Genomic DNA, 57671 nt, shown 5'->3' on the forward strand with positions numbered 1-57671 from the left:
TTGCATAATAGATGATTGCACTCAAGCGTCAAGCCCACTACGCTTGACCCTTTCGCTTCATCATCTATGAGCGGTTTAAGTGAAGAAGGAGCACCTTTGCGATGCTATAAGCTAATCGCCATTTCTTCTGTATTTCCTAGCTCTTTATATAAATCATGAAACTCAAGAGGGGCCCTGTAATTCAAACTCCCATGAAATCTTCGCAAATTGTAAAACTCCATAAATTCATCTATCCGAAAATAGGCCTCCTCAAAGCACTCAAAAGTATACCTACGGTAACACTCCCGTTCAATCACACTGTGAAATGATTCAATGAATGCATTTAAGTTAGGAGATTTAGGTGGGATTCTTTCATGGTATATCTTGTTTTCCGCACAAAACTCCCCGAAGTGATAACTGACAAATTGAGGGCCATTATCGGTTCTTATAATGATACTATATTCATCTTTTTCGTTAGATTTATAAACCTGCCGAGTCTTTAATGCCTCTTTAAGCATGTTTGTAATATCTTTTGCTTGGCACTTTGAACCTCGATAATATCCAACGATACTCCGGTCAAATACATCAATGGCACTAGCCAGAAAAAAGAACCTTCCACTCTTCTCAATGGATCCGTACTTAATGTCTAGCTGCCATAGTTGATTAGGCTGCGTGATCATATGCTGTTTAGCCATTCTTCTGGGGAATTTTGATTGAGCAATTCGTTTCGGTAATAGAATATCTAACTTCGCACATAACCGGTAAACCTTCTTTTTATCAATCACAAGGTTATGTTGTTTTTGAAGGTAATGAGTCAGCTTCTTATACCCGTAAATTCCTTCTTCTCCTTCGATGGCTTCCATCAAAAATTCTTCTATCTGCTCGTCTGGAATTTTTTCTCCTGTGTTTGTCAAAGAATACCCCGGAAAAGGTCTTCCTCTTTTGACATCTGTAGATGTCTTTTCCTTATTCTGCTCGTAATAGTACATGGATCGAGAAACCTCCAATGCTTTCATCGCCCTATTAATAGGGAAGCCTTCAGATACCCAAAGCTCAACCTCTGCCAAACGCTCCTGTACGGTCACTCTCTTTTTTTTAATAAATTCTTTAACATAGCTACTTCAAGTTCTTTTTCTCCAAGAAGCTTCATGGCTTGTTCGTATTTTTCCATTAACTCATCCTTAGAAGGATCTTCAGAAAGCCTCACTGTACCTTCATTATCCATCAAGTCCTGAACTTCATCTTCATAGGTTCTCATCCAGGCTCTTAAAGTTTCTCTTGAAATACCTGCTTTACGGGCAATGGAAGAAATGTTCCCTGTCTCTATAGCCATCCGAACATATTTCTTCTTAACATCTTCAATAATATCAATTCTTTGTTTGGGCATTTGGACACTCCTTTCCTCATAGAATCCTTACCTCTAGTTTACTTTTTCCAGTAGGTTCGTGTCCAAATGATTAAGGGGTCCTAAAAGGGACGGCCCCCAAACGGGGTTCGGATACAAAATAAACCGCTCTGGACGCAGATCCATGAGCGGTTTTTTTAGTCTTACAATGCATCTTTGATTACTTTTTTTGAATAAAGCACGGACAAAATACCGAAAATCGAGTAAAGGACGGTGTAGAGCACCATCACTACAATCATCGGAGTCCAAAGTTCACTTCCAAACATGAACCAGCCAGATTTAACTGCAAAAAAGCTGTGCATCAGTCCAATTACAAGAGGAATTCCGAAGTTAAAGGCTTGTTTGGCCTGAATGCCGCGCAGCAAATCGCCCTGCGTAAAACCAAGCTTGCGTAAAATGGTGTAGTTTGGCTTTTCATCTTCACTTTGGTCCATTTGTTTAAAGTAAAGAATACAGCCTGAAGTAACCAGGAAGGTCAATCCAAGGAATCCGACGATGAACATCACTAATCCCATATTCATTTTTTGCCGGTTGCTCATTTCAAGCTGGGAATCGGCTCTTCCGATGAATTCTGTATTCTGGAAAAGCTCATTGGCTTTTTCGATCTTATCATTATCTATAAGATCGATACCGATATAAAGCGAGTTTTCCAGCTGAATTTCTGGATTAAGGTCCTTTTTTAATTGCGAATATACCTCTTCATCCACGATCGCAACTGGCATACCGCCAGCTGTAAAATAATATGGAAGCACAAATTCATCATTTAATCCCAAATAGTTTTGCTCAATCGAAACTGTTTTCCCTTTTAATTCAATGGCTCCTGTATCCTTAAATGTCATAAATCTTCCAAGGATATCATTCGTTCCCGTCAGCATCGCTTCTTCAGGATTCAGGTCAATGCCGGGGATAGATTGTTCACTTACAATTGGAAGATACATAGTGCTTGCCTTCATATTCATTTCTTCAATATTTACATCCAGTACATTCGCCATGTTTGCTTCTATCTGGAAAGTCTCTATTCGTTGTTCTTTATAATCCAAGCCTTCGTTTTTAAGGATCTTCTTAAACTTAGCTGCATCTTCATCATCTGTCATCGTGAAGTGGGCAGGCAGGCCTTCCTCAGCCGATTTTTCCGCCGAATAATAGGATATATAAGTTAGTGACAATAATCCGATTGCCAAAGCAGATACAGTCGTAATAATGGTTAATAACAGTGAGTTTGATTTCATACGGAACATGATTGATGACAAAGAAAGTACATTATTCACATTTAAGTAGCCGTCTTTCTTTTTGCGGACCATGTTTGCAATAAAGCTGACAGAACCTTTATAGAAAAGATATGTTCCGATAATGACCGTAGCCAGTATAAAAACCATTGCCATGAATAGTTCATTCACGCTTGAAAGATCTCCGCCGAAGAGGAGGGTAGAGACGTAATAGCCGGCAAGGATCAATACAATGCCTAGTACACCCATCAGCATTTCCCAGAACGATATCTTTTTAGCTTTTCCTTCTGCAACTGAAACCACCCTGAAAAGGGAGAGGATGGTCTGCCTTTTTATAAACGCAAAGTTTATCAGCATTATAAACAAATAAATCACTGAAAAAACAACAATTGTCTGTAAAAGTGCCTCTTCTGAAAAGTGCAATTCAGCGACACCTTCCACTCCCGTCATTTTAAAAAGAATCATAAGAATCAATTTTGAAAAAGAAAATCCAATAAAGATTCCAAAAACAAGAGAGCCAAAGTATAGCAGCAGGTTTTCAAGGCTCAGAAGCTTAAATATTTCGTTCTTTGTCATTCCGATCAATTGAAAAAGTCCAATTTCCTTGCTGCGCCTTTTTATAAAAATATTGTTGGCATACAGAAGAAAGATCGAAACAATCACGACAAGCAGAATGGAGGCAGTCCTTAACGCGGCTGCGCCCTTAATAGATCCCTTTGTTTCCGTCATTGCCGGATCGTACTGCAGTGTCACAAAAGCGAAATAGAGAGCAACACTAAAAATGAGTGCAAACACATAGAGATAATAATTCTTAAGATTCTTTTTCAGATTTCGGAGAATGAGAGTATTAATACTCATGCTGAACACCGCCCAATACGCCTTGCGTTTTCATAATATCTTTGAAGAAGGACTGTCTGGATTGATCGCCCTTGTTCAGCTGTGTATAAATCTGGCCATCTTTAATAAAAACCACGCGGCTGCAATAACTGGCTGCAACTGGATCATGCGTCACCATGATGATGGTTGCGTTACGGATCTGATTCAAATCGCTTAGTTTATTCAATAAATCGGAAGCTGATTTCGAATCAAGTGCCCCGGTTGGTTCATCTGCAAAAATGATGCTTGGTTCATGAATAAACGCACGTGCCGCTGAAGTCCGCTGCTTTTGTCCGCCCGAGATTTCATTCGGGTATTTGTCTTTAAGGTCGAATATGCCCAGCTCATTTGCAACGGCTGCAAACTTTTCATCCGCTTCCCTTTTGGGCGTTTTGCTGATAGACAGGGGGAGGAGGATATTCTCCTTCACAGTCAGTGTGTCCAGCAGATTATATTCCTGGAAAATGAACCCCAAATGCTGCTTGCGGAATTGGGCGAGCTGCTTATCCTTTAAACCAGTCATTTCTTTTCCTTCAATATTTATTTCACCGGTGCTCACCCGGTCTATTGAGGAAAGAACATTAAGCAGAGTAGTTTTGCCGGATCCTGAAGCACCCATGATGCTGACAAATTCGCCTGCTTCAATCTGCAAATCGATGCCTTTCAAGACTTCCTGTTTATTAAATTTATTGCCGTAGCTTTTATGAATTTTATTGGCTTCAAGAACTATCATGTGTAACCATCCTTTTTTGAAATTTTTATAATATGCTTGTTAAAATTGCCCCGTTGATTTCTTTCAGTCACTCAGCGGACTGCATGCGTTTCGGAAACCTAACGGCGTCTCCCTTTGACATGCTTCTTCCGCATGACATTGGATTAGCTTCCTTGAATATAAACCGTACGATAGAAATGGAATGCATCTTCGGTGATTTTGTGATTTCCGCTCCAATCAACAGGGTGCCAAATCAAAAGTGAGCATTAACATAGCTTTATTATAAAAGTCTCTAATATCCATTTCCTTCGAATGAGCGAACAAATAAGAAGAGCATGTGACATTTTTGTCACATGCCTGTTATGCTGACAAATTCGTTTCGCTTCGGGAAGATCAGTATAAATGTCGAACCCTTTCCTGGCTGAGACTCCGCCAGTAGATTGATCTTCAAAGATTCTGCTGCTTTTTTTGCCAAATATAAGCCCATTCCAGAAGCAGTTTTGTCCTGATGGTTTACTGTTGAAGTAAAGCCTTTTTCAAATATACGCGGCAAATCCTTTGGATCTATGCCCCGGCCAAAATCCTGGACCTGGAGAACCGTTTGCCCGTTACGTTTAAAACTCGAAATCGTGATCTCTGAATTTTCACTGTATTTAACAGCGTTGGTCAAAATCTGCCGAATGACAAAACTGATCCATTTTGAGTCGCTAAGAACTTCGGTTTCTTCTAATTCAACCTCGAATCCAATACCTTTTTGCCTACACCAGGATTGCAGAGATTTGATCTCGCTGAAAATGATTTCTTCTAAATTTGTTTTTTCGATGTATAAATCATTCTCCATATAAGGAATGCGTTTTCGATGAAGCTGCTGATCAAGAAGGAGGTGGATGCGGAGCCATTCATAGGTTAATGCAGACTTTAGCGTATGGTCCTCCATCCGGTCAATCATCAGGTGCATGGCTGTCATCGGCGTTTTGACCTCATGGATCCAGGACAGCAATTCATCTTTTTCCTGTTCAAGCAGCGTGCGGTTTTGAGTAAGTTCCTGCTTAAACCGTTCAGTTTGACTTAGTAAGCTGCTTTCAACAATCTCTTCAAAAGGGCTTCCAGCTTCAGGGATGCTCGTTACATCCAAATTATCTTCCCGATCCTCAAACTCTTTATAAAATTTCGTTTCTTTTTGAAACCGCAGAAGGAAGAAGATAATAAAGATCAGGAGCGATAAAAAGCTGTAATAAAGAAAGGGGCGCAATGAAAGGGCAGAGTCAATATACACGATAAAAGCTCCAAGAACCTGCAAAAACAAAAAAAGAAGAATCCAGCTCAGCCGTTCTCTGATATATCTGCTAAACATGTGATGTATCCTCTTCGGTCGCCATATAGCCCTGTCCGACCTTCGTTTCAATCCTGCTGCCGAGCCAAATTTGATCAAGCTTTTTCCGCAGGCGGTTCACATTTACCGTTAGTGTATTATCACTGATAAAACGCTTGTCATCCCAGAGGCTATTGATGATTTCGTCCCGGGTGACAATCTGGTTTTTTCGCTCAATCAGCAATTTCAATATGTAAATTTCATTTTTAGTCAATTCAATGCTGCCGGCTGCGTTTGTAACTGTGTTTTGTTCATAATCAACAGTCGCACCGCACCATGTCTTTAGCTTCACCTGAATTGCACTGTAATTATAAACGCGGCGAAGGATAGCTTGGATTTTTGCAATTAAAACATCAAAGTGAAAAGGCTTTTGTACAAAATCGTCAGCACCAAGCTGCATAGACATAACCTGATCTGTCGGGTGATCACGTGATGACAGGAAGATGATCGGGACATTTGAATGAGATCGAATCATCCGGCACCAATGGAAACCATCAAACTTCGGCAGCTGAATATCAATGATGACTAAATCAGGGTTTTTGTCCGCAAACTCCTGCATAACCTTGCTGAAGTCCTCGATTCCATAAACATCGTAAGACCATTGCGATAGCCGTTCTTTAATCTCGTTAAAAAGGGAGGAATCATCCTCAATTAAAAGCAGTTTAAACAAAAAACTCACCACACTTTTGTTTGTTTCTAGGAATATTGTAAAGGAAAAGTTTGTTAATCGCTATAGTAGTGAGTACTTCACTCCAAAATAATACTTAAAGAGAAAATATTCTCTAGTATATAATTACAGATATAATCATAGACAAATGGGAAATACCTAGAACCACCATATCTTTATTAAAAAAGGTATGTTAGTTCTGGGTATTTTTTCGTTCCAGGGGAGTTACTATTTTGGAAGAAAAGAATGTTTTTATAATAAGCTTGAGAAATTTATCCATTGCCACGTTAATCGGAGAAGGAGAATTTGACCACATATCCAGTATTAATGTATTGAAAGTGCCAATTGGAAAAAAAAGTCATTATATTTAGCGGTATCATTAAAGATAGCAATATTAAACCCTATATAAATATTGACTTTAAAAAAGGGCAATTCAATATTCACTTGCACGAAATACTAGATAGCTTGTATTCTCAGTGGTATTCGGTCAAAAGAAAGTCTTTAGTTTGGTACTAGATCCGAATTTACTTACTCATTCAAAAGATGGAGTAAAGTGGATGGGGAAATTTATGCTGAAGTGGATGGTTATTTTTTAATATTAGTAAGTTATCATTTAGTTAAAAACGATCTAGAAGTAAGTAGAGGTGTGCAGAATGAAAATTTTGTTGGGTTTAGTGGGATTAATCTTAATTTTTGCTGTTGTTTCTACGTTGCTGCTGACTGGCAGATCAGACGAGAACTACGGTAGTTCGACTAGGAGAAATACAGCAAATTTAACTTTAATATATGTGGTGATTATATTCATTGCTCTCACTTCACTTGGAATCTATATTTGGCGGGCTTAATAAAAAGACTTGGCCAGAGTGAAAGGGAGATGATGAGAAGTGACATGGGCTGTTTTAATTCCAATAATACTCGTTAGTTTAGTAAAGATTGTTGTAACCTGTCTGCCAACGGGTACTGTCAATTGGTTACTCAGGAAATTTGAAACGCATTCCAAGCTCAATGAGGAAAATGTTACGGTTACCTTTGGAGATAAGAAACTGGAAGGCGAGGAAAAAATAATGCTTATAAATCATTTTAACGATGGAATATTTATCAAGAAGCATTATATCCATCCTGGAAACGAGCAAAGCTACTTACACCCTGTGAACAGTGGAATTCCAATTGTAATTGACTATAAGAGGGGACGCCTGGATGTCATGTTATTCATCTACGCATACAATGACCGCATTGATGTGGTCAAACAGTACAAGAAAAAAGTCATTGCGTATAGTCTAATGTCGGAAAAACTCCAAAACAGTTTCCTGGCAGTACAAGCGAGTTAATGTCATAGAAAAAATAGAAAAAGACAGTCTTTGAAAGGCTGTCTTTTTCTGATGCAAAAAATTTAATTCTGAGAAGCAGCAAGGGCATCGGCAAATCGTTTGATTCCTTCATGAATGTTTTCTTCTTTTTCCCTGGCATATGTAAAACGGACAAATCCTTTCTCAGTTCCCATTGTGGTGCCAGGAACGTAGATGACTCCTCTCTTAATCGATTCTTCGAGCAATTGAATTTCATTGTAATCCTTCTTGATTCTGCACCATAGATGTATGCCGCCTTGAGGCACGTTATATTCAACTTGATCATGAAGAAAGGTCTGCAGACTTGTATCAATCTGCTTGCTACGACGATCTAATTGCTTAACTAAATGTTGAATATGTGATTCAAATTCTCTGGATTCAATAAAATCATTGGCAATCCATTGAGAATAGCTTCCATGTCCAAAATCGACCTGCTGCTTTGCATCTGACAATCTTTCAATGACAGATATCGGCCCGATAATCCAGCCTATTCTTAGGCCTGAAGCAACGATTTTTGTCAGAGAGCTTATATATAAAACATTTCCATTTTGATCAAGGGATTTAAGGGTCTTCATTCTTTCACCTGCAAAAGAGGTTAAGCTATATGGATCATCCTCCACAATTGGAATGCCATATTCAGAAGATAGTTCCAGGACTTTTCTTCGCTGGTTTTCAGGTAATAATGTACCCGTTGGATTCTGGAATATGGGATTTAAAAAGATCATTTTAATTTGGTGTTTTTTATATAATGCAGTGATATCGTTCGGATCGATCCCATCCTTACCTGTTTTTAAGTAATAGGTTTTGATTCCGGCAGATTTAAAGATGGGGAGGCTGTAATGATAGGATGGATCCTCAATCGCTACAGCATCACCCGGTTTTAGGAGACATTGAACCACAAGATGCAAGGCTTGCTGTGCCCCTGAGGTAATCAAGATAGATGAAGAGTCAGCCTCAATGTCTCGAAATCTTTTTACATGGGCAGCAAGAGTTTCTCTAAGAATTTCATTTCCTTGGGGATGGTCATACCCCAAAGGGCCAATAAAGGTTCTGCTGGATGTTATTTCTCTTAGGGAAGATAAGGGAAAAAGATCTTGAGACAGTTCCCCACTGGCTAAATTAATCAGCTTTGTCTCAGTTAGTTCTCTATGGATTCTTTGTGTAACAGGCAGATTAGGCAAAAAGGAGCCCGCTTCAATATATCTGTTCCAACTTGGGATCCGTCTCTTTGCCAATCCCCAAATATCCTTGCTGATCGTTGTACCGCTTCCACGATTTCGTTCAATGATCCCATTGGACTCCAGTTCATCATATGCCGCAACAACCGTGCTTCTATTGATGTCAAACTGTTTTGCCAATCCTCTTTCAGAAGGAAGCGGCTTGTCCGGTGGAAAAGTGCCATCTGCAATCCCATTTTCAATATACAAGGCAAGCTGCTTATAAAGTGGTGTTTTCGACTTTCTGTCAGGTATCCAGTGCATTTGAAACAATCCTTTTCATAAAATAATGGCCTTTTTCGTTATTATATCACCCTTTCTTTCAATAATGGGTTGAAGGGAGTTGCAGACTAGGTATTATTGAAAAAAAGACTGCGAGCTATTTAAACTCTGCAGTCTTTTAAATATTGAATGATTCTTATTCGAGATTGGCATGCTTTCCATACATCTTAGTTGTATCCAACCCTTTTTTCTCCATGAATCTTAAGATAATCGCATCATAAAAAAGGAGGAGGGTTTGCTCAAATAGTGAGCCCATAGGCTGTATTGTTTTATAATCGCCTTCCGATTGATCTTTAGGGGATCCAGGCAATTTAACTTTAATATCGGCTAATTGTCCAATCGTGGACTCAGGAAAAATTGTTACAGCTGCGATTGTTCCTCCGATATTTCTTGCTTTTTTCACCATGGAAATTAAGCTTTTCGTTTCACCTGAACCTGATCCGATAATTAATATGTCATCTTCCTCAAAGTTAGGTGTTACGGTTTCTCCTATTACATAGGCATCGATTCCCATATGCATCATTCGCATAGCAAATGATTTAGCCATAAATCCAGACCTGCCTGCGCCAGCAACAAAAACTTTCTTAGCTTCAAGAATTCCATTTACCAATTTTTCTGCTTCATCATCTGAAATGAAGTCAGCTGTCCGATTTAACTCTTTTACGATCTCAGCTAAATACTTTTTCGTATTCATTAAAGAAATTACCCTTGCTTAATCATTTCTTGCATTGCGGCTACAGCGGCTTTTTTATCTGCTTGTCCAGTAATGCCTCCGCCCACAATGACAAGATCTGGCTGAACTTTCACCACTTCTGGCAATGTTTCTAATTTAATTCCTCCAGCAATGGCAGTTTTTGCATTTTTTACAACACTTTTAATGGTTTTCAGATCTTCAAAAGAATTTTGTCCCACCGCTTGAAGGTCGTAGCCAGTGTGTACACAAATATAGTCTACACCCATCTCATCGACTTCTTTCGCACGTTCAGCAAGGTCTTTAACTGCAATCATATCAACAAGAATTTTTTTGCCTTGTTTTTTCGCTTCTTCCACAGCACCTTTGATAGACATGTCTTCTGCTGATCCAAGAATGGTAATGATATCAGCACCTGCCTCAGCGGCTTTCATTACTTCATAGCCAGCAGCATCCATGATTTTAAGGTCTGCCAAAACTTTTAGGTTAGGGAAAGCTTCTTTTACTGCTTTCACAGCATGAAGACCTTCATTAATGACTACTGGAGTACCGATTTCGACTACATCGATATGCTCCTCAACTTCCTTTACAAGCTCAATGGCTTCTGGAATATTTACTAAATCTAAAGCTAATTGTAATTCCATCTATATTCACTCCTGTTAATTTTTTTTTGTATTCAGCAGTTTAAAACCTAATACGGCTAGATTTTTTATCCTAATTGGGTATTACTAGTATTACAGCTTGAATCAGGTGTTTGCTGCTGAACAATTGCTAGTATATTACGTATGACATTATATTAAAAGTACGCACTTTTATTTTACATAGTGACTAAAAGTATACTATTGGTTATAATTAGGTCTGGAGGTGGTTTCAATATGTCACGAATGCAGGATAAAGTATTTAACTGTGAAAAAGAATTAACCCTTTCGGTTATCGGCGGTAAATGGAAAATGCTGATATTATGGCATTTAGGCAAAGAAGGAACAAAACGATTTGGTGAATTAAAAGCTCTAATGCCCGGGATTACGCAAAGGATGCTTGTTAACCAATTAAGAGAATTAGAAGAAGATTTAATTGTTAAACGAGAAGTCTATCCAGTCGTTCCTCCGAAAGTGGAATATTCTCTGACTGAACAAGGAAGAACTTTGATGCCTATCCTGGATGCTATGTATAAATGGGGTAAGGATTATATGGAGACGGTCGTGGAAAGTTCTCCTGCAACGAATGAATCAATTAAATAATAAATAAATGAAAAGACTTATATGGATCTGTTAAGCCAGGGTAAATACTTCTCCCTGGCTTTTTTGTATTAATAGAGGAAGGTATCATACTTATTACTTAGTATACTTTTTATCACTATATATTTTTTAGGGCACTAATTAAATAAAAAGTGCGTACTTTCAATAGATGTTTGTAGGTTATATACTAGCTTCTGTTGCTGTAAATGAAGGGTGAAGGGTTTGTCAGGTTTACAGGCCAAGCATCATAAGGTTTGCATAAAATGTTTGTCATTTTCTTCTAATTATGATGTATGTCATAAATAAATATTGACTTACTAAACTGTAAATATTAATATTACAGTATGCTCGGTACCAATAAAGCTAACAAGGTATAAAGTATTTGGTCATTGTTAAATTAATTTCAAACCTCAACTGTAATATTTTGGTTACATTATTACAATATATAAGCAGCATGAAAATAATTGAAGGAGTGAAAAATATGGTAAATTTATATTTAACATCAAGCTGCGGTTCCTGCCGAAAAGCAAGGGCCTGGCTGGAAGAACATCAAATTGATTATATTGAAAGAAACATTCTAACGGACCCGCTTACAGTGGATGAGATTAAATCGATCTTACGTCTTACGGAAAATGGCACAGAGGAGATCATATCAACTAAGTCTAAAGCTTTTCAGGAGCTGAACGTAAATATTGACTCCATGCCGCTCAAGGAATTGTATAAATTAATAATGGAAAACCCGCAAATGCTGCGCAGGCCAATTATCCAGGACGAAAAGAGATTACAGGTTGGCTTTAACGAGGAAGAAATCCGAAGTTTCCTTCCACGTAAATTTCGTACCTTTTCATTTAATGAATTACAAAAATTGGCCAATTAAGAGATCCAGATAGCTTCAGGTTCGATTTCTTGACAAGAAAATCTGTAACATCTAGTATTACATTACGTACTTAAAGTTAGGATTAGTTGTCATCAGCTATCAACTCTAGGAGGCAGGCCATGAATAGCGACTTTACTCTTGCCATTCACAGTTTAACTTATCTTGCGCTGCAGCCGGATCGCATGTCTACAAGCGATGCTATATCAGGAAGTGCAGGTGTCCATGCAGTCCGAATTCGTAAGGTCCTGAGTTTGTTAAAAAAACATGGATTTATTAATTCAAAAGAAGGCCTGGGCGGCGGATTTATATTTGCCAGGGATTTAAGTGAGGTGAATCTCTGGGATATCTATATGATAACCTCTGAAGGCGCACTTCAGCCTAAATGTCCTGAATCAAATGAACAGTGTGTTGTTGGCGCGAATATGCAAAGGGTATTATTTAACATTTTTATAGGTGCCGAAGAACATCTTGGGGAATATTTAAAGAAGTATACCCTTAAGGATGTAGTTGAGCTTATATACGAAGAAAAATGAAGGAAGGCCTGGCTTTCCGTTTAGCTAAAATGTAATAAATTTTATTACAGTTTCAAACTGTCGTGTGATGAACGTTATTCTACTAATAAGAAGGTGAAAACGATGATGTCCAAAGATAATTCTATCTTAAAAACAGGTGATTGGATTAAAGGGAAATCACCGGATGGGGAGTTAATAATCGGTTACATTGAGAGAATTGATATTCTGGAAGAAACCGTAAAGACAAAAGTCATTAGCAGTGATAATAAAACAATCGAAGGAAAAATAATTCCCATATTGAGCAAACAGGTCAAAAAAATGCCTGTTTCAAAAGTGGCAAACAAGGAACAAGTTCATTTTCTAATTGACTTGGCGCTTGCAACAGGGGATGAAGAGTGGTTCTTTGAGCTAACTTTCAAACTAAACAAGATGAGGGAGCTAGTAAATGCAGCAAAATAATAGCAGGGGGAATAAAAAATGAAAATGCTAGTAACAGGAGCAACAGGAAAATTAGGAACAAAAGTAGTGGAGACTTTATTAAAAACTGTCCCAGCAAACCAATTGTCGGTCAGTGTACGCAACCCGGAAAAAGCAGAAGGATTACGAGCTCGTGGAGTGGAAGTCCGCCAAGGTGATTTTGACCGTCCAGAGACACTGGATCATGCTTTTTCAGGCATCGATCGATTATTAATTATTTCTGCAGACGGGGACAATGAAACAAGGATTCGCCAGCATACAAATGCGGTAGCGGCAGCTGAACGTGCTGGCGTTAAATTTATTGCTTATACCAGCATTGCCAACGCAAGAGAAAGCAAAAACTTCCTTGCTCCAACTCATAAGGCAACAGAAGAAGCCATCTTAAAGACAGGCATTCCATACTCCTTCTTACGAAACAATTGGTACTTGGAGAATGAAATTCCGAGCATTCAAGGTGTACTAGCGGGAGCTCCATGGGTAACTTCTGCTCAAACTGGCAAAGTAGGCTGGGCACTTCAGCAAGATTATGCAGAAGCTGCAGCAGCGGTATTATCAGGCAGCGGACACGAAAATTCTGTTTACGAGCTTTCTGGCAAACTATTGACACAAGAAGAATTAGCATCTGCACTGGGTGCTGTGTTGGGGAAAGGAGTACCTGTTAAGCATGTTGATGATGCAGCTTATGCCGAGATGATGAAGGGTGCAGGAGTACCGGATTTCCTTATTCCAATGCTTGTTGACATACAAAAAGACATTCGGGAAGGCACCCTGGAAATTGAAAGCAATGATTTCGCAAAGCTTCTTGGTCGTCCAGCAGCATCCATTCAAGAAGGGTTAATTCAAATTGTTAATAGCATCTCATCAAAATAATGCTTGAAACCATTAAAACCGACCTTTTCAATTTAGAAAGGTTGGTTTTAATTTTAAGAAAAATTGAGATCTGGTTAGGAAAACTAAGTGCTTTTGGGCCTGTTTACCGGGCAGCTGTAATTTGCTAAAATAAATCAGCGTTTTTTCAGGATGTTCACATACATACTATTAATGTTTACCGGAATTTATCTGCTTGCTGAAAGTTTATAATATAGGAGGACATAAAATGGAAGCGAAAATGCAAGCTTATTTTAACGACCTGCATTCCGAGGATAAAAATGCCCAATATGAAGCGTTCAATCAAATTATGAACACTGCTAAGGAAAAAGTGAACTGGGCGTATGAGGTTTGGGATGGCTTAAAGGATGACCTTACCCATAAAGACAATCACTGTCGTGCAAGAGCCGGGCAATTTCTCAGCTATTTGGCGATCAGTGATCCGGAGAAAAGAATGTTAAAGGATTTCCCTGCTGTCTGGGAAGTGACAAAAGATAAGAAATTTGTCACTGCTAGACACACGCTTCAGGCCATTTGGAGAATAGCCCTTGCTGGACCGGAACAAAAAGAGATGGTTTTACAGCACATCTCGGACCGCTTTAAAAAAGGCGCAGATGAAAAAAATTGCACCTTGATCCGCTTTGACATGATTCAAGGGCTGCGGAACTTGTATGATGAAACGAAGGAAGAAGACGTAAGGCAGCTAGCACTCGATTTAATTGAAAAGGAAGAGGACCCGAAATATAAAAAGAAATATGGCGGTGTTTGGAAAAACGCGTAAACAAATCTGCCCTTACAACGCATAAAGGACCGTGCACCCACACCCGGTCCTTTCAAAAGCAAACCTATCATCCTGCAGCTGAAGCATCGAATCTTACTTTCCCCGCACTTTCTTTTTTCCCATGAAGTCCATAATAAAGTCCTGCCGTGAGTAAAATGAAGACGGCCATCATGCTATAAAGCGTGCTGTATCCCGTAACGGGGATGATAAATCCAAGCAAATAAGGGCCAAAACCCAATCCGGCATCAAGAAAAATAAAGAAGGTCGAAGTGGCTAATCCCATTCGATGCGGAGGTGTCAGTTTAACCGCAACCGCCTGTGTGCAGGATTGCATATTCCCGAAGCCAAGTCCGATTAACGCACCTGCCAAAAGCAGGGTGAAGCTGCTGTTGGCAGTACTTAACACGAACATGCCGGCAGCAAACATAACGAAAGCAGGGTACATGACATAATTGGCACCTTTAACATCCATCAAGCGTCCGGTAAATGGACGGGAAATTAAAACTGCTGAAGAGTATACGAGAAAGAAGAAGCTTGCAGCGCTGACTAAATCAACTTCAATCGCGTAAAAGTTGATAAAGGAAAGGACACCGGAATAGCCAAAAGCAATTGCCAAGGTTATAAATGCGATCGGTACTGCCTTTGGTTCAATAAAGTTAGAAATTTTGAATGATTGTCCCTCTGATGGTGGATTTGATGAAGCTTCAATGGGCGGTACGTATAAAAAGAAGGCGGTTATTAATGCAAAAACGCCCAATGCCAGACAAAAAAGAAAGATCGTTTGAAACGTTACTTGCTGCATCATAAATAATCCAATGAATGGCCCCACAGCAGTTGCCAGTGTGGCACTCATGCTGTAGTAGCCAATTCCTTCTCCTTTACGCATTCCCGGAATGATTTGCGCAACGATGGTTCCGGTTGCCGTACTTGCCATTCCAAGTGCGATGCCGTGAATGAAACGGTTGATCAATAGAAAAGTAATGCCGATATTTACGAAATACAAAAGGGTGGTCAATGTAAAAAAGATAAGTCCTATAAATAACGTTTTTTTGCGGCCAATTTTATCAATGGCACGGCCAATATATAGTCTGCCGATCAGTGTCCCAATGATAAAAATACCGGTTACAAGACCGGCCTGGCTTGTCGAGGCGCCGTAATGATTGACTGCGAAAACGGCAATCGTCACCATCAATAAATAGAAAATTAATGTCAAGAAAAAATTAACCGATGAAACAATAATAAAGTCTTTTGTCCACAGTTTAGGTCTAAGATGATCCATTTTTTACTCTCCCTGCTTCATTAAATTTTTCCGGACTTCACTCATGAGGCTAATACCCTCTAGCTGTTCCTCCTCAGAAATGCCATTTAAAATTTCCTGTTCAAATTCATCAATCGTTACACGAACTTCCATGTAGATTTTTTTCCCGATCTCGGTAAGCTGCATTCTTTTTTCTCGTTTGTCCTTTGTTGGAACAGCTTCCAGATAGCCCATTTCTTCTAATTTATTAATGGTTCTTGTTACAGTTGGTTTTTCTACTCCCAGATAGTTAGATAGCTCCACAAGTGTTGAAGAGCCTTCATTGAACAAGTAATACAGGATGGACCATTGCGCCCTGAATAAATTGTGCTTGCTTAACTCCACATTCAGCCTATTTTCAAAAGGGCGGTACATTAAAACCAGCTGGTGGAAGAATTTTTGAAAAGTCTTAATCTGAGAAACCTCCTGAAAGTAGTTACCCTGAGTAATAGTTACTTAGAGTAACTAAAATAATAATAATCATTATACAGCGGCAGATAGGGAAATGTAAATAGGCTGGAAAGCAAAAAAAGCCTAATCCCAGGCTAGGCTGCCAGGGATTAAGCTCCGCTTTTCATGTGCTGTGCGGTATGAGTTTTTGCTTTTTTTAAATAATGATGCAGCATTATGCTGATCAGGGAACCCGAGAAGCAGGAGAGAGCAGAAAGGAAAAAGGCGTGTGAATAGGAGCTTGTTAAATTTAGAATATATCCAATGATGATCGGCCCAACTAACTGTCCGATACCAAAGAAAAGGGTTAAAAATCCGATGGCACTGGATACTTGTGTTTGACTGACAAACTCTGATGTACTTGCCAGAATAATAGCAGGTGTTCCCCATAATGTAATACTGTAAAGAATCGCAAGTGCGATCAAACCGCTGCTGTTCGCGGAAAAACTAAAACCCAGCAGGAAAATCATTTGCATAAAGAAGACAAGTGATAATGATGTCAGCCGTCCGAGGCGGTCTGAAATCGATCCCCACAGAAAACCGCTGATAATACTGATAAAACCGGCAATCGCAAAAATTCTTCCTGCTATGAGACTGCTGAGGCCGAAATCAATCAGAAAGTCTACAAGGAATGTGGTGAACATAATATAGCTGAATCCCCAGAGGAAATAACAAATGCCGATTGTCCATACCAGTGGATTTTTGTAAACGGAGTGTAAGCTGCCGGTATTTAATTTGGAGGAAGAGTTATTATTAAAGCTTTCATTTAAACTTCCAACAGGCAAAACACCTGCGTCGCTTGGGTGGCTTTTTAGAAAGAAAATATTCAAAATAGATATGAACAGCACCAGAGTGGCCAGTAGCACCCAGCTGATTCTCCAGCCAGAACCAATACTCGAAGTGACGATAATCGGAACAGCTACCCCCGAGAAAACAATTCCCAAACCATTGCCGGCATTTAGAATGCCTAAAGCCATACCTCTTTTCCGCGGAGAAAACCAAGAAGACACAACTCCCATCGAGGCAACATTTGCCCCTCCTGATCCAATTCCAATAAAGAAGCTTGATAGATAAGCTGAAATAAACCCTGTACTTAAAGAGGTTGCAATCATAGCTAGGAAAATAATCCATAAAAACACGATAATCACTTTTTTTGCTGAAAACTTATTCACAAAATAGCCTGCAAAAAAAGCACATAAAACATAGCCCAGGAAAATGGAAGAGGTTACCCATCCAGTCTCAATATAGTTCAGGTTTAAGCCCGCTTTCATAAATGGAAGAATGGCACCATATGAAAAACGGCCTAACCCAAGGCATGCCAGCCCTGTCAAAACGGATAGTAAAAGTATTAGCCAGCCCCTATGTATCGTTTTTGTATTCACATTTTTCTCCTTTAAAGTGTTGATGGAATTAGATTAATTGTAACATATTTACAAAATAATGAAACAATTATGAATTTTAATCCATACTCCAGTCCGCCTAAAATAATTTTATAGTTTTTTATGACAATGTGTCACAATCCATTGACTGATGACACATCGTCATATAAAATTTCAAGTAAAGGTATGACACAGTGTCATAACGAGGTGAAGGCTTTGAAACAGACAAAAATACAATCGCTGGTTTTGAAATTGCAGAAGCAGGGAGTAAATGCATCCCTTTGCAAAAGGCCATCCATTTCCAAGCGTACTAAAAATACGGCTAACATATAAAGGAGCCATTATGGTTACAAAAACAACTGATCGTTACAACACAATGAAGGAACTAAGGACTGATTTAGTGCGATTCATGATGTCCTACAAATTTGCACTTGAGGAAATCAATACGAAAATAAATATTTTAAAAGAGGAATTTCAATATGTGCACGACTATAACCCGATTGAACATGTCAAATCCCGTGTGAAATCTCCAGAAAGCTTATTAAACAAGCTGCATAGAAAAGACTTGGAGATTTCCATTGATTCCATCCAGCAAAATATCAGGGATATTGCAGGAGTACGCATCACATGTTCTTTTGTTTCCGATATTTACGAAATCAAAAATATGCTTGAAAGCCAAAAAGATATAACAGTACTGGAATGCAAGGATTATATTCAGCAGCCAAAGCCTAATGGGTATCAAAGCCTGCACCTGATTGTCCAAATTCCGATTTTTATGTCAGACAGAGAAGAGCTTGTTCCTGTCGAAATCCAGATTCGCACAATCGCCATGGATTTCTGGGCCAGCCTGGAGCACAAGATTTACTATAAGTACAATATGGACATCCCGCAAAGAATAGTGAATGAACTGAAAGAGGCTGCCGATACTGCCGCACGGCTTGATCGGAAAATGGAAACAATCCATCAAGAAATGATACAGCTGAAGGAGCTCGCAAGGGAAGAAGAGTCCGATTTACGGTCTCCCATCCAGAATGAGACCTTGCAGCTGATACTAAAAAATAAATTTAACCAAACATAAAGGAGAGCCGTTTCATGCAAATATGGACTGACATGCCAAACTTTGTAAAAAGAGAGCTTGAACAGTTGGAAGAAAAAGTTTTGCCGTTTACAAAAAAAGCTGCCAGATATATTTTTTGGTCTATGCCGTTAATCATACTGTCTCTAATCAATTTAATGACATTATTTTTTGCCATGCCGGATCAGGAAACCTCGCCGCTGGCCATCCTTATGTATGCCATTATGGGAGCGCTAGGATTCGCGCTTTCTAAAGAGGGAAAGCATCAGCAGCAGGAAATCCATAGAATAAGTACAGCGTATGTAAAGGAACGGATCAAAAAAAGCCAGTGGGCTTCTGATCATCTTAAATCGAGGTACCAGGTACTCATCAATGAACAGCCTCGCAAAGCGATCCCATATTTTATCCAGTTCTTAAAAGAGGAAAAAAGAGGTTAGCCGTAAGGAGGCAGAATACATGCCCAAGATTACTTTTTTTAACTTGCCTGATGATAAGCGGGAAACATTAATAAGTGCAGCCAAAAAGGAATTTGCCCGGGTGCCGCTTTATCAGGCTTCGATATCCAATATAATAAAAGATGCAAAAATTCCGCGCGGCAGTTTTTACCAATACTTCGATGACAAAGAAGATGCCTTTTTCTTCTTATTAAATAACCATGTTTCTGGATACAAAAGCCATTTTGTAAACACGCTTAAAAAGAATAACGGCGATATTTTCGAGGCGATGATCGAATTTTACCAAAGCATCATATCGGAAGAAAAAGAGAATCTGCAGTTTTTACGAAATTTGTTTCTTAATATGACGCACCGTATTGAAAATGCTTTTGCCAGAAGCTTTGGCGAAACCGACCTTAATGAGGACTTTAAGAAAATCAGCATATTGATCAACCGTGATAACCTGAATATCAATGATGAACATGAACTGTTTCATATGATGCAAATTATCTCTTCAGTCACTTTCCATAATTTCGTGAAAAAATTTGCAGGAGAATTATCATTCGATGAAGCACTAAATAATTATAAAACCGAAATCCATTTATTAAAAAAAGGTTTTATTTCAAAATGATTTTACAAAAAGCCTGTCTCTAAGAGGATTAGAGACAGGCTTTTTTGGGAAGGTAAAAAGTAGCATTAAACTTATTCCTCCTATGGGGAATAAATAAAATAATATTTAAGGGAAAGGGGTTATTTATGGCTAACAAGAACAGATGGCTCATTGCACTTTCAGCTGTCGCCATTCATCTATCCATAGGGTCCGTGTATGCTTACAGTGTTTATCAAAATCCATTAAAGGAAGCTCTTGGATGGGAAAAAACCGATGTTTCCCTGGCATTCACCATTGCCATTTTCATTCTGGGTGTTGCCGCTGCTTTTTTTGGCCGGTTTGTTGAAAAAAATGGACCAAGAAAGTCGGCTATGATTGCAGCCGTATTTTTCGGAATCGGTACCGTTGGAGCCGGTTTCGCCGTTCAAATGGAAAACTATATTCTCTTCCTGATCTTCTTTGGTGTTGTCGGAGGTTTAGGGCTTGGCTTCGGCTATATTGCACCTGTATCCACATTGGTAAAGTGGTTCCCGGACAGAAGGGGACTTGCAACAGGAATGGCCGTAATGGGATTTGGTGCAGGAGCTCTTATTACAAGCCCAATCGCCAGCAGATTGATGATTGCTACATCCATTCCTACAACTTTTTACATCCTGGGAATTAGTTATTTTATCCTTATGATTGCAGGAGCGCTTTATATCGCGAAGCCGCCTGAAGGATGGAAGCCGGAAGGAATGGAAGAAAAAAACGAAGAACGTCCGGTAAAAGCAGACCTTGCTCAGCTGACTGCTAATGAAGCCATCAAAACACGGCGTTTCTGGCTTCTATGGATCATGATGTTCATCAACATCTCAGCCGGGATCATGATTTTATCAGTTGCCGCGCCAATGGCCCAGGAAATCACCGGCGCCAGTGCCATCACCGCAGCAAGCATCGTCGGAATTATGGGACTCTTTAATGGCGGAGGAAGAATCGGATGGGCATCTGCATCCGACTACATTGGAAGAGGCAATACATACATGACCTTCTTCCTGATACAGGTTGCAGCCTTCTTCATTCTTCCGTTCATCACAAACTCATTTGTATTTTCTGTCTTCCTCTACATCATCGTTTCATGCTATGGAGGAGGATTCGCATCCCTGCCAGCCTTTATCGGCGACCTATTCGGAACCAAACAGCTTGGCGCCATCCACGGCTACCTGCTGACATCCTGGTCCATCGCAGGTGTCGTAGGCCCGATGCTTGTATCCAATATTTACGAAGCAACCCAAAGCTACACGATCACATTCTACGTCTTCGGAACCATGCTTGCCATCGGCTTCATCGTCTCACTGCTCATGAAGCGCGACATAAAAAAAATCAGAGCAACCAAAAAACAAAAAAGGACAAGCCAGCAACTTGTCACAGAATAAAACAAAAGGCTCCTGCCGCGTATACGGCAAGAGCCTTTTTGCTGTTACCCGAGGGTCGAAGGGTGAATTCGGTCATTTGTACAATCAGGACACACGTCCAAAATATCGAAGCTATACTCTTCATCTTCAGTCTCATCTCTGCGTCCGCAGATTTCACACACTCTTGCCAAATGAAACCCTCCTTAGAGTAAAGATTACTTTAGATAATACTTAGAGATCAGCTGAAAGAATATTATATCCGCAATCTTTAATCGCCTGCTCAAAATCCATGAAGGAAGCAGCATCTTCATCAAAGGAGATAACCGCTTCGCCATTCATAGGGTTCAGCTTAACTTTGCGGACACCCCAGACATCATTTAATGCCTGATTTAATCTTTCTTCGTCACCTTTCTCCATGTTTTCAATTGAAACTGTCCGTGTAATCAAGGCAGCATTCACTCTCCTGTTTTATAATGAGTATGCTCTTTGCCCATTTCCTTTCCCATACCCTTAAGAAAACCAAGCATCGAATTAATAGCCAAGTTGGTATCAGGGTCCCTCATTGCTTTCATAAGTCCCCACATGCTGCGCTTTTCATTTTTCTTCATGACATCCGCAGACTCGTCAAGTCCTTTTGTGACAGCGCTCATCATGATACTCATTTGCTGGGGATCGAGTGACCCTAGAAAATCGACTGTGTTAAACCCATTGCGGATAATATTGTGCATATTGGGCTGGTTTACCTGATCGATTGCAATAGCAGCCACTTTATCCTTTGAGTGCAAGAAACCTTGGATGATATCGAGAATCCCTGCCTTTTGGAGCTGGCTGATAATATCAATGGCGCTCGAGATTGCTTCGCGATTTTCGGCAAGCTGCTCCAATAACGCCGCTATGTCCTTTGCCTGTTCTTCCTGAGCTGATGGCTGAACCAGCTCAATTTGCTTGATCGCTTTCGCCATCGAAGAGACCCTCCCTTTTCAGCATTTCTGGAATAGATATAAAATCATCGCGATTCCATTTTTTCTCTGTTTCAACTCCAATGTGAGGCTGCGGATTGCCAAACCGGAAATTGTGGTGCGGAAGTGGGGAATCGCCATCCCGTTCAAGTACTTCCATTTTTACCTGCATTTCTTTGTAGTTTGGCGTATGCGTAATTTTGTCGTGATAACTGCTTGTCAGCTTGTTGACCGCGCCTTTTCCTTCTGTTGTATGCATTGGCAAATAGAGTTCTTTTCCTTTGACCTGATCAGTTACCCATACTTTCACTTTCACATGGCCGTAAGGGGAGGTCAGGCGGACAAGGCTGCCTGTTTGGATATTTCGTTCTTCTGCCAGCTCCGGAGAAACCTCAAGCCAAAGTTCTGGCACTTTATAGGAGATGCCTTCAGATTGATAAGTCATATTTCCTTCATGGAAGTGCTCTAGAATCCGTCCGTTGTTGAGGTGGAGGTCGTATTCCTCGCCAGCCATGAATGGAGGTGTCCAATCAACCGTAATCAAGCGCGCTTTTCCATCCGGGAAGTTGAATTTGTCTTTGTAAAGCAAGGGTGTATCCGTTCCATCAGCAGCCACAGGCCACACTAAGCTCTCCCAATTTTCCAGGCGTTTGTAGCTGACCCCGGCAAATGAAGGTGTAAGCTTGGCAGCTTCATCCATAATCTCGCTTGGGTCATTATAGTTCCAGTTTGCACCCAGTTTATTAGCGAGATCCTGGAAAATATGCCAGTCTGGCTTGCTGTCTCCCAGCGGCTCTAAAACCTTGTAAAACCTTTGGATGCGCCGCTCTGTATTCGTAAACGTTCCGTCTTTCTCAAGGCTTGGAGCCGCAGGAAGAACGACATCTGCAAATTGGGCCGTTTTTGAGAAAAAAATGTCCTGAACAACAAAGAAATCCAGTTTTTCAAAAGCCTCATGAACGTAATTGATATTGGAATCAACCAAGCCCATTTCTTCTCCGAACAGATACATTCCTTTTACTTTGCCTGCCTGTATCGCTTCAACGATTTGATGGTTGTTTAAGCCAGGTTTCTTCGGCAGATCCGTTCCCCAGGCTTCTTCAAAACGGCTGCGGATTTCATCATTTTCAATTGGCTGATAGCCCGGCAGCCATGAAGGCATCGTGCCAAAGTCACTCGCACCCTGAACATTATTATGGCCGCGCAGAGGATAGGCGCCAGCGCCAGGTTTCGCAAAATTGCCTGTAATTAATAGCAGATTGGCAATTGCTGTACTTGTATCCGTACCGCCCAAATGCTGGGTAACGCCCATTGCCCATAGGATACAGGTGCCCTTGGATTCATGAATCATGGTTGCGATCGTGATTAAGGTATCTTTAGAAATGCCTGTGACTTCTTCTGCATACTCAAGCGTAAATTTATCAAGAGATTTGATATACTCATCCACATGGTTAACTCGATTATTGAGGAACTCCCGGTCTTCCCAGCCCTGGTCAACAATATATTTGGTGACGGCGGAAAGCCAAACAAGGTCTGTTCCCGGCTTTGGATGGATATGCAAATCTGCTCTGTCAGCAAGATCATTTTTACGAAGATCCGCTACAATCAGCTTTTGATCTGCCAGTTTATTTGAGCGTTTAATTCTGGTTGCCAGAACAGGGTGGGACTCAGCCGGATTGGCACCGACTACGATAATTAACCCGGAACTCGCAATATCCTTCATCGTTCCGGAGTCACCACCGATTCCTACCGTGCGAATAAGCCCGATGGAAGCGGGCGTCTGACAGTACCTTGAACAGTTATCGATATTATTTGTTTTAAAAACAGCTCGGGCCAGCTTCTGGAAAAGGTAGTTTTCCTCATTTGAGCATTTTGAGGATGCAATAAACCCGAGTGCATTTGAACCATCTTCTTCTTTAATTTTTAGGAATTTTTCAGCAATCAGGGAGAGGGCCTCATCCCAAGTCGCTTCATAAAATTTTTCGCCTTTTCTGATTAGAGGTTTGGTTAAGCGCTCCTTGCTGTTCACGAAGCCCCAGCCAAACTTTCCTTTTACACAAGTAGAAATGCCATTAACAGGGGCATCAGGCTGCGGCTGAATTTTTAAAATTTCACGGTCCTTTGTCCAAACCTCGAAGCTGCACCCGACTCCGCAATAAGTGCAGACCGTTTTTGTCCGCTCAATCCGCGCTTCCCGCATCGCTGCTTCCACATTGGAAATTGCAAAAATCTCTTTATATCCCGGTTCAACCTCTTTTGTTAAATCAATCATTGGCTCAAGAAGCGGCTTCGGTATATTGGTCAAATAGCCCGCTTTTCCAAGCATCGATTTTTCCATCAGCGCATTACAAGGACATACAGTCACACAATGCCCGCATGAAACACAGGAAGATTCATTAATCGGAACATCATTATCCCAAATAACGCGCGGCTGCTCCCGGTCCCATGCAATACTCAGAACTTCGCTGACCTGCAAATCCTGGCACGCCTCCACACAAAGCCCGCAAAGAATACACTGATCCGGCTCATACCGGTAAAAGGGGTTCGAATTATCCTGTGGATAAGGCTTTGGTTTAAACTCATATTTCTGATGCTCAATCTGAAAATGCTCAGCCGTATTATGTACCACACAGTTGCCGTTATTGTTATCGCAAACCGTGCAATAAAGCTCATGATTTTTCAAGATGCGGGACATCCCCTCAAGCTGGGCTTCCTTGGCCAGCTCGGAAACAGAGCTCACCTTCATATCCGGTTCTGCCGAAGTCGCACAAGAGCGCTTTAGCTCGCCGTTAATCTCCACATAACACGTATCACAGGTCTGGATTACGCCCACCCCCAAATCAGGCTGAGTCGAACAAATCCCCGGCAAAAAATGATTAAAATCGCGTGCAGCCTCAAAAATCGACTGACCTGGCCGAGCCTCAATCTTCTTATCGTCAATATAAAAAGTGAACCTTTTCTCGCCCATACTGCACCACCTATTCAAGAGTACTTTACAAAAAAGTATTTGCTAAAAGTGGAAAATGTATAACAGAATTCCCGGATTTTGACTGGGAGGGGGGAAGCGTGTGTGAACTATTTATTGAAATAGAGAGTGTATATCGAGGTTAGTGAGCAAGAAGAGTTAAGACACATATAATCATGTGGGGTTATGAGAACCTATAACCGACCGGGGCAGTGAATGTTGTCGTCATGAAGCTTTTATGAAGCCCAAATATGGGGCGGAGCAGAGAGGATGGTCGTCATGGAGCGTTTATGACGACCAAATAAGAGCAGGAGGAGAGGGAATTGTCGTCATGGAGCGTTTATGACGACCAATAATGAGCAGGAGCAGAAGGGATGGTCGTCATGGAGCGTTTATGACGACAAAAAATGAGCAGGAGCAGAGGGAATCGTCGTCATGGAGCGTTTATGACGACAAAAAATGAGCAGGAGCAGAGGGAATCGTCGTCATGGAGCGTTTATGACGACTAAAAATGAGCAGGAGGAGAGGGAATTGTCGTCATGGAGCTTTTATGACGACTAAATGTGAGCAGGAGCAGAGAGGATGGTCGTCATGGAGCGATTATGACGACAAAAAATAAGCAGGAGCAGAGATAAAGGTCGCCAAGGAGCTAATGGTGCTCATTCTAAGACTAAGATAAGACCATAGTTGTTACGGAATCATAATTAACTACCATAATAAAAGCAGAAAAGGAGCTATCGTCGTTAATCCCCAGCTTTAAACCCCCTATGGCATCCACCCAAATCAAATCCATCCATTAAGACAATTCAGTTTAAAATTAACCTGCAAAAAAAATAGACAACACGGAGAGCATTACCATTGAAAAAATGATCCAAATCATTTAATATAATACTACAAGCTGCATTGTTCGTAATCATAATAAAGTTTTAACCTTTAAGCTGTAACAGGGAGTTTAACATCGAAACGGGAATGACATGCCTCTGTCTATATGACAAGGAGGACAGGCAGGAAGGTTTCTGCGAACACCCACTTTGAGGAGTGGTGGTTTAAAACTTTCTTATACCTCATTACGGCAAAGGCGGCTGCTACATATTGTGACTAAACCAGTTCCCAATCGGGGGCTGGTTTTTTTGTTTAGAATCCGGGATTATGGTTAAAACAAGATAAACGACATTTACAGGAGAGATGCTAATATGAAAGAGATCACGGAAAATAGATATTGTGAGGTTTGTGGAAAAGAGACGGAGCACATCGCCAGGGAAGATGCTTTGGAAATTGAGTATATTTGCAAGGAATGTAATCACGAGGAAGATATAATCAAGTCATTTTTCTAACTTTATCATTAATTGACACCCGAATACATCCGTGATAAAGTAAAAATATCTCGAATTAGAGATATCTTATTTTAAGATAAATACAAAGCCATTTGGCTGCAATCTCAACATGGCTATAGGAAAAGACAAGGGAGGAATTTTACTTTGAATCACTTAAAAGGTATTCACCATGTAACGGCTATTACAAGCAGCGCAGAAAAGAACTACGAATTTTTCACTTATGTACTGGGGATGCGCCTCGTTAAGAAAACAGTCAACCAGGATGACATTCAAACTTATCATTTGTTTTTTGCAGATGACACCGGGAGCCCCGGAACGGATATGACTTTCTTCGATTTCCCTGGAATTCCTAAGGGTTCTCATGGGACTAACGAGATTTCAAAAACATCTTTCCGTGTGCCAGCCGATGCGGCACTGGATTACTGGGTTAAACGCTTTGACCGCCTTGAAGTTAAACACACTGGCATCAAGGAGCAATTTGGCAAAAAGACGCTGTCATTTGCTGATTTCGATGATCAGCAGTATCAATTAATTTCAGACGAAAACAACAAAGGTATAGCATCCGGTACACCATGGCAAAAAGGCCCAATTCCGCTTGAATACGCTATTACTGGATTGGGACCGCTGTTTGTCCGGATTGCCCAATTTGATTATTTTAAAGAAATGATGGAAAAAGTGCTGCTCTTTAAGGAAATAGCACAAGAAGGAGACTTTCATTTATTCGAAGTGGGTGAAGGCGGAAACGGCGCACAAGTCATTGTTGAGCACAATACTGTTCTTCCGCAGTCTCGCCAGGGATATGGGACTGTCCACCATGCGGCATTCCGTGTTGACGATAAATCTGTATTGGAGGAATGGGATAACCATATGCGAAGCTTTGGTTTCCAAACCTCAGGATTCGTGGACCGATTCTTCTTCGGTTCTTTATATTCAAGAGTAGCCCCGCAAATTCTGTTCGAATTTGCAACTGACGGGCCAGGGTTTATGGGTGACGAACCCTATGAAACACTTGGTGAAAAGCTGTCGCTTCCGCCGTTCCTTGAACCAAAAAGGGAACAAATCGAAAGCTATGTCCGTCCGATTGATACAGTCAGAAGCACGAAAGAATTTGTGAAAGAATAATGGTAAAAATGGCACCTAAACTTCGCTGGGTTTTTAATGATTTAACGCAGTGGAGGACAGGTGCTTTTTTTTAGCGTATAATAAATGGCATTAATAGACAACAGGAGAAGAGGTCATTGGAGAAACATAAAAGCAAGTACAGATGGGTTGTCTTTTCAGCGGTATTATTTGCGTACTTTTTAATCGTAAGTCAAAGGACAGCACCAGGTTTAATTACAGATCAATTAATGAAGGATTTCGGGGTAACTGCCGCTGCCATCGGGCTTCTGACAAGTGTTCAATTCTTCGCTTATGCCAGCCTGCAGGTTCCAATTGGAATTCTATCGGACCGTTTTGGCCCGAATGTCTTCCTTATTGCAGGTACCCTTTTAAACGGGGCAGGTACACTTCTATACAGCTTTGCACCGAATGAGTATGTTTTATTTGCAGCCCGGTTGCTCGTCGGTTTTGGTGATGCAACCATTTGGATAAACATTGTGATCATATTAAGTCAATGGTTCAAAGTGAATGAATTTGTGAAATTACTTGGGTTTGCAGGAATGGTGGGCAGCTTTGGCTTTCTGCTTGCGACCGTGCCTTTTTCCATTTGGATTTCGAATTGGGGGTGGCGTGCGCCCTTTTTTGCCGTTGGAGTCATTCTTACAATTCTCGGTGTTTTGCTGTATTTTATATTAATTTGGCAGCCTAAACGCATGGGAATTACTGCAAAGGTTTCTTCTCATAAAAAGAACCCAAGGGAAAAAACGGGCTCCATATTGAGAAGAGTCTTATCCGACAGGCAGGCTTGGGCAACGTTTTTCTGCCATTTTGGCTTGGTCGGCACTTATGTAGGATTTATTGGGTCATGGGCTGTTCCATATGGAATGGATATGTATGGATTGACCCGGTCTGAATCAAGCCAGCTCATCATGATTGGCTTGATGGGTGCCATTATTGGCGCTCCATTAATGAGCTCAATCTCCAGCAGGTTTGATTCTATCAAACGTCCGTATCTTATTTCCCACTTTATCGTATTCTTCGGATGGTGTGCTTTTATTGTATTTAATGGCCAGCCGCCATATCCGCTGCTGATCATTCTTTTTTTGATCATGGGATATGGAACTGGAGCCAGTACGCTAACTTTTGCTGTTGTCCGCCAATCCTTTGACATTAAGGATGTTGGGGTTATCTCGGGTTTTGCCAATACCGGCGGATTTTTAAGCGCGGTTTTGCTGCCATTTATCTTTGGAAAAGTGCTTGACAGCTTCGAAGACGGCTACCGATATGGATTTATGATCCCGGTTGTATTTTCACTGATCGGCATCATTGGTGCAGCTTTAATAAAGGAAAAAGAGCGGGATATGAAGAAAAAAAGGGAAATGGCGGTTTGAATAAAAGAAGTGCCTGGTCATTCAAAGCATACCAGGCATTTCTTTTATTCTTTCCCATTGGGTGTAAAGAGGTGGCTTCTTCTTAAAACAACGGATCTCACTGGAAACTTTAAAGGATTTTTAACAGTAAAAATTGAATTAAAATGTTGAGGCAAATACCTTTTGTATATCCTATATGAAAGCGTGATATATTTTGTAAAGGAGTTTTTTACCTTGTTAGCATTAATTGATAAAAACGCAAACGGCTATACGGCCACTTTTGTAAGAAATCTGGAACATCCAAGGGAACAAGTGTGGGAGATGCTGACAGATAATAACCAATTGAAAAAATGGTTCCCTGAGCTTCAAGCAGATGAGCTTAAGCAAGGCGGAGCGTTCAAGTTTGATATGGGGGATGGCAGTTTTGAAGAGATGGAGATTTTGGGGCTAGAACAGTTAGCTATTCTTGAATATACATGGGGCGATGATATTGTCCGTTTTGAATTAGATGAAGAAAACGGCCATACTCAATTAAAGCTGATTGAAAAAATAAGTGAAATAACCGACCATACGCCAAGGGATCTGCCGGCTGGCATGTATGCCTTGATGTGATTAGCAGATTGCTCGATGGCAGTAGTATTGGTTCTCGTAAAGAAGAATGGGAAAAATGGTATGAGGAATACAAAACAGCTGTAAATTCTGTACAAAAATAGAAGGAGCCCTGAATGGGGCTTTTTTTTTACAAATAAATGGTGAAAATGGAACTTTAAGAATAAAATCTAAAAACATGCGAACAAACAGCCTCAATTCTTACGAATAAACTACCCAAACTAGCGATTAAACTTCTAAAATTAGCGAACAAAAAAGTTAATTCAGAAATATAGAATACAAACTTAAAAATATCAGCATAGCCCCGCCATTTACCGAATAAAAACGAATCCTCCACCCCAAAATCAAGAATTTTCAGAATAAACAGTTGAATAAATCCTAAGATTGTTTATACTAAAGTAGTAACATACCGACCGGTTAGTTAGTGAAGGAGGGACACAACATTGGATTTTTCTTATTCACCAAAGGTGCAGAAGCTGCAAGCAAAATTAACTAGATTTATGGAGGAATATATTTATCCGAGTGAGTCATTGTACGAGCAGCAGCTGAATGAACAAACAGACCGCTGGAGTGCGGTTCCCCCGATTATGGAGGAGCTGAAAGCCAAAGCTAAAGAAGCTGGATTATGGAATTTATTTTTGCCTGAGAGTGAGTATGGGGCAGGGCTGACGAATGTGGAGTATGCTCCGCTGTGCGAGATTATGGGCCGTTCGATGATTGCCCCGGAGGTTTTTAACTGCAATGCTCCAGACACAGGCAATATGGAAGTGCTGGTCCGCTACGGAACTGAACAGCAAAAGCAAAGTTGGCTTAATCCGCTTTTGGATGGGGAGATTTGCTCCTGTTTTTCAATGACTGAACCGGACGTTGCTTCTTCCGATGCCACGAATATCGAAGCGCGCATTGAAAGGGATGGTGACGAATACATTATTAATGGGCGGAAGTGGTGGTCGTCAGGTGCAGGAGATCCAAGATGCAAGATTGCTATTGTCATGGGAAAAACGGATCCATCTGCAATCCGCCATGAACAGCAATCTATGATACTGGTACCGCTTAATACGACGGGTGTCAAAATTGAACGGATGCTTCCGGTGTTTGGCTATGACCATGCCCCGCATGGACATGCCGAAATTACATACGAAAATGTCAGGGTTCCGAAAAAAAATATTATTTGGGGAGAGGGAAAAGGCTTTGCCATTGCGCAGGGAAGGCTGGGACCGGGAAGGATTCATCATTGCATGAGGCTGATCGGCGCCGCCGAACGTGCGCTTGAAGAATTATGTAAGCGTGTACAAAACCGGGTCGCTTTTGGAAATCCCTTATCAAGCCAGGGAGTGATCCGCGAATGGATTGCCGATTCGCGCATTGAAATTGAACAGGCAAGGCTTTTAACATTAAAAGCTGCCCATATGATGGATACGGTAGGAAACAAAGTGGCGAAAACGGAAATAGCCATGATTAAAGTGGTAGCGCCATCGATGGCCTTGAAGGTCATTGACCGGGCGATTCAGGCATTTGGAGCAGCTGGCGTTTCGGATGATGTACCGCTTGCAGCACTTTGGGCGAATGCAAGAACACTGAGGTTGGCAGACGGTCCGGATGAGGTGCACCGTGCACAGGTTGCCAAGCTGGAGTTAAAGAAATATCAATAGCTATTTTAATAAAAGTGGAGGAACGAAATATGAAGGTCTTAGACTTATTTGATTTAACCGGAAAAACCGCACTCATTACCGGAGGAGGCCGCGGGCTTGGCGCACAAATTGCAGAAGGCTTTGCTGAAGCGGGCGCCAATCTAGTGCTTTGTTCCAGAAAGGTGGAAGCCTGCCAGGAGACAGCTGACCGTCTGGCAACTCTGGGTGTAAAAACACTGGCTCTGCCATGCGATATCAGCAATCCTGAAGATGTTTATAAAGTGGTTGAGAAGACCGTAAAACAATTCGGCTCCATTGATATTCTCGTCAATAACAGCGGGGCAACCTGGGGTGCTCCAGCCGAAGAGATGCCGCTTGAGGCCTGGCAGAAAGTGATCAGCGTAAATGTGACAGGAACCTTTTTAATGAGCCAGGCTGTTGGAAAGGTGATGATCGAGCAAAAATCAGGCAAGATCATCAATATTGCCTCTGTGGCCGGCCTCGGCGGAACAGACCCGAGAGTAATGGACACAATAGGCTATAACACAAGCAAAGGTGCAGTCATTACGATGACAAAGGATCTTGCAGTGAAATGGGGGCGCCATAATATAAACGTCAATGCGATTGCACCAGGCTTCTTCCCGACGAAAATGTCAAAAGCCATCATAGAGCACGGCAAAAATCCGATTTTGGACGCAACACCCCTTCGCAGGTTCGGATCTGATGATGACCTGAAGGGTGCCGCTCTTTTCCTGGCTTCCAATGCCTCAAACTATGTAACCGGCGATGTCCTGATTGTTGATGGCGGAACACATGCCATGTAAAAAGCAGAGGATATAGTAAGCTAAGTGAATTAAAAACTTCCAAGAAATGACTATAGAATGATTGGCCAAAAGTTTGGAAATTATGGAGGGATTTTTAATGAGTGAGAAAAAAGCCTGGCTTGCCCACTACCCTGAATCAATTGCAGCGCAAGTGAACATTCCAAGTAAATCAATGCCGGAGATGCTGCAGGATATCACAGCGATGTACCCGCAAAATAATGCTTTATCCTTTTATGGAAGGAAAGTCACTTACGGGGAGCTGCAGAAAGCGGTTTACGGCTTTGCTGCATCACTTCAAAAGAACGGGGTTCAGAAGGGTGACCGCGTCGCTATTATGCTTCCAAATTGTCCGCAATACGTGATTGCTTATTATGGCACCCTGGCTGCCGGCGCTATCGTTACCCAGGTAAACCCGATGCTGGTGGAGCGTGAAATCGAACATATCATGAATGATTCTGGAGCCGGAACCCTTGTGGTTTTTGATGCTTTATATCCGCGTGTAAAAAGGGTTCAAGGTGATACTAAGCTGAAGAATCTAATTGTTGTGAGCCTCCAGCCATCGGAAGCAGATTTTTCGCCAGATAAGAAATTTGATGCTTTTTTACAGGAAGGAAAAGGGCAATTCACACCGGTAAATATCGAACCTGAGCATGATATCGCTGTCCTTCAGTATACTGGCGGAACCACAGGCCGTTCAAAGGGCGCCATGCTTACCCACCGCAATATTTTGGCTAATGTCATTCAGTCGTATGAATTTTTTAAAGAAAGAACTAAGATCGGGCAGGAAAAATACTTAACCGTCATTCCTTTGTTTCATGTGTTCGGAATGACTGCCTGCATGAATTTTGCTATATATACAGCGAACGAATCGATTCTGCTGCCTCGTTTTGATCTGGAGGAAGTGTTAAATACAATCAAAAATGAACAGCCGACCGTTTTCCCGGGCGTGCCGACGATGTATGTGGCGATTACCAACCATCCTCGTGCAGAGGAATATGGCATTGACAGCATTGAAACGTGCAACAGCGGCAGTGCTCCAATGCCAATCGAGCTCCTGCGTGATTTCGAGCGGAAAACAGGTGCGAAAATTCTTGAAGGCTATGGTTTATCTGAAGCATCGCCTGTTACCCATTGCAACCCTCCTTTTTCAGAAAGAAAGCCGGGCAGCGTAGGAATCGGGTATCCATCAACAGAATATAAAGTAGTTGATTTGGCAACCGGGTCGAAAGAGGTGCCGGCCGGTGAATTAGGTGAGGTCATTATAAAAGGTCCGCAGATTATGAAGGGATACTGGAACATGCCGGAGGAAACAGCCAATACATTAAGAGACGGCTGGCTTTATACCGGGGATATTGCACGTATGGATGAGGACGGCTTCCTCTATATTGTTGATCGGAAAAAAGATCTCATCATTGCAAGCGGATATAATATTTATCCTCGTGATATTGAAGAGGTTTTATATGAACACCCTGCTGTCCAGGAGGCCGTTGTCATAGGTGTACCGGATGCTTACCGCGGTGAAACCGTAAAGGCAGTACTTGTTTTAAAAGCTGGTAAAACAGCGTCGGAAGAAGACATCATCTCCTACTGCAAACAGAACATGGCTACGTACAAGGTTCCGGCCGCAGTCGAGTTCCGCGATGAGCTTCCTAAGACCAATGTCGGGAAAATCCTGAGAAGGGCTTTACGTGAAGAGCTCCGGAAAAACTAGTATTTATGATATAATTCTGTCGATATTTTCTTACAGAAGCGGGGACTAACATTGAAAGAAAAAATTACTGAAAAGAGTATCCAGCTATTTGATCAAAAGGGCTTTAGCGAGACATCGATTCAGGATATTGTCGACAGCATCGGTGTGACGAAAGGTACGTTTTATTATTATTTTTCAAGCAAGGAAGAACTCCTGATGGATATTCACCTTCGCTATATTGATGATCTGCTCGCGAACCAGGAGGAAATTTTAAAGGATGAATCGCAGACCTGTAAAAATAAGCTTTTTGCGATTGTCCACATGCTGATCAGCAATATTAAAACACAGGGAGCCAGCGCGAAGGTGTTTTTCAGAGAGATGCGTAATCTCAGTGACGAAAGGCTATCGGAGATTATTCCTAAAAGGGATCAATTCAGGCTCAATATTGAAAAGCTGCTTGAAAAAGGCAAACAGAACGGCGAGTTTCGTGCTGATTTAAAAACCCCTATTGTCGCGTTTGGCATTTTAGGTATCGCGAATTGGAGTTACCAATGGTTCAATCCGGGAGGCAAGGTTTCTGATCGGGAAGTGGCAGAAATTTTTACGGAATTGATTCTAAAAGGGATTGAAATGTAAATATTTAGAGTTTTGGCGTCCCATAATTACATGCCGAAAAGGCGATATCCGCAAATTTTAGTATAACGGGTATAATCGCAAGGCTCTTTTCGTATAGATTGTTGTTTTTGGACTATAAAGCTTGCCTTTTGATTTCCGCTCCAGTCACTTGCTTTCCGCGGGGAGGAACGGGAGCCTCCTCGGCGTTTCACGCCTGCGGGGTCTCCCGCTCCCTCTCTTCCCGCAGGACATTGAATAAGCTTCCTCGACTAAGCACCGCACGAAGAAAATGCGAATGCATTTTCGAGGATCAAGTGCCTTCCACTCCAATCAACTCAGTAATTTTAAACTAGTTTGTAAGCAACAAACTTTGCGAAAACAGCCAATCGCAAAAACATGTTTTTATCCGCGAAATAGTAAATAAACCCGCGAATTGTGTCAGCAACCAAATATCCAGAGAGAGGATAAGCTCTTTCCTCTCTCAATCAAAACATACCAACTGGTCAGTATAAGGAGGAGAATGTATGAATGCAAACGATGTAAAGGAAATCACGGTTATCGGTTCCGGTCAAATGGGTCATCAAATCGGAATGCTATGTGCACTGGGCGGTTATGAAACGATTATTCAGGACGTAAATGTGACTGCATTGAAAGATGCTGAGTCCAAGTTTCATACCATTATGAATAAATGGGTTGCAAAAGGGAAGCTATCAGAAGACGGGAAGCAAGCCGCTTTTACCAAATTGCGTTTTTCACAAAGCCTCGAGGAAAGTGTGAAACATGCTGACTTGATCATTGAAGCTGTAACCGAAAAGCTAGATGTTAAAAAAGATGTGTTCAGCAAGCTTGAACAATTTGCCCCTTTACATGCCATTTTCGCGACCAACAGTTCTACGATTGTCAATAGTTTAATAGCAGATGTAACAAAACGTCCTGACAAAGTCGTTAACATGCATTTCTTTTTTCCGCCGCTTGTGATGGATTGTGTGGAAGTAGTTATGAGTGAGCAGACATCTGAAGAAACGGCACAGATTGCCATGGATATCTGCAAGCAAATTAACCGGACTGCCGTGCTGCTAAAAAAAGAGATTTCCGGGTTTGTTGCCAACCGGATTCTGGGAGCATTGCAGAAAGAGGCAGTAGCTTTATATGAACAGGGGATTGCTGATTATAAAGATATCGATATAATTTGCCGGAAAGCATTGAATCACCCGATTGGGCCTTTTGAGCTGATGGATTTGTCAGGGCTTGATGTTGCTTACTATGTCATGGATCAGCGTTACCGTGAGACAGGCGACCCGGCCGATAAACCATTCGCTTGTGTAGCGGAGAAAGTGGAGAAGGGCGAGCTTGGAAGGAAGACAGGCAAGGGCTGGTATGAATACAACACAAAAAAGGTGAAGAGTTAAGAGGGTGACTCCATGCATGAGCTGCAGGTAAACGTCCGGTTTGGCGAGACGGATGCACTTGGTCATATCAATCATACTAGTTATTTTATTTACCTCGAAGAAGCAAGGGTAAAGTATTTTGAAACGCTTGGCTACAGCATGGACGTGAAAAAATGGCATTTCATTCTCGCTTCAGCCAAATGCGATTTTTTAAGCCAGGGTTATTTTAATCAAATTCTTGCGATTAAAACTTGGGTATCAAGAATTGGGGGCAAAAGCTTTCAGCTGGATCATGAAATTGTCTGCTCCCAGACAAACGATGTGATTGCCAGGGGGCATGCGATTATCGTTTATTTCGATTTTGACAAACAGGAAAGTGCGATCATCCCGGATTTGCTCCGCGAAGGCTTAAGGCAGAATTTGATTGAATCCTAGATTAAGATAACTGAATCTTCATATAAAGAGGAGGAACAATATGCCGCGGCAAAAGAGCCATGATACTATCCCAATAAGAAAAGGCGAGCAATTAAACGAAGCAGCATTGGAAGGATATCTGCGGAATCACGTTGATGGCCTCCCAAGCGAGCCTTTAGAAATTCTCCAGTTTTCAGCAGGACATTCCAATTTAACGTACCAGTTAAAGATAGGAGAGTGGCAAGCGGTTCTGCGGAGGCCTCCGCTTGGACCGGTTGCTCCGAAAGCACATGATATGAAACGGGAATTTCGTGTCATTTCAGAAATTCACCCATTTTTCAAACAGGCGCCAAAACCGCTGCTGTTTTCTGATAATGAGGAGATAATAGGCAGCCCATTTTTTATTATGGAAAGGAAGCATGGTGTTGTATTGGATACTTCTTTTCCAGAAGGAATTACACCTGCAGAAGAAACATGCCGGCAGATATCGCAGACCATGGTCGATAAGCTGGCTAAGCTGCACTCGATTGACTACAAAGAAACCGCTTTAACCGAAATCAGCAATCCGAACGGGTTTATGGAAAGACAGGTGGATGGCTGGATTGGCCGCTACGAACGGGCGAAAACGGATGAAGTAAAGGAAGCAGAAGCGCTGAAAAAGTGGCTGACCTGCAATCTTCCTGTCAGCAGAGAACCAGCCATCATCCATTATGACTACAAACTGAACAATGCGATGTTCAGTGAGGATCGCAGAAAATGGTCGGGCTTTTTGATTGGGAGATGACGACCGTTGGCGACCCGCTGGCAGACCTTGGGGCAGCGATGAGCTATTGGATACAGGAGGATGATCCACACCTTCTGAAATTCGGACTGGGCAAACCGCCTGTTACAGTTCAAAAAGGGTTTTACACCCGCCAGGATTTTATTGAAGCATATGCTAGAAAAACAGGCCGGGATGTAAGCAATATGAACTTCTACTTAACCTTTGCCTATTTTAAGCTTGCTGTCATTTGCCAGCAAATCTATTTCCGTTATAAAAAAGGCCAGACAACCGATGCACGTTTTTCGCAATTTAACCAATTCGTGAAAGTACTTCTAAAGCATGGAGTACAGGTTGCGAATGAGAAAAACTAATATGAGAAAAGTGCATGTGATTTTAAAAAAAGAAGATATTTTGCAAGAAAAAATGAGAGAAGGCGCCAAAGTGGTGGTGGTGCTGGATGTGCTGCTGGCTACCACCACGATCACATCCGCCCTTGCAGATGGAGCCACTGAAGTCATTCCTGTAAGGGGTGTAACTGAAGGGCTGAATGTGGCTGCAGAGATGGATCCGGATACTTGCGTGCTGGCTGGGGAGAGACATGCCAGGCCAGTTGATGGGTTTGTATACCCGAGCCCAGGACATATACGAAGTGTAATAAAAGGCAAGAAGCTTGTGCTGTCGACAACCAATGGGACTGTTGCATTGCGAAAATCGGAGGGAGCAGAACAGGTTTATATAGGCTGCCTTTTAAATAATCCAGCCGTTGCCAAGACCATTAGAGAAGAGAGTAAAGACGAGACGATCATTGTCGTCTGTTCAGGTAATTCAGGAGAATTAAGTCTTGAAGACTTTTATGGTGCCGGCCATTTTCTTGACTGTTTAGTACAGAGGGATGAGTGGGTGCTGACAGACGCGGCAAAAGCCGCCCTTCATTTTTACCGTGGAGCACAGGGAAGTGCCTTTGAAATATTATCTGAGTCCCGTGTAGGGCAGTTATTTTATCTGCATGGATTTTTGGAAGAATTAAAGTTTGCTGCAGGAGCTGGAACGTCTTCCGTTATTCCAGTACTGAAAGATGGCAGAGTGGTGATCCATCAGCCTGCAACCACGCATAAAGGAGAGTGGCCTTTTTATGGAAAAAGTGAACACAGCCAATAACGGAGCCAGTTTTTTATTCTCCAAACTGGATCCCGAAACTCTTTTTACACCCGAGGAATTATCAGATGAGCATATCATGATCGGAAGAACGGCAAAGCAATTTGTTGATAAAAATGTCCTGCCAGAAAAAGAGCGGATCGAAAATCAGGACTTTGAGCTTGTTACGGATTTGCTTAGAAAAGCCGGAGATTTGGGCATGCTTGCCCATAGCATTCCTGAGGCATATGGCGGCCTTGGCCTTGATAAAATCAGCAAGGGAGTCGTAGGAGAAAACATTGCGTCTTCGGGCGGTTACGGGGTCGCTCATTCCAATCATACTTGTATTGCCACTTTGCCGATTACTTACTTTGGAACGCCTGAGCAAAAAGAAAAATATTTGCCGAAGCTAGCGTCAGGAGAGTATATCGGTGCTTATTGCCTGACTGAACCTAACGCCGGCTCTGACGCTCTATCCTCACAAACAACAGCTGTATTGAATAAGGAAGGCTCACACTACATTTTAAATGGCACAAAAATCTATATTACCAATGCCATTTTTTCAGATACCTTTATCGTTTATGCCAAAGTGGACGGCCAGCATTTTTCTACCTTTATCGTGGAGCGGAATACACCAGGATTATCTTTCGGTCCTGAGGAAAATAAAATGGGGATTAAAGGTTCTTCCACCAGATCAGTCATATTTGAAGATTCTCCGGTTCCTGCTGAAAACCTGCTGGGCGAAGTGGGAAAAGGACATGTGATTGCCCTAAATGTTTTGAATCTGGGACGTTTCAATTTAGGTTCAGCCTGTATGGGTGCATCAAAATCGGGTTTGAAAAAGGCCCTGCAATTTACGCAGGAGAGAAAACAATTCGGAAAGGCGATTGCTGATTTTCCAGCGACGAAGGAAAAGGTCGCTAAGATGGCAGCTCGAATCTATGCGGCCGAATCGCTTCAATACCGAACTGCCAGTTTGCTGGAAGACTCACTGGGAGATTTAAGCGATTCCTCTGATTTAAAGGTGATCGGAAAAAGGATGAGCGAATATGCTACAGAATGTGCCGTCTGTAAGGTGTTTGGTTCCGAAACGCTGGATTATGTGGCAGATGAAACGCTGCAGTTGCATGGCGGAGCCGGATTCATCAAGGAATACGGTGTTGAACAAATGTACCGCGACTCACGTATCAATCGGATCTTTGAAGGAACCAATGAGATTAATCGATTGCTGATCCCGACACATCTATTCAGAAAAGCAATGAAAGGCGAAATCAATCTTGCCACTAGGGTTGAGGAAGCGGTCATTCAGTTAAGCAAACCGGAAAAAGCCGGCGAAGCCATTGTTGAAAAAGAAAAAGCAGCCATCGACACGATGAGGAACTTATTCTTATTAAACGCCGGACTCGCATATGAAGCATTCGGCAGCTCCCTCGTTCATGAACAGGAAACATTAATGAAGCTCGCCGACCTGGCAATTGCGCTCTTTGCTGCAGAATCGGCTGTCTACCGGACTTTTAAAGCTATTCAGAAAAATGGTGAAGAGAAAGAAGAATTGAAGATTCACTTAACAAGGACCTTTCTGGATGGCGCCATCTGGGATACAGAACGCCTTTCCCGCCAGCTGGTCACAGAACTGGCGTCTGAGGACAAGAGAGACCAGCTGCTGGGCTTGGTTATTCGCGAATGCAGCCGATTTGGCTCTTTTGGTAAGGGAATTGCAAGAAATAGAAGCATTGCTGAGAAGCTTTACGACCGTGCGGAGTATATTTGCTAGGTTTCCATTGGGAAATCGTTATCGAAATACAGTTGTATAGAGGTTAAATCTATTTATAAGCGAAATTTTTGAAGTAACTAGGAAAATATCGATCTAACTGCGAAAAATTCATGTTATCCGTAAAAAAATAATATATTCGCGAAATTCCTGTTATATCTGCGAAAAAATGAATATATTTGCGAAATTCCTGTTTTATTCGTGAAACTGTTTACGGAGCCATTAATAAAAGGAGTGTTCAATAATGAAAGCCATTCAGCTAAAAGAATACGGAGGACCGGAAGTTCTTAACGTAATAGAAAAAGAGAAACCAATACCAACAGGGCATGAAGTTTTAATTGAGGTCCATGCAATTGGCGTGAATTATGCCGATACAGCCAGAAGGGAAGGGCAATATGTAGTTCCGACTCCGCTGCCTTTTATACCGGGAGCCGAAGTGGCAGGCATAGTCGCAGCCGCTGGTGAAAAAGCGAGCATCACACCAGGAACAAGAGTGGTTACGTTAATCGAATCCGGTGGTTATTCTGAATATGTGACAGCGGATGAAAGAGGGCTGATTCCGCTGCCGGAAGGTTTGGATTTCAAGCTTGCCGCTGCACTTCCCTTGCAGGGCTTGAGTGCGTATCATATTTTAAAAACGATGGGCAGGCTTGAAAAAGGGGAAAGCCTTCTTGTCCATGCAGCAGCAGGCGGTGTGGGGACAATAGCGGTCCAGCTTGCCAAACTGTTTGGGGCAGGTAAAGTAATTGCCACTGCCAGCTCAGATGAGAAGCTAAAGCTTGCAAAAGAGATGGGGGCAGATGTGCTTGTTAACTATACGAAAGATGGCTGGGAAAACGAAGTTCTCGAAGCCACTGGCGGAAGAGGTGTCAATGTTGCACTCGAAATGGCCGGAGGAGAGATTTTTAATAAAACAGTAAAGTGCCTTGCGACTTTTGGCCGTCTTGTCATTTATGGGGTAGCAAGCGGAGAGCAAAGCAGATTTTATCCATCATCCTTAATGGCAAGAAACCAGTCTGTTATCGGCTTTTTCCTTCCGCAAATAATGAGAAAGCCTGAACTTCTGCAGCCTAGCATGAAAGAATTGATGACGTTTGTGGCTGAAGGGAAACTAAAGCTTACAATCGGAGAAGTTCACCCTTTGGAGGATGCCGCAAAGGTTCACACACTCATGCAGTCCCGAAAAACAAAGGGAAAATTAATCCTGGAACCGACAAGATAATAGGATGCCTGCCATATACAAATGGCGGGCTTATTTTATTTTTCCAATAAAACATACAGGAATACAGGCGTATTAAATAGAATTTATTAGGAGCATTTATTGAGGAGGATAGAAATTGGAAAATAAAAATGTGCTTTTAACCATCGAAAATAACGTTGGGATTGTGACATTAAACCGTCCGCATGCAGGCAATGGCATTGATTTGCAGCTTGCAAAGGAACTGATGGACACGGCTATTATCTGTTCTGAAAAAGAGGAGATACGGACAGTTGTCATAACAGGTTCAGGAAATAAGTTTTCTGTCGGCGGCGATTTGAAGAGCTTTTCAAGTGAAGGGGAGGAGATGCCCGCTCATTTAAAAATGGTAACCGCTTATTTGCATGGGGCTGTCTCGCATTTTGCCAGAATGAACAAGCCTTTTATAGGAGCGGTAAATGGTGTGGCTGCTGGTGCAGGGATGAGCCTCGCGCTTTCCTGCGATCTTGTTTATGCGGCTGAAGGTTCAAAATTTGTAATGGCTTATAATAAAATCGGATTAACTCCCGATGGCTCAGGCAGCTACTTTTTACCGAGAGCAGTTGGCATGAAGCGGGCACTTGAACTGATGTATACAAACCGAATGTTAAATGCGAAAGAAGCTGAAGAGTGGGGGATTGTCAATCAAGTCCTTCCTGAAGCAGAACTGATGCCGGCTGTCATCAACCTGGCTGAAAATCTCGCAAAAGGGCCAATGAATGCCTTTAGAGCTACTAAAAAGCTATTCTATCATTCTTTGCAGGAAACGCTTGAATCCCAAATGGCCATGGAAACTGAATTCCTTGCGGACAGGGCGAAGAGTCCGGAAGGCAAGGAGGGAATTTCAGCTTTTTTGGAGAAAAGAGAAGCGGAGTTCAAATAGCTGAGGTGAGTCTGTTGGAGAAGGAAGAAATAAAGCAAAAGGTCATTGATACTTTTGGAAAAAACGCTGAAAAGTATGTTCAAAGCAAGATACATGCCGATGCAAGCGAACTGAACCAGCTTGTGCAAACGCTGAAACCACACAAAAATTGGGTGGTTCTTGATATCGCAACAGGTGGCGGACATGTTGCAAAGAGCCTGTCTCCTCATACAGCACAAGTTTTTGCAACAGATTTAACAAAAGGCATGTTAGCAAACACAGCCCGGCATTTAAAGGATTTTAAAAATATCTGGTACGTGGTGGCTGATGCTGAGGCTTTGCCTTTTCTGGATGGTTCCTTTGATGCTGTCACCTGCAGGATCGCACCGCATCACTTTCCAAATCCGGAAAAATTCATTAAAGAAACGGAAAGGGTATTAAAGCCCGGCGGACATTTTCTCCTGATTGATAACGTCGCTCCTGAAGAAAAAGAACTCGCTGATTTCATAAACACGGTGGAGAAGCTACGGGATGATAGTCATTTCAAATGCCTTTCGATCAAAGAATGGAGAACATTATTTACGTATTCAGGGTTACAGGAAACATGCTCAAAAGGCAGAAAGAAAACATACGAATTTCCAACATGGGTGAGGAGGACAACTGAGAGCAATGAGCAAATAAAAGCTGTGGAAGACTTCATTTTACAAGCAAAACAACATGCCCATGATTATTTTAATGTCACACTAAAAGATGGCCAGGTTCAATCATTAATTGTTGATGAATGGATGGCTCTCTGTAAAAAAAATTAGGAGGAACGAAAAATGGATCTTAATCTTAAAAATAAAAACGCCCTAGTCATCGCTTCAAGTCAGGGCCTTGGAAAAGCAGTGGCGGCTCAATTGGCAAAAGAAGGTGCCAGGGTGATGATTACAAGCCGTGATGAAGAAAAAATGCAGTCCGTTCAAACAGAATTCAGTGAAAATGGTATTGAGGTTGAATATTTTAGAGCGGATATCACCAATCCGGAAGATATTAAACAGCTAATCAAGCATACAAGTGAAACACTTGGGGGAATTGACATTCTTGTCAATAACGCAGGCGGCCCTCCTGGCGGTACATTCGAAACCTTTACAGACGAAGACTGGGAAAAAGCTTTTCAATTGAATTTGCTGAGTTATGTGAGACTAATTCGTGAAGCCCTCCCTGAATTAAAGAAAAATGGCGGCAGAATTATTAATATTGCTTCTTCATCCATTAAGCAGCCGATCCCAGGTCTTCTATTATCCAATACATTCCGTTTAGGAATCGTTGGTATGACCAAAACATTGTCAGAAGAACTGGCGCCATATAATATTCTAATCAATACTGTAGCTCCAGGACGCATTGCCACAGACCGGGTGGATTATCTGGACCAGCACAATGCCGATAAACAGAACGTCTCCAAGGAAGAAATTGTTGAACGAGCAAAAAGCATGATTCCATTGCGCAGATACGGAACACCGGAAGAGTTTGCAAATGTGGTTACCTTCCTTGCATCTGATGCGAGCAGTTATGTTACCGGAAGCTCCATACTTGTGGATGGCGGTATGGTGAAGGCATTATAAGCTTTTACAAAAGGCTGTGTTAATGCTTATTGTTGATTTTGTGGAAGGCGAGAGACCTCGAAATTGCATTCGCATTTCCTTCGTGCGGTGGTGATTCAACCTCCAGCCAGAGGAGCGTGTCAAAGGGAGACCCCGGATGCGCAAATCTGCTTCGTTCGCCTGCTGGCCCGCTGAGGATCAGGGGCGGAAATCAACATAATGAGGCCTTACATAAAAAAAGACGATTTCCTTGAGAAAGGAAATCGTCTTTTTTTTAGCCCCGTTTTGTTACAAGAATGCCTATATAAAGAAGGATTGAAATGAAAACCGATCCTCCTGCTGCCAGGTAAATGGTACTGTAGCCAAATAGGTGAGCAATTTGTCCGAAAACAATCGCACCAATCCCTACACCAAGATCAAAAAAGGAGAAAAACGTTGCATTTGCCATGCCCCGGCGATTGGCAGGAGCCTCTTTTACTGACCATGCCTGCAGTGCGGGCTGGACGGAGCCGAAACCGAGACCATAGAGGATGGCCGCTGAGTACATAACATTGCTGTTCGGAAGCCAGGCCAGCAATATCATTGCTATTAAAATTAAAACAGCGCCAGGGATAAATACTGCCTGATGTCCTCTTTGGTCATATAATCTCCCAGCAAATGTCCGGGAAATCATTAGTGCAATGGCAAATAAAAGGAAGTACCAGTGTATTCCGCCTATTCCCTTTTGAGCCGAATAAATCGGCAGAAAAGAAGCGATACCCCCAAAAGAAACAGTGATAAAAAATAAGAGAAGCGATGGTTTTAAAGCACCCTTTTCATAAATATCCCATCTTTTCATGGGTACAGCCTGCTTTTCAACTTGTTTATATTGAATTCTAGAAGATAGCAAAAGGGCCGCCATTCCCAGGAGTGCACAAAATAAGAATAAGAGCTTAAAAGAAATAATCCCAGTTAAAGCAAGTCCCAGGGTTGGTCCGAAGGCAAGGGCAATATTTCCGGAAAGTCCAAAATAGCCCATGCCTTCCCCGCGCCGTTTAGCAGGGATCAAATCAGTGGCAATTGTGCCTGAGGCAGTTGTGGAGAAACCCCAGCCAAAGCCCTGGACAACCCTTAAAAGAAATAGAAAAATCAAGCTGTTCACAAACCCGAAAGAGCCTACCGACACAACGAAAATAGCCAAACCAATTAAATAGACAAAACGTCTGCCCTTTGACTCAAGGGCATGACCTGCGTAAGGACGCAAAAGAAGGGCAGAAAAAGTAAAAATTCCTACCACGAAACCAATTAGCTGGTCATTTCCGCCCAATTCCTCAACGAACAGGGGGATAGTTGGTAGTGTCATTTGAAATCCGAGAAAAATAAAGAAATTGGACATTAGAATCAGGACGAAATCCCGTGACCATATTTTTTCGGAGCCCGCATTTTGCTTGCGAGCCTCTTTTGCTATAGACTGACTCATAATAAGAATCCTCCCAAAATCTCTGTAAAGCATAATAAAGTAATTAGGAAACCTAAATATCCACCTATTATAAAGGAAAACATATGGAAATTCTAATTTTTGGATCTCTTTAAATAAAATACCCAGGTATTCGGGTTTGAATCAATCATTTAGTTTGGAGGATACATATGAAAATAAGAGAAAGAGGAATTAAAATAGGAAGACTGCTGCCAGGGAGGAAGAATTGCATTACAGATATTGATGGAGTCCGAGTAGGACATCTCACCTTGGATAATCCCCTCCAGAGAGAAGGCGAATATGCCTGCACAGGAGTGACCGCGATTTTGCCGCATGGCGGAAATCTTTTTCATGAAAAAATCCCTGCAGCCTGCTATGTCCTAAATGGCTTTGGCAAAACAACAGGTCTTGTGCAGATAGAAGAATTAGGTCTGCTTGAATCACCCATTATGCTGACCAATACATTTGGCGTTCCGGCTGTCATTCAAGGTACTTTGCAGTATATGCTTAAAAACACTCCCGAAATTGGGGATACAACCGGAACCATCAATATAGTCGTTGGAGAATGCAATGACGGGTATTTAAATTCCATAAGGGAATTCCCTGTTAAACCAGAGCACGCCATTGAAGCTATCGAAAATGCCAAAGAGGACAGGGCTGAAGAAGGGGCAGTGGGCGCTGGCAAAGGAATGATCTGCTTTGGTTATAAAGGTGGCGTAGGAACAGCCTCCCGCGTCATAAGCGAGGGGGAAAAATCGGCAGAATTCTTAATCGGGTGCCTGGTAGTCTCCAATTTTGGCAATAAAGACGAATTCCAATTCAGTAAATATGGGCTGTCTCCAGAGAAAATAAAAAAGGTTAATGAAACGCCGGATGGATCCATCATGATCGTCCTGGCAACAAATGCCCCGGTCAGTGACAGACAGCTAAAAAGACTGGCAAAAAGATGCGGAATCGGCCTAGGCCGGACGGGAAGCCACTTCAGCAACGGCAGCGGCGACATTGTCATTGCCTTTTCAACCGCCAATAAAGTCTCCCATCAAAGCAAAGAAATGATCGAAACTGCTGAATTCATCAGAGACGACCATCCCATTATGAACCAGCTTTTTCAAGGAGCAGCTGAAGCAGCCGAAGAAGCCATTCTCAATTCGCTATCCCAGGCGAAGACAACGAAAGGGCGGAAAGGCAGGGTGGCTGAAGGGATGTTTACCCATTAATTGCTAACCTTTTGTTTAAACATCGCCTTGACCGGGTACATTGAAGATACAAGATTAGCAGCTGCTAAATAATTTCCAGAAAATAATGGTTTGAATTATCAGAAAACTTTTGTTATAATAGAAAAAAGGTCAAGGGGTTGATTTCAAATGGAAAAACGTCTACTTAACTCGCCGCAACAGTCTGAGGAAAATGTGTCACAGTTAGCAGAACAGGTCCTAAATCAAGCTCTTATGGAATACCGCAAAGAGAAGCTTCGCGAAAAAATTGATGAAGCTCTCACGAACCGAAACAAGGATGAATTTATCCGCCTAACAGATGAATTAAAAAAGATTTCGTAATTAGCCGAATATTGAATGTGTAAAAAGGCAGCCTGTTCCAAAGAACGGGGCTGCCTTTTGTTGTTTTAGGAAAATGATTAAAACCATTTAAAAAGTAAGCTTCTTGGTGTTCATATTTCCGTTGGATTGAAGCATTTCGTCTTCAAAAGAGCTCTATGACGACCATTTATCCGCTGCATCGAAAGATTTCGTCTTCATGAAGGCACTATGACGACCATTTATCCTCTGCATCGAAAGATTTCGTCTTCATGAAGGCACTATGGCGACCATATTTCCCTTGGATTGATGGATTTCGTCTTCATGAAGGCGCTATGACGACCATTTATCTGCTCCATTGAAAGATTTCGTCTTCATAAGGGCGCTATGACGACCATTTATCCACTGCATAGAAAGATTTCGTCTTCATGAAGGCGCTATGACGACCATTTATCCACTGCATAGAAAGATTTCGTCTTCATCAATGGCGACCATATATCTAATCATCCGAATTATTTCGCCTTCGAATCTAACACTAATACTTCTTATCCATCATCTAACTCACAGGAATAGAATTTGATTTATCATACGGTAAGCCCTGCCAGATTCTGTGTGAAAAACAAGGCAGAAGAAAAAGAATGAGCTAAAACACAGGATTTCATGGCAATCATATGGAATCAATTAATAGTGTTTTCATATTTTTATCTATCATTTTTAAACAACTAGTTTGGTAATAATAGTTAACTTTATGAAGATCAGAAGGAGTGATGACCATGAATCAAGCAGATTCCAGCCATGTTATCTGCTTAAATAACATTAGCTGGAAAAGGAACGGCAAAGATATTTTACATAATGTTTCCTGGGAAGTGGAGAAGGGACAGCATTGGGCAGTTCTTGGTTTGAATGGATCGGGGAAAACCACTCTGCTTAAGATGATTACTGGATATGAGTGGCCAAATGGAGGGCAGGTATCCGTGTTAGGGTATCTTTACGGGAAAACAAATATTCCTGAATTGAGAAGGTCCATAGGATGGGTAAGCACTTCTTTGGATGACAAATTTCAGTTCCGCCCTTCCGATACAGCCCTTGAGATTGTCTTGAGCGGCAAATTTGCTTCTATTGGTTTGTATGAGGACATTACGCAAAAGGATTTAGACCAAGCCATTGAATTAATGAAGAGGTTTAATATCCGCCATGTGGAAAATCAAACACTGGCGTCCCTCTCGCAGGGTGAAAAAAGAAAAGCCATGATTGCCAGAGCTTTAATGGCATCCCCGAAATTATTGATTTTGGATGAACCTTGCAATGGCTTGGATATCTACTCCAAGGAAGAATTATTATCTTCGATTGAGAAGATGATGACACAGTCAGATGGTCCCACAGTTCTTTATGTAACCCATCATATTGAGGAAATTGTCCCTTCTATCTCACATGCGCTTTTGCTGAAGGAAGGAAAAGTGATTGCCCAGGGAAGCAAAAGGGCAACTGTGACAGAACCATTGCTGGCAGAGACCTTTAAAGTACCTGTTTCTTTGGAATGGGGAAATGGACGGCCATGGATACGCGTCAAATCGCAGCAAGAAACGATGAAAGCAGGCACATGAAAAAATTGAAGGAGGAAAGACCATTGAGAGTAAAAGTGGCATACGGAAAGGAAGGGCTGTACGTCAACCTTCCTGACAACACAGCGGTGATTGAACCAGTACATATTCCCGGATTGGCAAATGAAAAGGAAAAAGCCTTTGCGGCCATGCGAAATCCGATAGGAACCGGACCATTAAAAGAAATGGTTAAAGCAACAGATAAAGTCTCCATTGTCATTAGTGATTTGACCAGGCCAACACCTAATCACAAGCTTGTACCCTGGATTTTGGAGGAATTAAACCACGTCCCAAAAGAACAGCTTGTCATTATCAACGGCACCGGGAGCCACCGGGATAATACCCGGGAGGAGCTCATCCAAATGCTCGGCGAAGAGGTGGTAAATAGCATCCGCATTATTAATAACAATGCTTTTGACAAAAGTACTCAAAGCTATTTGGGGACTACTTCATATGGTGCAGAGGTTTATTTGAATAAGGAGTATTGTGAAAGTGATATTAAAATTGTCACAGGATTTATCGAACCGCATTTTTTTGCCGGATTTAGCGGAGGGCCAAAGGGGATCATGCCAGGCATAGCCGGAATTGATACTATTATGCATTTTCACAATGCGAGAATGATTGGCGATCAAAACAGCACCTGGGGAAAAATTGAGGGGAATCCTGTACAAGGTGAAGCAACAGAAGCCGCCTTAATGGCCAAACCGGATTTCATGTTGAATGTAACTTTAAATGGTGATAAGGAAATTACAAATTACTTTGCAGGAGATGTCATCAAAGCACATCGGGCAGGCTGTGAATATGTCAGGGAACATTCGATGGCGGCTTGTGAAGAAGCATTCGATATTGTGATCACCAGTAATAGCGGCTACCCTTTGGATCAAAATTTATACCAGGCTGTAAAAGGAATGAGCGCGGCTCAAAAGATCGTGAGAAAGGGGGGCGCCATTATTTGTGCGGCAGAGTGCAGTGATGGACTTCCCAACCATGGCAACTATGCTGAAATTTTAAAAATGAAACCAACACCTCAAGAGATTTTAGAAATGATCGATAATCCTGAGTTTTCCATTTTTGATCAATGGCAGGTACAAAAACAGGCGCTTATTCAAGTGTGGGCAGATGTCTACGTGTATTCCACCCTTTCAAATGGTGACATTGAAAATGCCATGTTCCTGCCGACGGACTCCATCGAAAAAACAGTTGAAGACCTTATAGAAAAAAACGGAGAAAATACAAGGATTGCTGTCCTTCCACTTGGGCCATTGACGATTCCTTATATAAAAGATGCAGTAAAGAGCTAAGAAATCATGAAAATTATATCTGACACTTTTTACATTCATAACACTGGATGTCCCACGCCTTCTGCTCCAATCAAAGGGCTGCCAAAATCATCAATGAGCTTCAACACAGCCTATTTTTAAAAATGATAATGGTTGCTTTTTACTGAAATCTCCTTCATCATTAAAAAATAATATTTTTACATAAGAAAACGGAGGAAATTATTTTGGTTCGTTTCGGCGTTGTAGGCACCAATTGGATTACAGAAGCATTTTTAAAAGCAGCAGATCAGATAGAAGATTTTCAATTATCTGCTGTATATTCGCGTACAGAAGAAAAGGCAAAAGAATTTGCCGGTAAATATGGTGTAAATAAAATTTATACGGATTTAGAAGCAATGGCATGCAGCGGTGATATAGATGCCGTCTATATTGCGAGTCCAAACTCCTTGCATGCAGAGCAGGCGGTCATTTTCATGGAGCATAAGGTCCATGTATTATGCGAAAAGCCAATTGCATCTAATACTAAGGAACTTCAAAGAATGATTAATTCGGCCAAAGAAAATAATGTCCTGCTAATGGAGGCGCTTAAGTCTACCTTCCTGCCAAACTTTAAGGCAGTCCAGGAGAATTTACATAAAATTGGCCAAGTCCGCAGATATTTCGCTAGTTATTGTCAATACTCTTCCCGCTATGATGCATACAGGCAGGGTACAGTGTTAAATGCATTTGACCCTAAATTTTCAAATGGCTCGCTAATGGACATTGGCATATACTGCGTTTACCCGCTTGTCGCGCTTTTCGGAAAACCGGAAGAGGTAAAGGCAACAGGCTATATGCTCGAAACGGGTGTTGACGGAGAAGGAAGCATTGTCCTGAAATATCCAGACAAAGATGCTGTAATAATATACAGCAAAATAGCCAATTCAAATCTGCCATCAGAAATCCAAGGTGAAGATGGCAACATCTTTATAGATAAAATAAATACTCCTGAGAAGGTTGAAATCCATTATCGCAACGGTGATCGAGAAGATCTGACTAAGGAGCAAATGAGCGACAGCATGTATTACGAAGCAAAAGAATTTATCGATTTGATTAAGTCCGGAAAGACTGAATCTAATATAAATTCTTTTGCCAACTCGATGATTGCCATGGAGATTACAGAGGAAGCCCGCAGGCAAATTGGTGTTGTATATCCGGCTGATCAAAAATAAGAGTAAAAGACCAAGCATAAATTGTTTGGTCTTTTTTTATGTAGACCTTATTACACCCATTCGATTTGGGAATTTATGTAATAGGCTAATCAACTTGGGAATATTGGATTATTTTTACATAGGAACAGTCGGATCTTATTGATTTAAACTCCTCCATATTTACTTATTTCGCATCACGAAATTTGTCAGAATAATAGGCACCTTACTCTATTAACACTATTAAAAATATTCACTAAAATTAATAGGGTAATAAACTTTTAAATTGGAGGAATAAATTTATGACACTAAAGAAAAAGGTTTTATCAGTTTCTTTATCAGGCCTAATGGCTTTGGGTGCCGTTGCGGCTGTAGGGCTGCCTGCTGGGGCTGTTGGAAATGGACCAACTGCTGGAAATGGTGCGGTGCAAACATCCATTTTGCATACATACACTAGCTTAGTAGATTATCTGAAAACTCAAGAAGCCAAACAAGAAGCGATGGATCTTGAAGTAATCGGCAAGACGGTTAAAGGAAAAGAGATTTACATGGCAAAATACATTTCAAATCCTGAAAATCCAACTGTCTTATTCTTAACGCAACAGCATGGCAACGAGCAGCTGACAACAGAAGGGGCCTTAGAATTCATCAAGCATTTAGGAACGGCAAAGACAGGTGGAGTTCTTGAGAATGTTAATATTCTCGTCATTCCTATGTTAAATGCTGATGGGGCCATGGGAGATGTAGGTTTCTCACTGGATAACTATCATGCCGATGGAGATCGCCATTTAACACGTTACAATTATAATGGGACAGATCTTAATCGTGAACATGATAAAAAAACTAGCGAAATGGAGCCGGAAGCACGTGCTCTTCATGAAAATGTATTTATGAAATATGATATCGACTACATGATCGACCTTCATCATCAGGGTACTTTAAGTGAAACAGAAGGACAGCTTGTATCGGGTTCAATTCTTTATCCAACAAATCCAAACGTTGCTCCTGAAGTGCTGGAAGGTTCCAAAAAGTTAGGGTCTGTAGTGTTCAATGCCTTACATAATACAGGCTGGGGCCATATCGGCAAATATGTGGGCGGAACTGGTGAAAATATCGGCCGAAACGGCGCTGCAGTCCGATACGATATCTCTACACTTCTTTTTGAAATGCGTGGAATGTCCGACCATTCCAGAGAAGATTATGCACTTGGCCAAAAGAGTAATGGCTACCTAATTAAGCAGACGATCACTACTCTTGATGCCACTGTAAGAGCGATTGCAGACGGTTCCATTGAAACTGCTGACACTAGCTTCTGGGACACTTTGCCTGAACAGAAAAACAGACAAGGTGAAGAAGCAGACGAATAAGAACTAACAAACATCCCCGTTTAACTTCTCTAGAAAAGCGGGGATGTTTTTATTTTTTTTGCCATTTGGTTAGGTCCTCAATTTTACAGAAGAGATTTTTTGAAAATTTTATGAAAAGGAGCCAAAAAATTGAAATTAGCAAAAGCTTTTTTATTTGTCTCTATAGCAGCCATCACCTTATTTTCCTTAAGACCGCAAAATAATATAATTGTATCGGCAGAGGATTCAACAGAGACTGTACTAGCATCTGGCCATTCTGAAAAGATTGGGAAAGAGTACGGGGAGCAAGCAAAATCTGCCATCATGCATAATCTCGAGCTATTTAAAGAATCTGCTATTTTGGCAGGCTATACCAAGACTGAACTAGACAGCGCTGCAGAGGAATATCAGGAATTTTTAAAGGATGTACAGCCAAACCTTTTGGAACAGTACAGAGCAATGGCTGAAAGTTCAGGCACTGAGTTATCAGATTTGCTGGCTTTTAATGTTTTAGAAGAAGAAGTTGCCGGCGATGGATGTACGACAATCATTGCAACAGGTTCTGCCACTCAGGGGGATAAAGCTTATTACCACAAGAATCGTGATGCATCCAGAGGATATAAGCAAGTGGTTCTCCAGATTAAACCAGAGAAGGGGTATAGTTTTATCGGTATAACTAGTGCCGGTTCTTCAGGAATTGCAATGGGAATTAATGAGTATGGTGTCTCTGTAGGCAATAATGTTCTTCATACATGGGACAAAGGAAAAGGATACGGAAATTTGACTGTTATACGTATGGCGCTTGAAAATGCAGCGGATGCGAGGGAAGCAGTATCCTATATTCAGGAGCTACCAAGAGCTTCTGGCTCTGCGTATGGGATAGCCGATGCTAAAGAAGGTGCCTTTCTAGAAACCACAAACAGTGCATTTGCCGTTAAGTGGGTTGTCGATGAAGCAATGGCTCATACCAATCATTATATCCTCCCTGGAATGGAGAAATATGAAGCCTTGGATGACGATCCTGCTGAAAAATCCCGCTGGAGCTGGTATATTTCTACTGAAGAACGATTAGATCGTGCAACATATCTTTTACATGGACAAATTGGAATGCTTAATCCACAGGATTTAGTCGAAATTTCTGAGGATCAGAACGGAGAGGATAAGATCTACTGGATTGATGCTCAATCTGAAATTAATGGCATTGAAATGGGGTCTGTATCAACCGGAACATTTGATGGCAGCAAATTAAGAATGTGGTCACAATTAGGCCAGCCAAGTATTGTCCCAGCAATCCCTTTTGAAGTAGATCGTCCATTGATACCCGAACCATTCCAATCTGGAGATCTTAATAGCAAAATCGAAAACCGCAAATAAGAATTTCAAACAGCTTAAAACCATACAGCATCCCTTAAAGGGGGTGCTTTTTTTGGTTGAATTTTTAGAGCCCATTATATAATTCACTTTTCAAATTAAGAAAAAAAGCCCATTTTTTACAATTTTGAAATTTTCTTTGAATAACTTGTTGACAATTCCTATAGGTATGGTAGGATTAATCTCAACATTATATAAAATTTAGTTAAAACCCAACCCTAATATGTATTTTCCTAGACTATGAAAAGGAGGCGAGCCGCACTGAAACAGGCTGACTGGGAAGAATTATCTGCTCATTTGAAGCAGATGCTGCAGAGCATCAAATACGGATCGATCACATTGGTCGTCCAGGATGGCAAAGTTATACAACTTGAGAAGAACGAAAAGGTTCGTCTTCAACCGAATAAGCGCGCTGACTAGACAAACTAGAGGCGGTCTTTTTACCTGAAACAAATCTCAGGCGAAAAGGCGGCCTTTTTTGGTTGAAGAATAGGCAAGATTTTTACAGGATGAAAGGAGTACTGCAAGATGAGCACTGCGGTAACGTATGAAAATTGGAATCAGATTTCTGAAACATTTGCCTTCGATGATAAACTGAAAGGCGCCCGAAATGTACTGGAATGGGCATACAAAAACTACGCCCAAGATAAAATCGTCTATGCTTCCAGCTTTGGAGCCGAAGCAATTGTCCTAATTGATTTAATACAAGAAATACAGCCTGATGCACACATTGTATTTTTGGATACTGGGCTGCATTTTCCAGAAACGTATGAAGTGATTGAAAAGATTGAAGCCCGATTTCCAAAGCTTCAAATTGAACGGAAGGAGCCAGCGTTAACACTGGATCAGCAAGCTGCAGAATTCGGTTCCGCCCTATGGAAAAGGGAGCCAAACCAATGCTGCCAGATCCGCAAGGTTATCCCTTTAAGAGAAGCATTAACGCCAAAGGAGGCATGGATTTCAGGTCTCCGCCGGGAGCAATCGCCTACGAGAGCCAACACGGAATTTCTCAACAGGGACGAAAAGTTCAGAAATATCAAAATCTGCCCGTTGATTCACTGGACCTGGGATGAGGTTTGGAACTATATCAAGGAAAAAGATCTTCCTTATAACACACTCCATGATCACGGCTATCCAAGCATTGGGTGCTTCCCCTGTACACAGGCAGTCGGTGAAAATGGCGATTCCCGTGCCGGCCGATGGTCAGGCAGCGGCAAGACTGAATGCGGACTTCATACCAGCTAAAAGGAGGGGGATACCATGCTCACGATTATAGCGGTCACTGTTGGTTTGTTTTTTGCCATGAATATCGGTGCCAGCGGAGCAGCAGCTTCAATGGGGATCGCTTATGGCTCAGGTGTTATTAAAAACCGGATCCTAGCACTCATCCTTTGCGGAATGGCCGTTTTTTTGGGGGCATGGCTGGGCGGAGGGGAAGTCGTGAAGACAATGGGAAGCGGAATTGTACCGCAGAGTACATTTACAGAGGCGATTGCCCTCATTGTCATCGCCTCTGCAGCACTCTCACTGTTTCTGGCTAATGTATTTGGAATTCCGCTGTCAACCAGCGAAGTAACTGTCGGTGCAGTAGTGGGAGCAGGGATTGTGTATCAATCGGTATTCGCAGGAAAGCTGGCCTGGATTGTCATGTTTTGGCTCCTTACACCAGTTGTTGCCTTTATTATTGCCATTTTGGCAGCAACACTGTTGAAGAATCCCTTCATGCAAAAATGGGTCAGCACACCAAAGTCAATCCCGATATTAACGGTCCTTGTCATTTTCATGGGCGTGTTCGAAGCCTTCTCTGCTGGCATGAATAATGTCGCGAATGCTGTTGGACCGCTGGTTGGCGCAGGGATCATGAGCACTTCTAACGGAATCTTCTGGGGAGGATTATTCGTTGCAATAGGAGCGATTCTTCTCGGAAAAAAGGTTCTGGAAACGAATGGCAAAAAGATTACCAGTATACGGCTGGAAGAAGGCTGTGTCATTTCGGGTACAGGTGCCGGAATCGTCATGGCAGCATCCCTTTTTGGAATTCCGGTCCCCTTAACACAAATCACGACCTCATCCATTATTGGAATCGGATTTGCCAAACAAGGCCGCTCCGTCCTAAAAAAGGATATTGTTGTCCAGCTATTGGTTGTATGGGTTGTTTCACCAGTGTTATCAATGGTTCTATCATACACATTCATCCAGCTGGTGATTGAGCAGAATGTGTATCCGGTCATTGCGATGCTGGGTGTACTCATATCCGTTTTCGGAGTGAAATTTTTAATGACTCAGGCACCATCAAGTGCAAGGCCGCTAACTGAAAAAAAGTAAATTCAAACAAGAAAGGTTGATGAAAAAAATGGCTTTACCGAAACCTCATGGGGGAAAACTAGTTCAAACATTTGACTCCAATTACAATCTTGCAGGAATTGAAAAAGAAATCGCGATTGATGCCATCGCACTGAGTGATCTAGAGCTGATCGGCGTTGGATTATTCAGTCCTCTGACAGGGTTCCTTGGAAAAGCGGACTATGAATCTGTTGTGGAAAAAATGAGATTAGCAGACGGAACCGTTTGGTCAATCCCTGTTACGCTCCCTGTATCAAATGAAAAAGCTGAAGAGCTTACAGCTGGAGAGACATTTAAGCTTGTAAATGATGGTATTGTTTATGGAGTGATTACGGTTTCCGAGTGGTTTGAACCGGACTTAAGCAAAGAAGCACGAGAAGTCTACAAGACTGAAGAACTTGCGCATCCTGGTGTAAAAAGGCTGTTCGAACGCGGACCGGTGTATGTGGCTGGTGAAGTAACTCTTGTTAAAAAACCTGGTAAGGGTGTAGCAGAAGATGTTTGGTTTGAGCCTCAAAAAACAAGAGCTTTATTTGAAGAAAAAGGCTGGAAAACCGTTGTTGGCTTCCAAACAAGAAATCCCGTGCACCGTGCCCATGAATACATCCAAAAGGCAGCGCTGGAAACAGTAGATGGACTTTTCCTGAACCCGCTTGTCGGTGAAACAAAATCAGATGACATCCCTGCAGATGTGCGCCTGAAGAGCTATCGTGTCCTTTTGGAAAATTATTATCCCAAGGATCGTACCCAGCTGGCTGTTTATCCGGCTGCGATGAGATACGCTGGCCCACGCGAAGCCATTTTCCATGCGATTGCCCGCAAAAACTTCGGCTGCACGCATTTCATTGTGGGAAGGGACCATGCCGGTGTAGGAGATTACTATGGTACTTATGATGCACAGCATATCTTCAGCAACTTTACCGAAGAGGAGCTTGGCATCAAGCCTCTATTCTTTGAACATAGCTTCTATTGCAGCAAATGCGAAGGCATGGCTTCAGATAAAACATGCCCTCACAGCAAAGAAGACCGCGTGATTCTTTCGGGTACAAAAGTAAGGGAAATGCTGCGGAACGGTGAATTGCCGCCATCCACTTTTAGCCGAAAAGAGGTTGTTGAGGTATTAATTGAAGGCATGCGAGAGAAAGAAACGGTTTGAGGAGGCAGCAAAATGACAAAGGCAACAAACATAACCTGGCATGATGCCACTATATCTAAGGAAGAAAGACGCGCACAAAACGGCCATGGCAGTGTCGTGCTTTGGTTCACAGGCCTATCCGGCTCAGGAAAATCGACCATTGCCAATGCTGTATCACATGAACTTTTTCGTCAGGGAATCAATGAATATGTCCTTGATGGAGATAATGTCCGCCATGGATTAAATAAGGACTTAGGTTTTTCAGAAAGTGACCGGAATGAAAATATTCGCCGTATTGGGGAAGTCGCCAAGCTGTTTGTCGACAGTGGGAAAATTGTCACAACAGCTTTTATCTCCCCATTCCGTTCTGACAGAAACGGAGTGCGAGCGCTTTTTGAAGAAGGGGAATTTTTTGAGGTATTCATCGACTGCCCATTGGAAGAGTGCGAACGCCGCGATCCAAAGCAGCTTTATGTAAAAGCGCGCCGCGGGGAAATCAAGGATTTTACAGGAATTGATTCCCCTTACGAAGCACCTGATCAGCCAGAAATAACCATTCGCTCCGATCAATTCACAGTAGAAGAAGCGGTGGAACAGATTTTAGCTTATCTCCGCGAAAAAAATATTTTATAAAAATGCAGGAGTCTCTTTTAAAGAAGAGACTCCTTTTCTAAAATAATTCCTACTATTTCACTCCGAAAAATGGTATTATAAAAAGCAATTAGAATAATAGCTTAATAAATGAGTGTATAAGCATATATAAAAACAAAAACTGTTTTCGTATAGTTTGTTGCTTTTGGGTGGTTAACTGAGTATAGCCTCTGAGTTGATTGGAGCGGAGGGCACTTGATCCTCGAAAATGCCTTCGCATTTTCTTCGTGCGGTGCTTATTCGAGGAAGCGATTCAGTGTCCTGCGGGAAGAGAGGGAGCGGGAGACCCCACAGGCGTGAAACGCCGAGGAGGCTCCCGTTCCTCCCCGCGGAAAGCAAGTGACTGGAGCGGAAATCA

The 57671-nt window shown here is 41.9% G+C and carries 56 protein-coding genes, 1 other RNA gene and 2 pseudogenes; 42 read left to right on the forward strand and 17 right to left on the reverse strand.

Annotated elements, in window-relative coordinates:
* Positions 1-104: 104 nt before the first annotated feature.
* From AC3ZVC_RS16555 to AC3ZVC_RS16580, 6 genes are all read right to left on the reverse strand, one after another.
* On the reverse strand, positions 105-1064 hold the full coding sequence (locus tag AC3ZVC_RS16555) for an IS3 family transposase (protein ID WP_490064306.1): 960 nt from the start codon (positions 1062-1064) through the stop codon (positions 105-107).
* Complete coding sequence (locus AC3ZVC_RS16560; RefSeq protein ID WP_490064307.1) at positions 1061-1366, reverse strand: helix-turn-helix domain-containing protein; 306 nt, start codon at positions 1364-1366, stop codon at positions 1061-1063. Before AC3ZVC_RS16560 ends, AC3ZVC_RS16555 begins: the two co-directional genes overlap by 4 nt.
* A 161-nt stretch (positions 1367-1527) precedes the next feature.
* Positions 1528-3468, reverse strand: a complete 1941-nt coding sequence (locus AC3ZVC_RS16565; RefSeq protein WP_490064308.1) for an ABC transporter permease — start codon at positions 3466-3468, stop codon at positions 1528-1530.
* The gene (locus tag AC3ZVC_RS16570) at positions 3458-4219 is read right to left on the reverse strand and encodes an ABC transporter ATP-binding protein (RefSeq protein WP_490064309.1); all 762 of its coding nucleotides are present in this window, start codon (positions 4217-4219) and stop codon (positions 3458-3460) included. The genes AC3ZVC_RS16565 and AC3ZVC_RS16570 overlap by 11 nt, the downstream gene beginning before the upstream one ends.
* Positions 4220-4547: 328 nt before the next feature.
* Positions 4548-5552, reverse strand: coding sequence for a sensor histidine kinase (locus AC3ZVC_RS16575; RefSeq protein ID WP_490064310.1), 1005 nt, complete (start codon positions 5550-5552; stop codon positions 4548-4550).
* Complete coding sequence (locus AC3ZVC_RS16580; protein ID WP_490064311.1) at positions 5545-6240, reverse strand: response regulator transcription factor; 696 nt, start codon at positions 6238-6240, stop codon at positions 5545-5547. The genes AC3ZVC_RS16575 and AC3ZVC_RS16580 overlap by 8 nt, the downstream gene beginning before the upstream one ends.
* An 881-nt stretch (positions 6241-7121) precedes the next feature.
* Between AC3ZVC_RS16580 and AC3ZVC_RS16585 the strand changes: the two genes are divergently transcribed.
* Positions 7122-7565: a YfmQ family protein gene (locus AC3ZVC_RS16585; protein WP_490064312.1), complete on the forward strand. Its 444-nt coding sequence runs from the start codon at positions 7122-7124 to the stop codon at positions 7563-7565.
* 62 nt (positions 7566-7627) lie between these two features.
* On the opposite strand, the gene AC3ZVC_RS16590 is transcribed toward AC3ZVC_RS16585, so the two are convergent.
* The 3 genes from AC3ZVC_RS16590 to hxlA all read right to left on the reverse strand — a co-directional run bounded on the left by AC3ZVC_RS16590 (position 7628) and on the right by hxlA (position 10417).
* Positions 7628-9064: an aminotransferase-like domain-containing protein gene (locus AC3ZVC_RS16590; RefSeq protein ID WP_490064314.1), complete on the reverse strand. Its 1437-nt coding sequence runs from the start codon at positions 9062-9064 to the stop codon at positions 7628-7630.
* Positions 9065-9218: 154 nt separating this feature from the next.
* Positions 9219-9776 carry a 6-phospho-3-hexuloisomerase gene (hxlB, locus tag AC3ZVC_RS16595; RefSeq protein ID WP_490064315.1) on the reverse strand — a complete coding sequence of 186 codons (558 nt, stop codon included), beginning with the start codon at positions 9774-9776 and terminating at the stop codon, positions 9219-9221.
* Positions 9777-9784: 8 nt separating this feature from the next.
* Complete coding sequence (gene hxlA / locus AC3ZVC_RS16600; protein ID WP_490064316.1) at positions 9785-10417, reverse strand: 3-hexulose-6-phosphate synthase; 633 nt, start codon at positions 10415-10417, stop codon at positions 9785-9787.
* A gap of 231 nt (positions 10418-10648) precedes the next feature.
* Between hxlA and hxlR the strand changes: the two genes are divergently transcribed.
* The 7 genes and pseudogenes from hxlR (at position 10649) to AC3ZVC_RS16635 (ending at position 14525) form a co-directional block, all read left to right on the forward strand.
* On the forward strand, positions 10649-11014 hold the full coding sequence (gene hxlR, locus AC3ZVC_RS16605) for a transcriptional activator HxlR (protein WP_214722507.1): 366 nt from the start codon (positions 10649-10651) through the stop codon (positions 11012-11014).
* A 478-nt stretch (positions 11015-11492) separates the two neighbouring features.
* Positions 11493-11888, forward strand: a complete 396-nt coding sequence (gene spxA, locus AC3ZVC_RS16610; RefSeq protein ID WP_490064317.1) for a transcriptional regulator SpxA — start codon at positions 11493-11495, stop codon at positions 11886-11888.
* A gap of 119 nt (positions 11889-12007) precedes the next feature.
* Positions 12008-12421 (forward strand): RrF2 family transcriptional regulator, encoded by a 414-nt coding sequence (locus tag AC3ZVC_RS16615; RefSeq protein WP_490064318.1) that lies wholly within the window; start codon positions 12008-12010, stop codon positions 12419-12421.
* 102 nt (positions 12422-12523) lie between these two features.
* Complete coding sequence (locus AC3ZVC_RS16620) at positions 12524-12859, forward strand: IDEAL domain-containing protein (RefSeq protein ID WP_490064319.1); 336 nt, start codon at positions 12524-12526, stop codon at positions 12857-12859.
* An 18-nt stretch (positions 12860-12877) separates the two neighbouring features.
* The gene (locus tag AC3ZVC_RS16625) at positions 12878-13747 is read left to right on the forward strand and encodes an SDR family oxidoreductase (RefSeq protein WP_490064320.1); all 870 of its coding nucleotides are present in this window, start codon (positions 12878-12880) and stop codon (positions 13745-13747) included.
* Between the two features lie 87 nt (positions 13748-13834).
* Positions 13835-13957 (forward strand): annotated as a pseudogene (locus AC3ZVC_RS16630) (sulfite exporter TauE/SafE family protein); the annotation flags it as partial.
* Between the two features lie 16 nt (positions 13958-13973).
* Positions 13974-14525: a hypothetical protein gene (locus AC3ZVC_RS16635; protein WP_490064321.1), complete on the forward strand. Its 552-nt coding sequence runs from the start codon at positions 13974-13976 to the stop codon at positions 14523-14525.
* 67 nt (positions 14526-14592) lie between these two features.
* On the opposite strand, the gene AC3ZVC_RS16640 is transcribed toward AC3ZVC_RS16635, so the two are convergent.
* The 3 genes from AC3ZVC_RS16640 to AC3ZVC_RS16650 form a co-directional block, all read right to left on the reverse strand.
* Positions 14593-15804 carry an MFS transporter gene (locus tag AC3ZVC_RS16640; RefSeq protein WP_490064322.1) on the reverse strand — a complete coding sequence of 404 codons (1212 nt, stop codon included), beginning with the start codon at positions 15802-15804 and terminating at the stop codon, positions 14593-14595.
* Positions 15805-15807: 3 nt separating this feature from the next.
* Entirely contained in the window at positions 15808-16197 is a 390-nt protein-coding gene (locus AC3ZVC_RS16645; RefSeq protein ID WP_490064323.1) for a MarR family winged helix-turn-helix transcriptional regulator, read from the reverse strand.
* 185 nt (positions 16198-16382) lie between these two features.
* Positions 16383-17654 carry an MFS transporter gene (locus tag AC3ZVC_RS16650; protein WP_490064324.1) on the reverse strand — a complete coding sequence of 424 codons (1272 nt, stop codon included), beginning with the start codon at positions 17652-17654 and terminating at the stop codon, positions 16383-16385.
* Positions 17655-17994: 340 nt separating this feature from the next.
* On the opposite strand from AC3ZVC_RS16650, the gene AC3ZVC_RS16655 reads away from it, so the two are divergent.
* From AC3ZVC_RS16655 to AC3ZVC_RS16670, 4 genes are all read left to right on the forward strand, one after another.
* Complete coding sequence (locus tag AC3ZVC_RS16655) at positions 17995-18729, forward strand: GTP pyrophosphokinase (RefSeq protein WP_490068947.1); 735 nt, start codon at positions 17995-17997, stop codon at positions 18727-18729.
* A gap of 14 nt (positions 18730-18743) precedes the next feature.
* Positions 18744-19163, forward strand: a complete 420-nt coding sequence (locus AC3ZVC_RS16660) for a DUF5392 family protein (protein WP_490064325.1) — start codon at positions 18744-18746, stop codon at positions 19161-19163.
* A 19-nt stretch (positions 19164-19182) separates the two neighbouring features.
* Positions 19183-19791, forward strand: a complete 609-nt coding sequence (locus AC3ZVC_RS16665; protein WP_490064326.1) for a TetR/AcrR family transcriptional regulator — start codon at positions 19183-19185, stop codon at positions 19789-19791.
* Between the two features lie 125 nt (positions 19792-19916).
* Positions 19917-21182: an L-lactate MFS transporter gene (locus AC3ZVC_RS16670; RefSeq protein ID WP_490064327.1), complete on the forward strand. Its 1266-nt coding sequence runs from the start codon at positions 19917-19919 to the stop codon at positions 21180-21182.
* 44 nt (positions 21183-21226) lie between these two features.
* Here AC3ZVC_RS16670 and AC3ZVC_RS16675 read toward each other — a convergent pair whose 3' ends face one another.
* The 4 genes from AC3ZVC_RS16675 to fdhF are packed head-to-tail and all read right to left on the reverse strand — an operon-like array spanning position 21227 to position 25088.
* Entirely contained in the window at positions 21227-21352 is a 126-nt protein-coding gene (locus tag AC3ZVC_RS16675; protein WP_490064328.1) for a hypothetical protein, read from the reverse strand.
* A 40-nt stretch (positions 21353-21392) separates the two neighbouring features.
* Positions 21393-21608, reverse strand: a complete 216-nt coding sequence (locus AC3ZVC_RS16680; RefSeq protein ID WP_490064330.1) for a heavy-metal-associated domain-containing protein — start codon at positions 21606-21608, stop codon at positions 21393-21395.
* An 8-nt stretch (positions 21609-21616) separates the two neighbouring features.
* The gene (locus AC3ZVC_RS16685) at positions 21617-22123 is read right to left on the reverse strand and encodes a helical membrane plugin domain-containing protein (protein WP_490064331.1); all 507 of its coding nucleotides are present in this window, start codon (positions 22121-22123) and stop codon (positions 21617-21619) included.
* The gene (fdhF, locus tag AC3ZVC_RS16690; RefSeq protein WP_490064332.1) at positions 22098-25088 is read right to left on the reverse strand and encodes a formate dehydrogenase subunit alpha; all 2991 of its coding nucleotides are present in this window, start codon (positions 25086-25088) and stop codon (positions 22098-22100) included. The genes AC3ZVC_RS16685 and fdhF overlap by 26 nt, the downstream gene beginning before the upstream one ends.
* An 889-nt stretch (positions 25089-25977) precedes the next feature.
* On the opposite strand from fdhF, the gene ssrS reads away from it, so the two are divergent.
* The 18 genes and pseudogenes from ssrS (at position 25978) to AC3ZVC_RS16780 (ending at position 43432) form a co-directional block, all read left to right on the forward strand.
* Positions 25978-26174: non-coding RNA, 6S RNA (gene ssrS, locus AC3ZVC_RS16695), on the forward strand.
* A 104-nt stretch (positions 26175-26278) separates the two neighbouring features.
* Positions 26279-26419, forward strand: a complete 141-nt coding sequence (locus tag AC3ZVC_RS16700; protein ID WP_214729325.1) for a hypothetical protein — start codon at positions 26279-26281, stop codon at positions 26417-26419.
* Positions 26420-26563: 144 nt separating this feature from the next.
* The gene (locus AC3ZVC_RS16705; protein ID WP_490064333.1) at positions 26564-27541 is read left to right on the forward strand and encodes a ring-cleaving dioxygenase; all 978 of its coding nucleotides are present in this window, start codon (positions 26564-26566) and stop codon (positions 27539-27541) included.
* A gap of 116 nt (positions 27542-27657) precedes the next feature.
* A complete protein-coding gene (locus AC3ZVC_RS16710) occupies positions 27658-28911 on the forward strand; it encodes an MFS transporter (RefSeq protein ID WP_490064334.1) in 1254 nt (417 codons plus the stop codon).
* A 213-nt stretch (positions 28912-29124) separates the two neighbouring features.
* Complete coding sequence (locus tag AC3ZVC_RS16715) at positions 29125-29502, forward strand: SRPBCC domain-containing protein (protein ID WP_490064335.1); 378 nt, start codon at positions 29125-29127, stop codon at positions 29500-29502.
* 440 nt (positions 29503-29942) lie between these two features.
* Positions 29943-31151: an acyl-CoA dehydrogenase gene (locus AC3ZVC_RS16720; RefSeq protein ID WP_490064336.1), complete on the forward strand. Its 1209-nt coding sequence runs from the start codon at positions 29943-29945 to the stop codon at positions 31149-31151.
* Between the two features lie 29 nt (positions 31152-31180).
* A complete protein-coding gene (locus tag AC3ZVC_RS16725) occupies positions 31181-31954 on the forward strand; it encodes an SDR family oxidoreductase (protein ID WP_490064337.1) in 774 nt (257 codons plus the stop codon).
* Between the two features lie 97 nt (positions 31955-32051).
* Positions 32052-33665 (forward strand): long-chain-fatty-acid--CoA ligase, encoded by a 1614-nt coding sequence (locus AC3ZVC_RS16730; protein ID WP_490064338.1) that lies wholly within the window; start codon positions 32052-32054, stop codon positions 33663-33665.
* 51 nt (positions 33666-33716) lie between these two features.
* Positions 33717-34280: a TetR/AcrR family transcriptional regulator gene (locus tag AC3ZVC_RS16735; protein ID WP_490064339.1), complete on the forward strand. Its 564-nt coding sequence runs from the start codon at positions 33717-33719 to the stop codon at positions 34278-34280.
* Between the two features lie 503 nt (positions 34281-34783).
* Positions 34784-35668: a 3-hydroxyacyl-CoA dehydrogenase family protein gene (locus AC3ZVC_RS16740; RefSeq protein WP_490064340.1), complete on the forward strand. Its 885-nt coding sequence runs from the start codon at positions 34784-34786 to the stop codon at positions 35666-35668.
* A gap of 12 nt (positions 35669-35680) precedes the next feature.
* A complete protein-coding gene (locus tag AC3ZVC_RS16745; protein WP_490064341.1) occupies positions 35681-36082 on the forward strand; it encodes an acyl-CoA thioesterase in 402 nt (133 codons plus the stop codon).
* 40 nt (positions 36083-36122) lie between these two features.
* Positions 36123-37195, forward strand: a pseudogene (locus tag AC3ZVC_RS16750) (phosphotransferase family protein).
* Positions 37182-37982: a 2-phosphosulfolactate phosphatase gene (locus tag AC3ZVC_RS16755; protein ID WP_490064342.1), complete on the forward strand. Its 801-nt coding sequence runs from the start codon at positions 37182-37184 to the stop codon at positions 37980-37982. The pseudogene AC3ZVC_RS16750 and the gene AC3ZVC_RS16755 overlap by 14 nt, the downstream one beginning before the upstream one ends.
* Positions 37957-39732, forward strand: coding sequence for an acyl-CoA dehydrogenase FadE (locus AC3ZVC_RS16760; RefSeq protein WP_490064344.1), 1776 nt, complete (start codon positions 37957-37959; stop codon positions 39730-39732). The genes AC3ZVC_RS16755 and AC3ZVC_RS16760 overlap by 26 nt, the downstream gene beginning before the upstream one ends.
* A gap of 241 nt (positions 39733-39973) precedes the next feature.
* Complete coding sequence (locus tag AC3ZVC_RS16765) at positions 39974-40951, forward strand: quinone oxidoreductase family protein (RefSeq protein ID WP_490064345.1); 978 nt, start codon at positions 39974-39976, stop codon at positions 40949-40951.
* Between the two features lie 115 nt (positions 40952-41066).
* Positions 41067-41849 carry an enoyl-CoA hydratase/isomerase family protein gene (locus AC3ZVC_RS16770; RefSeq protein ID WP_490064346.1) on the forward strand — a complete coding sequence of 261 codons (783 nt, stop codon included), beginning with the start codon at positions 41067-41069 and terminating at the stop codon, positions 41847-41849.
* A gap of 14 nt (positions 41850-41863) precedes the next feature.
* Complete coding sequence (locus AC3ZVC_RS16775; protein ID WP_490064347.1) at positions 41864-42637, forward strand: class I SAM-dependent methyltransferase; 774 nt, start codon at positions 41864-41866, stop codon at positions 42635-42637.
* A gap of 12 nt (positions 42638-42649) precedes the next feature.
* Entirely contained in the window at positions 42650-43432 is a 783-nt protein-coding gene (locus tag AC3ZVC_RS16780) for an SDR family oxidoreductase (RefSeq protein ID WP_490064349.1), read from the forward strand.
* Positions 43433-43685: 253 nt separating this feature from the next.
* Here AC3ZVC_RS16780 and AC3ZVC_RS16785 read toward each other — a convergent pair whose 3' ends face one another.
* Positions 43686-44870: an MFS transporter gene (locus tag AC3ZVC_RS16785; protein ID WP_490064350.1), complete on the reverse strand. Its 1185-nt coding sequence runs from the start codon at positions 44868-44870 to the stop codon at positions 43686-43688.
* 167 nt (positions 44871-45037) lie between these two features.
* On the opposite strand from AC3ZVC_RS16785, the gene AC3ZVC_RS16790 reads away from it, so the two are divergent.
* The 12 genes from AC3ZVC_RS16790 to cysC all read left to right on the forward strand — a co-directional run bounded on the left by AC3ZVC_RS16790 (position 45038) and on the right by cysC (position 57295).
* A complete protein-coding gene (locus AC3ZVC_RS16790; protein ID WP_490064351.1) occupies positions 45038-46084 on the forward strand; it encodes a DmpA family aminopeptidase in 1047 nt (348 codons plus the stop codon).
* Between the two features lie 147 nt (positions 46085-46231).
* A complete protein-coding gene (locus tag AC3ZVC_RS16795) occupies positions 46232-46423 on the forward strand; it encodes an IDEAL domain-containing protein (protein WP_214725888.1) in 192 nt (63 codons plus the stop codon).
* A 749-nt stretch (positions 46424-47172) separates the two neighbouring features.
* On the forward strand, positions 47173-48003 hold the full coding sequence (locus tag AC3ZVC_RS16800) for an ABC transporter ATP-binding protein (RefSeq protein ID WP_490064352.1): 831 nt from the start codon (positions 47173-47175) through the stop codon (positions 48001-48003).
* Between the two features lie 23 nt (positions 48004-48026).
* On the forward strand, positions 48027-49301 hold the full coding sequence (gene larA / locus AC3ZVC_RS16805) for a nickel-dependent lactate racemase (RefSeq protein ID WP_490064353.1): 1275 nt from the start codon (positions 48027-48029) through the stop codon (positions 49299-49301).
* Positions 49302-49504: 203 nt separating this feature from the next.
* Positions 49505-50491 carry a Gfo/Idh/MocA family protein gene (locus AC3ZVC_RS16810; RefSeq protein ID WP_490064354.1) on the forward strand — a complete coding sequence of 329 codons (987 nt, stop codon included), beginning with the start codon at positions 49505-49507 and terminating at the stop codon, positions 50489-50491.
* Between the two features lie 278 nt (positions 50492-50769).
* Complete coding sequence (locus AC3ZVC_RS16815; protein ID WP_490064355.1) at positions 50770-51834, forward strand: M14 family zinc carboxypeptidase; 1065 nt, start codon at positions 50770-50772, stop codon at positions 51832-51834.
* A 129-nt stretch (positions 51835-51963) separates the two neighbouring features.
* Positions 51964-53187 carry a C45 family autoproteolytic acyltransferase/hydrolase gene (locus tag AC3ZVC_RS16820; protein WP_490064356.1) on the forward strand — a complete coding sequence of 408 codons (1224 nt, stop codon included), beginning with the start codon at positions 51964-51966 and terminating at the stop codon, positions 53185-53187.
* Between the two features lie 237 nt (positions 53188-53424).
* Entirely contained in the window at positions 53425-53604 is a 180-nt protein-coding gene (locus tag AC3ZVC_RS16825; RefSeq protein ID WP_110062946.1) for a YezD family protein, read from the forward strand.
* 108 nt (positions 53605-53712) lie between these two features.
* The gene (locus AC3ZVC_RS16830; protein WP_490064358.1) at positions 53713-54429 is read left to right on the forward strand and encodes a phosphoadenylyl-sulfate reductase; all 717 of its coding nucleotides are present in this window, start codon (positions 53713-53715) and stop codon (positions 54427-54429) included.
* 15 nt (positions 54430-54444) lie between these two features.
* On the forward strand, positions 54445-55509 hold the full coding sequence (gene cysP, locus AC3ZVC_RS16835; protein ID WP_490064359.1) for a sulfate permease: 1065 nt from the start codon (positions 54445-54447) through the stop codon (positions 55507-55509).
* Between the two features lie 28 nt (positions 55510-55537).
* Positions 55538-56683 carry a sulfate adenylyltransferase gene (gene sat / locus AC3ZVC_RS16840; RefSeq protein WP_490064360.1) on the forward strand — a complete coding sequence of 382 codons (1146 nt, stop codon included), beginning with the start codon at positions 55538-55540 and terminating at the stop codon, positions 56681-56683.
* A gap of 12 nt (positions 56684-56695) precedes the next feature.
* Positions 56696-57295 (forward strand): adenylyl-sulfate kinase, encoded by a 600-nt coding sequence (gene cysC / locus AC3ZVC_RS16845; protein WP_490064361.1) that lies wholly within the window; start codon positions 56696-56698, stop codon positions 57293-57295.
* Positions 57296-57671 lie beyond the last annotated feature (376 nt).

The organism is Cytobacillus sp. C11.1, assembly GCF_058145115.1.

What these genes read in the sequence shown, in the direction of transcription:
- AC3ZVC_RS16655 (WP_490068947.1), top strand. Translation starts at nt 17,995, where the DNA reads ATGGTTACAAAAACAACTGATCGTTACAACACAATGAAGGAACTAAGG.
- AC3ZVC_RS16575 (WP_490064310.1), bottom strand. Translation starts at nt 5,552, where the DNA reads ATGTTTAGCAGATATATCAGAGAACGGCTGAGCTGGATTCTTCTTTTT.
- AC3ZVC_RS16790 (WP_490064351.1), top strand. Translation starts at nt 45,038, where the DNA reads ATGAAAATAAGAGAAAGAGGAATTAAAATAGGAAGACTGCTGCCAGGG.
- AC3ZVC_RS16625 (WP_490064320.1), top strand. Translation starts at nt 12,878, where the DNA reads ATGAAAATGCTAGTAACAGGAGCAACAGGAAAATTAGGAACAAAAGTA.
- AC3ZVC_RS16635 (WP_490064321.1), top strand. Translation starts at nt 13,974, where the DNA reads ATGGAAGCGAAAATGCAAGCTTATTTTAACGACCTGCATTCCGAGGAT.
- cysC (WP_490064361.1), top strand. Translation starts at nt 56,696, where the DNA reads ATGACAAAGGCAACAAACATAACCTGGCATGATGCCACTATATCTAAG.
- AC3ZVC_RS16815 (WP_490064355.1), top strand. Translation starts at nt 50,770, where the DNA reads ATGACACTAAAGAAAAAGGTTTTATCAGTTTCTTTATCAGGCCTAATG.
- AC3ZVC_RS16795 (WP_214725888.1), top strand. Translation starts at nt 46,232, where the DNA reads ATGGAAAAACGTCTACTTAACTCGCCGCAACAGTCTGAGGAAAATGTG.
- AC3ZVC_RS16800 (WP_490064352.1), top strand. Translation starts at nt 47,173, where the DNA reads ATGAATCAAGCAGATTCCAGCCATGTTATCTGCTTAAATAACATTAGC.
- AC3ZVC_RS16725 (WP_490064337.1), top strand. Translation starts at nt 31,181, where the DNA reads ATGAAGGTCTTAGACTTATTTGATTTAACCGGAAAAACCGCACTCATT.
- AC3ZVC_RS16620 (WP_490064319.1), top strand. Translation starts at nt 12,524, where the DNA reads ATGATGTCCAAAGATAATTCTATCTTAAAAACAGGTGATTGGATTAAA.
- cysP (WP_490064359.1), top strand. Translation starts at nt 54,445, where the DNA reads ATGCTCACGATTATAGCGGTCACTGTTGGTTTGTTTTTTGCCATGAAT.
- AC3ZVC_RS16745 (WP_490064341.1), top strand. Translation starts at nt 35,681, where the DNA reads ATGCATGAGCTGCAGGTAAACGTCCGGTTTGGCGAGACGGATGCACTT.
- AC3ZVC_RS16590 (WP_490064314.1), bottom strand. Translation starts at nt 9,064, where the DNA reads ATGCACTGGATACCTGACAGAAAGTCGAAAACACCACTTTATAAGCAG.
- spxA (WP_490064317.1), top strand. Translation starts at nt 11,493, where the DNA reads ATGGTAAATTTATATTTAACATCAAGCTGCGGTTCCTGCCGAAAAGCA.
- hxlR (WP_214722507.1), top strand. Translation starts at nt 10,649, where the DNA reads ATGTCACGAATGCAGGATAAAGTATTTAACTGTGAAAAAGAATTAACC.
- AC3ZVC_RS16755 (WP_490064342.1), top strand. Translation starts at nt 37,182, where the DNA reads ATGAGAAAAACTAATATGAGAAAAGTGCATGTGATTTTAAAAAAAGAA.
- sat (WP_490064360.1), top strand. Translation starts at nt 55,538, where the DNA reads ATGGCTTTACCGAAACCTCATGGGGGAAAACTAGTTCAAACATTTGAC.
- AC3ZVC_RS16565 (WP_490064308.1), bottom strand. Translation starts at nt 3,468, where the DNA reads ATGAGTATTAATACTCTCATTCTCCGAAATCTGAAAAAGAATCTTAAG.
- AC3ZVC_RS16560 (WP_490064307.1), bottom strand. Translation starts at nt 1,366, where the DNA reads ATGCCCAAACAAAGAATTGATATTATTGAAGATGTTAAGAAGAAATAT.
- AC3ZVC_RS16645 (WP_490064323.1), bottom strand. Translation starts at nt 16,197, where the DNA reads ATGTACCGCCCTTTTGAAAATAGGCTGAATGTGGAGTTAAGCAAGCAC.
- AC3ZVC_RS16760 (WP_490064344.1), top strand. Translation starts at nt 37,957, where the DNA reads ATGGAAAAAGTGAACACAGCCAATAACGGAGCCAGTTTTTTATTCTCC.
- AC3ZVC_RS16700 (WP_214729325.1), top strand. Translation starts at nt 26,279, where the DNA reads ATGAAAGAGATCACGGAAAATAGATATTGTGAGGTTTGTGGAAAAGAG.
- AC3ZVC_RS16685 (WP_490064331.1), bottom strand. Translation starts at nt 22,123, where the DNA reads ATGGCGAAAGCGATCAAGCAAATTGAGCTGGTTCAGCCATCAGCTCAG.
- AC3ZVC_RS16670 (WP_490064327.1), top strand. Translation starts at nt 19,917, where the DNA reads ATGGCTAACAAGAACAGATGGCTCATTGCACTTTCAGCTGTCGCCATT.
- AC3ZVC_RS16615 (WP_490064318.1), top strand. Translation starts at nt 12,008, where the DNA reads ATGAATAGCGACTTTACTCTTGCCATTCACAGTTTAACTTATCTTGCG.
- AC3ZVC_RS16830 (WP_490064358.1), top strand. Translation starts at nt 53,713, where the DNA reads ATGAGCACTGCGGTAACGTATGAAAATTGGAATCAGATTTCTGAAACA.
- AC3ZVC_RS16660 (WP_490064325.1), top strand. Translation starts at nt 18,744, where the DNA reads ATGCAAATATGGACTGACATGCCAAACTTTGTAAAAAGAGAGCTTGAA.
- hxlA (WP_490064316.1), bottom strand. Translation starts at nt 10,417, where the DNA reads ATGGAATTACAATTAGCTTTAGATTTAGTAAATATTCCAGAAGCCATT.
- AC3ZVC_RS16730 (WP_490064338.1), top strand. Translation starts at nt 32,052, where the DNA reads ATGAGTGAGAAAAAAGCCTGGCTTGCCCACTACCCTGAATCAATTGCA.
- AC3ZVC_RS16640 (WP_490064322.1), bottom strand. Translation starts at nt 15,804, where the DNA reads ATGGATCATCTTAGACCTAAACTGTGGACAAAAGACTTTATTATTGTT.
- AC3ZVC_RS16665 (WP_490064326.1), top strand. Translation starts at nt 19,183, where the DNA reads ATGCCCAAGATTACTTTTTTTAACTTGCCTGATGATAAGCGGGAAACA.
- AC3ZVC_RS16780 (WP_490064349.1), top strand. Translation starts at nt 42,650, where the DNA reads ATGGATCTTAATCTTAAAAATAAAAACGCCCTAGTCATCGCTTCAAGT.
- AC3ZVC_RS16825 (WP_110062946.1), top strand. Translation starts at nt 53,425, where the DNA reads ATGAAAAGGAGGCGAGCCGCACTGAAACAGGCTGACTGGGAAGAATTA.
- fdhF (WP_490064332.1), bottom strand. Translation starts at nt 25,088, where the DNA reads ATGGGCGAGAAAAGGTTCACTTTTTATATTGACGATAAGAAGATTGAG.
- hxlB (WP_490064315.1), bottom strand. Translation starts at nt 9,776, where the DNA reads ATGAATACGAAAAAGTATTTAGCTGAGATCGTAAAAGAGTTAAATCGG.
- AC3ZVC_RS16765 (WP_490064345.1), top strand. Translation starts at nt 39,974, where the DNA reads ATGAAAGCCATTCAGCTAAAAGAATACGGAGGACCGGAAGTTCTTAAC.
- AC3ZVC_RS16740 (WP_490064340.1), top strand. Translation starts at nt 34,784, where the DNA reads ATGAATGCAAACGATGTAAAGGAAATCACGGTTATCGGTTCCGGTCAA.
- AC3ZVC_RS16785 (WP_490064350.1), bottom strand. Translation starts at nt 44,870, where the DNA reads ATGAGTCAGTCTATAGCAAAAGAGGCTCGCAAGCAAAATGCGGGCTCC.
- AC3ZVC_RS16570 (WP_490064309.1), bottom strand. Translation starts at nt 4,219, where the DNA reads ATGATAGTTCTTGAAGCCAATAAAATTCATAAAAGCTACGGCAATAAA.